Here is a 51,138-nt window from a genome sequence, read left to right as displayed (position 1 = left end):
TGAGTCCCGTGCAATACAGAACTCAGGCCTTGGCTACCCGCTAGACTTTAACCGTCCAACTTCGCGGGGTCAGTTCAAACCCGCGCCGTTTTTACTTCCAAAGACCCCTTCGATCAATCCACTTCGATTGCTTCCGGATTCGGATTGCGCGGCGGCGCCGAGTTTTCGTCGAACGTGAGCTGTACCTTGTCGTCCGCATCGACATCCACCGTCACGCGGCCACCGTTGAGCAGCTTGCCGAACAGCAGTTCGTCGGCCAATGCACGACGGATCGTGTCCTGAATCAGACGCTGCATCGGGCGAGCGCCCATCAGCGGATCGAAACCGTGCTTCGCGAGATGCTTGCGCAATGCATCGGTAAAGACCGCATCGACCTTCTTCTCGTGCAATTGATCTTCCAGTTGCATGAGGAACTTGTCGACCACGCGCAGGATGATTTCCTCGTCCAGCGAGCGGAAGCTGATGATCGCGTCCAGACGGTTACGGAACTCCGGCGTGAACATGCGCTTGATGTCGGCCATTTCGTCGCCCGATTCGCGGCGCGACGTGAAACCGATCACCGACTTGCCCATCGTCTCGGCACCCGCGTTCGTCGTCATGATGATGATGACGTTGCGGAAGTCCGCCTTGCGGCCGTTGTTATCCGTCAGCGTGCCGTGATCCATCACCTGCAGCAGCACGTTGTAGATATCCGGATGCGCCTTCTCGATTTCGTCGAGCAGCAGCACGCAGTGCGGCTTCTTCGTGACGGCTTCGGTCAGAAGACCACCCTGATCGAACCCGACATAGCCCGGCGGCGCACCGATCAGACGGCTGACCGCATGGCGCTCCATATATTCCGACATGTCGAAGCGCAGCAGCTCGATGCCGAGCGTGAACGCCAGCTGCTTCGCGACCTCGGTCTTGCCGACGCCCGTCGGCCCGGAGAAAAGGAACGCGCCGATCGGCTTGTCCGTTTTGCCGAGTCCCGCGCGCGCCATCTTGATCGATGCCGACAGCGCATCGATGGCCGGATCCTGGCCGAACACGACGGCCTTCAGATCGCGATCGAGCGTCTGGAGCTTGCTGCGATCGTCCTGCGAAACGCTCTGCGCCGGCACGCGCGCGATCTTCGAGATGATCTCTTCGATCTCGCTCTTGCCGATGGTCTTCTTCTGCTTCGACTTCGGCAGGATGCGTTGCGCCGCGCCCGCTTCGTCGATCACGTCGATGGCCTTGTCCGGCAGATGACGATCCGTGATGAAGCGCGCCGACAGCTCCGCCGCCGCGGACAAAGCACCTGACGAATACTTCACGCCGTGATGCTCTTCGAAACGCGTCTTGAGGCCGCGCAGAATTGCCACGGTCTGCTCGACGGTCGGCTCGGTGACATCCACCTTCTGGAAACGACGCGACAACGCCGCGTCCTTCTCGAAGATGCCGCGATATTCCGTAAACGTAGTTGCACCGATGCACTTCAACTGACCCGACGACAACGCCGGCTTCAGCAGGTTCGACGCATCGAGCGTGCCGCCCGAAGCCGCGCCCGCGCCGATCAGCGTATGAATTTCGTCGATGAACAGAATGGCGTGCGGACGCTCCTTCAGTTCCTTGAGCACCGTCTTCAGACGTTGTTCGAAATCGCCGCGATACTTCGTGCCCGCGAGCAGCGCACCCATGTCGAGTGAATACACCTGCGCGTCAGCGAGGATGTCCGGCACTTCGCCGCGCGTGATGCGCCAGGCGAGCCCTTCTGCGATCGCAGTTTTGCCCACGCCGGCTTCACCCACGAGCAGCGGATTGTTCTTGCGACGGCGGCACAACACCTGCACCACGCGCTCGACTTCCAGTTCGCGGCCGATCAGCGGATCGATCTTGCCATCCTTCGCGAGCTGATTGAGGTTTTGCGTGAACTGCGCAAGCGGCGTTTCCTTTTGCGCAGCGGCGTCTTCCGACTCCGGATTGGCTTCGCTGTTCGTCTTCGCGGCGTCGCCGCTGTTCGTCTTCGCGATGCCGTGCGAAATGAAATTCACGACATCGAGACGCGTGACGCCCTGCTGCTGCAGGTAGTACACCGCGTGCGAGTCCTTCTCGCCGAAGATCGCCACCAGCACGTTCGCGCCGGTCACTTCCTTCTTGCCGTTCGAGGTCGATTGCACGTGCATGATCGCGCGCTGGATCACGCGCTGGAAACCAAGCGTCGGCTGAGTATCGACGTCGTCCGTCCCCGGCACGGTCGGCGTGTTGTCATGAATGAAATTGCGCAGGTTCTGACGCAAATCTTCAATGTTGGCTGCGCAGGCGCGCAACACTTCAGCCGCGGTCGGATTGTCCAACAGGGCGAGCAGCAGATGCTCGACCGTTATGAACTCGTGCCGCGCCTGACGTGCTTCCATAAACGCCATGTGCAGACTGACTTCCAGTTCCTGGGCAATCATGCTTCCTCCATCACGCACTGCAGCGGGTGTCCCGCTTGCCGTGCATGGCTAACGACTTGCTCAACTTTGGTCGACGCGATATCCCGCGTGTAGACCCCACAAACTCCCCTGCCTTCGCGATGAACCTTCAGCATGATCTGCGTCGCAGTCTCACGATCTTTATTGAAGTATTCCTGCACGATCATCACGACGAATTCCATCGGCGTGAAGTCGTCATTCAGCAGCACCACCTTGTACATGGCCGGCTTCTTGAGCTTCTGCTCCTGCCGCTCCAGTACCGTGCCATCCTGCTTGTTGGGATTGATCGCCATACACCCATTCTAAACAACACGGACGTCCTTGCAATTGCCGCTCCAGCACCGACCGCCCGGTCGGAATGCAACGCTGAAAACTGCATTCGCACAGCTATCGTCCATTCAATCCTGCCGCTGCCCAACGCTTCGGCGCGGCCCGCTTGCCCCTCGTCGAAACGAGTATCGCACAGCTTCAAAAAAAACAAACCGAGCAGGCGCCGCGGGCCGCCGGGTAACACACACGTGAGTCGATTATGCGACTTTTCAAGATGGCGTGCTTGGACGGCAGCACACACGCAAAGCAGGAATTACCCTACGAATGTGCTCTTTGCAACGAGCTTAACGGCCATCCCAAAAATTCCTTGACACCCGATTTAAGAGATTTAACAATCAAACTGGCACTTTTTTCCGGGGGCCAACCACGGACGAAAAAAGAGGCCGAGGTGAGCTTGTGAGGAGGGGGCGGTTCACAATGTGGGGTGGCCGTCGAGCTTTTCGAGCGTGCTCTGGGTGCGACAAGAGTTAGAGGGGAAGTACGAATGTCTACTGGTACGGTCAAGTGGTTCAACGACGCGAAAGGCTACGGATTCATCACGCCCGATGAAGGCGGCGAGGATCTGTTTGCACATTTCTCGGCGATTCAAATGAACGGTTTCAAGACACTCAAAGAAGGCCAGAAGGTCAGCTTCGAGATCGTCCAGGGACCGAAGGGCAAGCAGGCTTCGAACATCCAGGACGCTGCCTGACCGTTCGATCGAACTTTGCCTCGTGAAACCCGGCCTCCGAGCCGGGTTTTTTTTCGTTCGGCGCTTCTCAAATATATGAAGCGCTGGCGCCCAGTCAAAAACCCCGCAAGGCGCAAGCCTTCCGGGGTTTTACTTAACACATCGAACTGAGGTGAGTCCTCACATATTCTCGATCATCACCTGTCCGAAGCCTGAACACGATACCTGCGTCGCACCTTCCATCAGGCGCGCGAAGTCGTACGTGACGCGCTTCGAAAGAATCGATTGCTCCATCGACGAAATGATGCGGTCCGCGGCCTCGAACCAGCCGAGGTGGCGCAGCATCATTTCAGCCGAGAGAATTTCCGAACCTGGATTCACATAGTCCTTGCCCGCGTACTTCGGCGCCGTGCCGTGCGTCGCTTCGAACATTGCGACGGAATCGGACATGTTCGCGCCCGGCGCGATGCCGATGCCGCCCACCTGTGCCGCGAGCGCGTCCGAGACGTAATCGCCGTTCAGGTTGAGCGTCGCGATCACGTCGTATTCGGCCGGACGCAGCAGGATTTGCTGCAGGAACGCATCGGCGATCACATCCTTCACGACGATGTCATTGCCCGATTTCGGATTCTTCACCTTCATCCACGGACCGCCGTCGATCAGTTCCGCGTTGAACTCCTTCTGCGCGAGCGCATAACCGTAGTCGCGGAACGCGCCTTCGGTGAACTTCATGATGTTGCCCTTGTGCACCAGCGTCACCGAGCGACGGTCGTTGTCGATCGCGTATTGAATCGCCTTGCGCACGAGCCGCTCCGTGCCCTCGCGCGACACCGGCTTGATTCCGAGCCCCGACGAATCCGGGAAACGGATCTTCGTCACGCCCATTTCCTCGCGCAGGAACTTGATGACCTTCTTCGCCTCGGCCGAATCCGCCGGCCATTCGATACCCGCGTAGATGTCCTCGGAATTCTCGCGGAAGATCACCATGTCGATCTTCTCCGGCTCGCGCACCGGCGAGGGCACGCCCTTGAAATAGCGCACCGGCCGCAGACACACATACAGATCGAGCTGTTGACGAAGCGCAACGTTCAGTGAACGGATGCCGCCGCCGACGGGCGTCGTGAGCGGCCCTTTGATCGACACGATGTAGTCCTTCACCACATCGAGGGTCTCGTCGGGCAGCCACACATCGGGGCCGTAGACGCGCGTCGCCTTTTCGCCCGCGAAGATTTCCATCCATTGAATCTTGCGCTTGCCGCCGTAGGCCTTTTCCACCGCCGCATCGACGACCTTGATCATCACCGGCGTGATGTCGACGCCCGTGCCGTCGCCCTCGATGTACGGGATGATCGGCTGATCGGGGACGTTGAGCGAGAAATCCGCGTTGACGGTGATCTTGTCACCGTCCGCCGGAACCTTGATGTGCTGATACGGCATGGTCGACTCCAAATAAGGCCGGACTTGAGTGGAAGCAAACAAACTGGAAAGAGAACGATGCGATGCAGCATGCGGGGGCGACGCACAGCCCCCAATGTTCGTCATTACATCATTCTAACCATGCTGGCCCGCCCCGGCGCGCCCGACGGGGCCTGGCGCATGCATTAAGATGCCGCATCCGATCACCCCGCGCGCCGCCTTGCATGTCACTCATCGCCCTGAACAAGCCCTTCGGCACCATCTGCCAGTTTTCCGCGCACGAAACGCGCGCATCGCTCGGCGACTGGGTCAAGACGCCGGGCGTGTATCCCGCGGGCAGACTCGACGCGGACAGCGAAGGGCTGCTCCTGCTCACCGATGACGGCGCACTGCAAGCCCGCATCGCAGAACCGCGTCACAAGCTCGTGAAGCGGTATTGGGCGCAGGTCGAAGGCGCACCCGACGCAGCCGCGCTCGCGCGTCTCGCGAAAGGCGTCGATCTCGGCGACTATGTGACGCGTCCCTGCCGCACCGCATTCGTCGGTGCACACGACATCGACGCACTCTGGCCGCGCACGCCGCCGATCCGCTTTCGCGCCGCCATCCCGACGACGTGGATCGAGCTGGCCATCACCGAAGGCAAGAACCGGCAGGTCAGACGCATGACGGCGGCGGCCGGTTATCCGACCTTGCGGCTCGTGCGCGTGGCGATCGGCGCGCTCGATGTCTTCGCGCTGGGCATCGCCCCCGGCGAGACCGCGGACGTTGCGCCAGACGCGCCGTGGCAACGCGTTCGTTGAATCGCATTCAACTATCTCGCAAATAAGCGCCTTTGCATCGTTCAGTGCGATGCGCTTAAACGCAGTGTCATGAAGATCGAGTAGCGCAAATCTCGAAACGAATATTTTTTGTTCTGCTGCGCATTTCTCCGTAAATCGCGTCAACCGACTCCGCGCGCGACGCGTTAAGGGCGTCAGATGCCGCAGAAAGCTATCCGGCATGAGCGAAAACTGATTACAACAACCTGTGTGCTCCAGGGAGTTTGAAAGGTTCAAGCGTTCACAGTCGTATCGAGATTAATTTATCGACTCGACTGTCAACCGAAAGGTAGGTGGCTCGTTTACCAACATGACTCAATGACCGGGTCGTTTGGTTAATTAACTCAAGCTGAGGATTCACAGATGAACAAACTGATCGCTGCTCTCGTCGCTGGCCTGTTCGCAACCGCTGCATTCGCACAAGAAGCTTCGGCACCGGCCGCTGCTGCTCCGGCAGCTGCTGCTTCGTCGGCTCACAAGTCGTCGCACAAGAAGTCGCACAAGTCGTCGCACAAGTCGCACAAGAAGGCAGCCGCTTCGGCGCCGGAAGCCGCTTCGGCAGCTCAGTAAGTTCGTTGTAAAACGGCGGTATAGCGAAGTCAAAAACGAGCATTACCGTCGTCTTTACGGCGTTGAAGGGCAGATGGCCGCAAGGCGTCTGCCCTTTTGTTTTGTGCCTGCGCATCGAGTAACATGCGCGGGGCCGCCGGCTTTCCGGCACAACGTTTGTCTTGAAAGGAGCATCGTCGTGAATCTGTTGTTGCGTGCCTTGGTGTCACCATTCAGTTCGACGGCTTCGGCCCGGCGCGCGCGCATCGCCGCCACGATTCGAGCATGCGTGATCGCATTGATGCTGCCATTCGCAGCCGTCCCGCTCGCGCAGGCACAGACAATGCCCCCCGGCGCCAAGCAGCCGTCCGACTTTCCGCGCGCGAAGCTCACCGCGGGCATGTACGTGATCGATGCCGCCGTCGCCGCGAACGATGCCGATCGCGAGCAAGGCCTCATGTATCGCACGAAGCTCGCACCGAACGAAGGCATGCTCTTCGTTTTCAATGAAAACGCCGTGCATTGCTTCTGGATGAAGAACACGCTGATTCCGCTGTCGATCGCGTTCATTCGCGCGGACGGCACGATCACCGACATCGACGAAATGCAGGCCGAGACCGAGAACAATCACTGCCCGCGCAATAACGGCGTGTATGCGCTCGAAATGCCCAAAGGCTGGTTCGCCGCGAAGGGCATCAAGCCCGGCATACAGCTCAAGGGCCTGCCGCGCGCGCAATAGCCCGCAATAAGTCCGCAACAAGCCCTTTTCGCCCGACCAGGAAACCGGCGTCGTCGCACGACACGCCGGTTTTTTTGCGTCCGGAAAGTCCCCTCCGTCGAGCTGGCAGGATTCCTGCAAAGAGCTTGCCGACGCGCTATCCTAAAAAGATTCAGCGCGACGCATCTCACCACTTCAGGTCGCGCCGAAGGTCGCCGCACGGCGACCAGGGTCGACACATCCACAGGAGGTTCACGTGCCCCGCAAGACTCCCATCGAGCGCTATCGGAACATTGGCATTAGCGCTCACATCGATGCCGGCAAGACGACGACTACCGAGCGCATCCTTTTCTACACCGGCGTGACGCACAAGATCGGCGAGGTTCACGACGGCGCGGCCACGATGGACTGGATGGAGCAGGAGCAGGAACGCGGCATCACGATCACCTCCGCAGCGACGACGGCCTTCTGGAAAGGCATGGCCGGCAATTACCCGGAACACCGGATCAACATTATCGACACACCGGGACACGTCGATTTCACGATCGAGGTCGAGCGTTCGATGCGCGTGCTCGACGGCGCGTGCATGGTCTACGACTCGGTCGGCGGCGTGCAGCCGCAGTCGGAAACCGTGTGGCGTCAGGCGAACAAGTACAAGGTCCCGCGCATCGCGTTCGTGAACAAGATGGACCGCGTCGGCGCGGACTTCTTCCGCGTGCAGCGGCAGATCGGCGAGCGCCTCAAGGGGGTCGCGGTGCCGATCCAGATTCCGATCGGCGCGGAAGAGCATTTTCAGGGTGTCGTCGATCTGGTGAAGATGAAGGCGATCGTCTGGGACGACGATAGCCAGGGCATCAAGTTCACCTACGAGGAGATTCCCGACAACCTCAAGGAACTCGCGCACGAATGGCGCGGAAAGATGGTCGAGGCGGCCGCCGAGTCGAGCGAGGAGCTGCTCGAAAAGTATCTCGACGACCACGAGAGCCTGACCGAGGAAGAAATCAAGGCGGCGCTACGCAAGCGCACCATCGCGAACGAAATCGTGCCGATGCTGTGCGGCAGCGCGTTCAAGAACAAGGGCGTGCAGGCGATGCTCGACGCGGTGATCGACTACCTGCCCTCGCCCGTCGATGTCCCCGCGATTCTCGGCCACACGGAAGACGACAAGGAAGCGGAACGCCATCCGAGCGATGACGAGCCGTTCTCCGCGCTTGCGTTCAAGATCATGACGGACCCGTTCGTCGGCCAGTTGATCTTCTTCCGCACCTACTCGGGCGTCGTGAATTCGGGCGACACCGTCTACAACCCGGTGAAGGAAAAGAAGGAGCGCCTCGGCCGCATCCTGCAGATGCACGCGAACGAGCGCAAGGAAATCAAGGAAGTGCGCGCGGGCGACATCGCGGCGGCGGTCGGTCTCAAGGAAGCGACGACCGGCGATACGCTGTGCGATCCGAATCACATCATCATCCTGGAACGCATGATCTTCCCCGAACCGGTGATCTCGCAGGCCGTCGAGCCGAAGACCAAGGTCGATCAGGAGAAGATGGGCATCGCGCTGAATCGTCTCGCACAGGAAGATCCGTCGTTCCGCGTGACGAGCGACGAGGAATCCGGCCAGACGATCATCTCCGGCATGGGCGAGCTGCACCTCGAAATTCTCGTCGACCGGATGAAGCGCGAATTCGGCGTCGAGGCGACCGTCGGCAAGCCGCAGGTCGCGTATCGCGAGACGGTGCGCAACAAGGTCGAGGACGTCGAGGGCAAGTTCGTCAAGCAGTCGGGCGGGCGCGGCCAGTACGGTCACGCGGTGATCGCGCTGGAGCCGGACCCGGGCAAGGGCTACGAGTTCGTCGACCAGATCAAGGGCGGCGTGATTCCGCGCGAGTTCATTCCGGCAGTGGACAAGGGCATTCAGGAGACGCTCAAGGCGGGCGTGCTCGCGGGCTATCCGGTGGTCGACGTGAAGGTGCGGCTGACCTTCGGTTCGTACCACGACGTCGATTCGAACGAAAACGCGTTCCGCATGGCCGGCTCGATGGCCTTCAAGGAAGCAATGCGCCGCGCCAAGCCCGTGCTGCTCGAACCGATGATGGCCGTCGAAGTGGAAACGCCCGAAGAGTTCATGGGCAACGTGATGGGCGATCTCTCCGGCCGGCGCGGGATGGTGCAGGGCATGGAAGACATCGCGGGCGGCGGCGGCAAGCTGGTGCGCGCGGAAGTGCCGCTTGCCGAGATGTTCGGCTACTCGACGTCGCTGCGTTCGCTGACGCAAGGCCGCGCGACCTATACGATGGAGTTCAAGCACTACGCGGAGACGCCGTCGAACGTGTCGGAGGCCATCATCAACGCGAAAGCGAAATAATCGCGATCGAACCGTGTAGTATCGGAAGTCCGTTGCTCGCTCTGTTGGTGGCGGCAACGGACTTTTCCTTATCCGCAGACGATAAACCGTACCGACATGAGCGACGCACATCAGCACATCGATTGGCGCGAACACGGCGTCAAGGTCATCAAGGGCGATCAGCTCGACACCAACACTCCGCAGACGCCGGGCATGAACCGCGCGGCTGCCATCAACGCGGCGCGCGTCGGCGCGCAGAAGATCTGGGCCGGCACGGTCACGATCCATCCGAATGCGAAGACCGGCGCGCATCACCATGGCGCGCTCGAGAGCGTCATTTATGTCGTGCGCGGCCAGGCGCGCATGCGCTGGGGCGAGCATCTCGAATTCACCGCCGAGGCCGGTCCCGGCGATTTCATTTTCGTGCCGCCCTACGTGCCGCATCAGGAAATCAACGCCAGCACCGACGATCCGCTCGAATGCGTGCTCGTGCGCAGCGACAATGAAGCGGTGGTGGTGAATCTCAACATCGATGCCGTGGAAAAGCCCGAGGAAGTCTATTGGGTCGATCCGATTCACAAGCATCCACACGATCACTGAAGCGGGCGCAGAGACGCGCGATGCAGCCTCGGCGCGCGCCTTGCTACCTCGCGAAGACGCGGCGGCGCTTTTCGGCGCGGCTAACCTGATCGCTTGCGCGGCGCAGCCCGGGCGAGCGCGACAACGACAACATCCGCACACGATGAAAAAACCTTCGACCGACGCGCATTTCCTCGACCTCGCCCGCCCGCATGCGGGCGAACTGGGCAATCACGCGATCGACGAGTTCATGGCCGGGCGCCTCACGCGCCGCGAGCTGCTGCGTCATGCGAGCATGCTCGGCATCGCGCTGTCGGCGGGCGGCCTCCTCGGCATGCCGGGCGCGCGTGCGCAAGGCGCGGGCAAGCCCGGCGGCACGATCCGCGTCGCGCATCTGATGCCCGCGGGCGCCGTCGATCCGCTCACCGTGACCGACGCCGCCGGTCTCGCGCTCATCAATCAGACGGGCGAATTCCTGATCGACGACGACAGCGAACATCTGACGCTCAAGCCCGCGCTCGCGCTGTCGTGGTCGTCGAATGCGAAAGGCGACGTATGGACCTTCAAGCTGCGCCAGAACGTGAAGTTCCACGACGGCCAGCCGATGACCGCGAAGGACGTCGTCGCCACGTTCAATCGCCTGTCCGATCCGGGCGCGGGCTCGGCGGCGCTGTCGGTGTTGAAGGGCGTGCTGTCGAAGGATTCGGCGAAGGCCATCGACGATCACACCGTCGAATTCCATCTCGATGCGCCCAACGGCAATTTCCCGTATTACGTTTCCTCGGATACGTATAACGCGGTGATCCTGCCGGCCAATTTCACCGGGCCCTACGAGAAGACCTTCATGGGCACGGGCGCGCTGAAGCTCGAGAAATACACGCCGAAGGTCGGTGCGTCTTTCGTGCGCAATCCCGACTACTGGGGCGAGAAATCGCTGCCCGATCGCGTGACCTTCTCCTTCTACGCCGACCAGCAGGCGCAACTCCTCGCGATGCAAGGCCGCCAGGCCGACGTGATGGGCGACTTCACCGTGCAGGGCGGCGTCTCGATTCTGACGAATCCGCAGTTCAAGGTGCTCGGCACGAAGTCGAGCTCGCATCGCCAGATTCACATGCGCTGCGACATGTCGCCGTTCAAGGACAAGCGCGTGCGTCAGGCGCTCGCGCTTGCGATCGACCGCGAGATCATCGTGAAGGGGCTCTTTCGCGGCCGCGCGACCGTCGGCAACGACAGCCCCTTCGCGCCGGTCTTTCCGTCGAGCGATCTCGCGGTGCCGCAGCGCAGGATCGACATCGCTCAAGCGAAGAAACTGATGAGCGAAGCCGGCGTCGCGAACGGCTTCGACGTCACGCTCACGACCGAGAAGTACATGGAGATTCCCGATCTCGCGGTCGTCGTGCAGAACGCGGCGAAGGCGATCGGCATTCGCATCCAGCTGAAGGTGGAGAGCCAGGACCTGTATTACGGCTCGGGCTCGTTCGGCAAGTCGGACTGGCTGGATTCGCCGCTCGGCATCACCGATTACGGGCATCGCGGCGTGCCGAACGTCTTCCTCAACGCTCCGTTGACGAGCGGCGGCACCTGGAACGCCGCGCACTTCAGGAATCCGCAATACGACCAGCTCGTCGCGCGGTTCGTCGCGGCGCTCGATGTCGCGTCGCAGAAGAAGTTGTCCGGCGAGATCCAGCGCCTGCTGCTCGATGAAACGCCGGTCGTGATCCCCTACTTCTACGACCAGCTGATCGTCACGCGCGCCAACGTCTCGGGCGTGCGCTTCAACGCGATCTCGCAGATGTGGTTCGACCGCGCGACGGTATCCGCGTAAATGAGCACGATCACGCCGACGGCGCACGTAGCCGACTTCGCCAAAATGAAACGCATCGTGCGCTTCATCGGCGTGCGGCTGCTGCTCGCGCTTGTCACGCTCTGGCTTTTGTCGATGATCGTCTTCGCCGGCGGTCAGCTCCTGCCGGGCGATGTCGGCCGCGCGATCCTCGGCCCGCTCGCCGATGCGCGCGCCGTCGCGGCGCTTAATCATCAACTGGGCGTCGACCGGCCGCTTTTCACGCAGTATTCGAGCTGGATCGGCCACTTCCTGCGCGGCGACATGGGCGAGTCATATGCGTTTCGCGCGCCGGTCGCGCCGTTCATCGGCAATGCGCTGTGGAACTCGGCGAAGCTCGGCGCGCTCGCGTTCGTCGTCGTGGTGCCGCTCGGCATCGCGGGCGGCGTCTACGCGGCGTTGCACGCGGGGCGCTGGATCGACAGAGTCATCAGCATCGGCGGACTGACGGCGACGGTCGTGCCGGAGTTCGTCTCGTCGATCGTGCTGATCCTGATCTTCGGCGTGTGGCTGCAATGGCTGCCGATCGAAGCGACCGCGCCCGCCGACGCCGGCGTTTTCACGCAACTGGCGCATCTGGTCCTGCCGGTGCTGCCGCTCGTCTTCGTGTTCTTCGGCTATATCGCGCGTATGGCGCGCGCGGGCACCGTCGAGGCGCTCGACGCCGATTACACGCGCACCGCGATTCTCAAAGGCCTGCCGCAGCGCGTCGTGATTCTTCGCCACGTGCTGCGCAATGCGCTCCTGCCGACCGTGACCGTCGCCGCGACGCAGCTCGGCTACATGATCGGCGGCCTCGTCGTCGTGGAGACGCTGTTCCACTATCAGGGCATCGGCTCGCTGATCTATACCGCCGCGCGAGGCAAGGACTTTCCGATGCTCGAAGCGGGCGTGCTGACCATCGGCGTGATCTATACGGCGGCGAATCTGATCGCGGACGCCCTCTACATCGTGCTCAACCCGCGTCTGCGTAACGCCGATTCGAGCGGAGACGCCCGATGAGCACGACCGTCGCGCCGCAAACGCCAGTCAGGCCGCGCCGCTTCGAAGCGCTCGGCGCGCTGATGCGCTCGGCCACCTTCGATATCGGCGTGCTGATCCTGCTCTTCTGGGTGCTGTGCGCGCTTTTCGGCCATTGGCTCGTGCCGCAGGATCCCTACGCATCCGACCCGCTCAACTCGCTCGTCGCCCCTTCCGGCGATCACTGGTTCGGCACGGATCAGCTCGGCCGCGACGTGTTCGCGCGCGTGATCGTCGGCTCGCGCGACATCCTGACCATCGCGCCGCTCGCCACCTTGCTCGGCACCGCGGCGGGCACGGCGATCGGGCTCGTCGTCGGCTATTTCGACGGCTGGGTCGATGCCGTCGTCGGCCGCGTGATCGATGCGCTGCTGGCGCTGCCGCTCGTGATCGTCGCGCTGCTCGCGCTGGCCGCCGTCGGCGCGAGCAACACGACGGTGATTCTCGTCATCGGCCTGACGTTCGCGCCGATTACCGCGCGCACCGTGCGCGCAGCGGTCCTGAGCGAACGCCATCTGGACTACGTGCTCGCGGCGCAACTGCGCGGCGAGAACGCGCTCTACATCATGTTCGCGGAGATCCTGCCGAATGTGCTGCCGCCGATCATCGTCGAGGCGACCGTGCGACTCGGCTACGCGATCTTCGCCGTCGCCACGCTCTCGTTCCTGGGTTTCGGCATCCAGCCGCCCTCGGCCGACTGGGGCCTCGCGCTGTCCGAAAGCTACACGCTGATGGCGGGCGGCGCGTGGTGGACCGTCGTTTTCGACGCCGCCGCGATCGCCTCGCTCGTGATAGCGGTGAATCTCGTCGCCGATGCCGTGCAAGGAGTGCTGGACCGATGAACGGACCGCCGCCATCGGCTTTCCCAACCTTCGGCGCCGCGAAAGGCGACCAGGCCGACGCGCTCACGATCGTCGGCCTCACCGTCGCGTATCGTTCGCGCGGCCGCGAGCGCGAGGTCCTGCAGGACGTGACATTGCGCGTGAAACGCGGCGAGGCGTATGGGCTCGTCGGCGAATCGGGCTGCGGCAAGTCGACCGCCGCGCTCGCGGTGCTGCGCTACCTGCCGCGCAACGGGCGCGTGAAGGCGGGCCGCATATCGATCGCGGGCCGCGACGTCGCATCGCTGAACGCGGACGCGCTGCGCGGCATGCGCGCCAATGCCGTGTCGATGGTCTATCAGGATCCGGGGCGCGCGCTGAATCCGTCGCTCACGATCGCGCGGCAAGTCTCCGAGGCGTTCGAAGTCACGGGCGCATCCGCCGACGAAGCGCTGTCGCGCACCGCCGAGATGTTGAGGCGCGTGCGCATCGCCTCACCCGAGCGCGTGATGGAGAGTTATCCGCATCAGTTGTCGGGCGGGATGCAGCAGCGCGTGGTCATCGCGATGGCGCTCGCGTGCAACCCCGAACTGCTGATTCTCGACGAGCCGACGACCGGGCTCGATGCCACCGTCGAAGCCGAAGTGCTCGATCTCATCGCGCAGTTGCGCGCGGAGCTCGGCACGGCCGTGCTCTTCATCAGCCACAACCTCGCGGTGATCGGGCGCATGTGCGATCGCGTCGGCGTGTTGTATGCCGGCAAGCTCGTCGAGGAAGGCACGACCGCCGACGTGTTCGCGAAGCCCCGGCATCCATACACCGTCGGCCTGCTGCGCTGCCTGCCGCGTGAGGCGCTCGCCAAGGCAAGCGGGCGGCTCGATACGATTCCCGGCTCGCTGCCGTTGCCGGGATCGATCGCGCAGGGCTGCATCTTCGCGCCGCGCTGCAAGCTCGCCGACGAGCGCTGTCTCAGGGACGCGCCGCCGCCCTATCGCATCGCGTCGGCGCACGGCGATCAGATGGCGCGCTGCCACTATCACGAACGCGCGCACATGCTGCCGCGCTCGACCGAGGAAGCGCCGGCGCATGTCGCAAACGGCGAGGATCAGCCGCTCGCGCTGTCCGCGCGCAATCTCTCGAAGACCTTCCGTGTCGGCGATGAAGAAGTGCGCGCCGTGCACGACGTCTCGCTCGATCTCGTGCAAGGGGAGACGCTCGGACTCGTCGGCGAATCGGGCAGCGGCAAGACGACGCTCGCGAAGCTCCTGCTCGGACTCGTGTCGCCGGATAAAGGCGCGTCGCTCGAACTCGAGGGCGCGTTCCTGCCCGAGCGCGTGACCAAGCGCAGCGACGCGCAGGTGAAGTCCCTGCAGATCGTTTTCCAGAATCCGGATTCCGCGCTGAACCGCGCGCATTCGGTGCGGCGGCTGATCGCGCGTTCGCTGTCGAAGCTCGCGTCGCTGCATGGCGAGGCAAAGGAACAGCGCCTGCATACGCTGACGGAAGCCGTGCGCCTGCCGGCGCGCTATCTCGGCTCACGCACGCGGCAATTGTCGGGCGGACTGAAGCAGCGCGTCGCGATCGCGCGCGCGTTCGCGGGCGATCCGCGCGTCGTGGTCTGCGACGAGCCGACGTCCGCGCTGGACGTCTCCGTGCAGGCCGCGATCCTCAATCTGCTCGCGGACCTGCAGCGCGAGCGGCGCGTGAGCTACGTATTCATCTCGCACGATCTGCATGTCGTGCGTTATCTGTCGGACCGCATCGCGGTGCTGTATCTCGGGCGCATCATGGAGATCGGGCGCGCGGCCGCGGTCTTCGACGGACCGCAGCATCCGTACACCGAAGCATTGCTGTCGTCGATGCCGTCGATCGACGGGACGCACGCGAAGCGCATCCGGCTGTCGGGCGAGTTGCCGAGCGCGGCGAATCCGCCTTCGGGCTGCGTGTTTCATACGCGCTGCCCGCGCAAGATCGGCGCGATCTGCGAGACAGAAACGCCGCCGTGCCGCGATGCGGACGACGGGCACGCGATCCATTGCCACATTCCCGTCGACGAATTGCGAATCCTGCAGCGTCAAGAGCGATAAGCGCGGCAAAGCGGTCATTCGTCGGAACCAAAGCGGCTTCGCGCGTCTCTCATCGGTTCGATGTTCAACGATAACGAGGATTCAACCGATGAAACCCGCCCTTTCCGCCGCGCTCTGTGCGCTCACCTTCGGCGTCGCGATGGCCGCACAGGCGCAGACCGCGCCGCAGGCACCGACACCCGGCGCCGCCGATCCGAGCTTCTCCGCCTACGCGCTCGTTCAGCAGTGCGCCGCGAAAGCCGACAACACGGCGCAGGGCCAATGCGTGGGCGCGGTGCGCGGCATCGTGCGCGGTTATCAATATGGCGTGCTGTTCCTGTCGCAGCGCGCTTCGCTGCCGGTCAGCGAGACGCAGCGCATCTCGCTGTGCCTGACGGATACGACGGTGTCGTCGATCGTCGATGACTTCATCTCGGACGCGAAGCAGGTCAACGAAGCGGATCTCCGGCGCACGCCCGCCGAAGTCGCCGTGCTCGGCTCGGTGCACGCGCATCATGCGTGCACCTGATCGCGCGCGGCATCAGAGCATTTCCAGCGAGCGCTTCGACTTCGGCGGCTTGAACTGCTGATCGATGTCGGCGAGTTCGTCGGCGGACAAATGAAGGTCGAGCGCGGCGCGATTCTCCCGGACGTGCGCGAGGTCCGCCGCCTTTGGAATCGCAAACACCTGCGGCTGTTGCAGCACCCACGCGAGCGCGACCTGAAACGCCGACACGCCGCGCGCCGCCGCGATCTTTTCGAGCGCGCCGCCACGCGGCAGGCGCGCGTGATCGACCGGGCTATATGCCATCGCGGGCATGCGGCGCTCGCGCAGCCACGGCAGCAGGTCGAATTCCGGCCCGCGCCGCGCGACGTTGTACAGGATCTGATCGGTTGCGCAGGCGTCGCCGCCGTCGATCGAAAAGAGCTCTTCGAGGTCGTCGGTGTCGAAGTTGCTCACGCCCCAATGCCGAATCTTGCCGTCGCGCTTCAGTTTCTCGAAGCCTGCGACCACGCCTTCCAGATCCTCGCCGCCGCGCCAGTGCAACAGATACAGATCGATGCGATCGGTCTTCAGACGCTTCAGGCTGCGTTCACATGCGGCCTGCACGCCGCGCTCGCTGCCGTTATGCGGATATACCTTGCTGACGATGAACAGCTCGTCGCGCCGGTCGCCGAGCGCCTCCGCGACGAGCTTCTCGCTTTCGCCGTCGCCGTACATTTCGGCGGTATCGATGAGCGTCATGCCGAGTTCGACGCCTTCGCGCAGCGCGGCGATCTCGCTCTTGCGCGCGTTCGCGCGCTCGCCCATTTCCCAGGTGCCCTGACCGAGCTTCGGGATCGCTTCGCCCGTTGGAAGCGTGACTGTCGACGGACTGGATTGAGCCATGAAAAAGCCTCCTTGTGTGTCTGCCGATTATGGCGCAAGGAGCACGCCCGTCATGTCACACGAGTCCGACACGAGCGGCTGGAGCGCGATGAGCGAGCGGTCACGCCGCAGGCGGCGCACGCTGGAATTGTCCTCGACGCGCTTCTCCAGTTCGCCGATGGAAACCGCGGCCGCCGTCACTCTGAACGCGCGGCCGCCGCTCGCCGAGCCTGGACCACACGCGCCGCGCTTCGTCGCGCAGCATAGTCACCTGCAGCCGCGCGGTGTCGGCGGCAGGCAGGCCGGTTGATGGCCTCCGGTGCCGCGCCGATCGCGGCGGACTCCGTTGCGCCGCCCGCGAGCAGGCCGCATCCAGCTTCAGGACGATGACAGCGCCCAGCACGAGCGCGACCACGACGACGATATCGACGATCAACGGCGCGCGTCGTAATCGACAGCCGCGCCCGATGTTCGCGAAGAACCGCAGGCCGCCCGTGAAACCGGGCGTAAAAATGAATAGCGCAAATACGATGTTCTTGAGATTCGCGAATTACACGCGCCGGTTTGACCGAGAATCGACGCAACGCTAAGCATGCCGCAGACGCCGCGAGTTGAATGGCCCAACTTCACGAAGCCGATGAGATAGCCGATCGCGAGACTTCAAAACAGAAAAATTGTGCGGCAAGCGGGTTCCATATCACGGCACCTTCAATATTTTTTGATCAGAATGGCGCACTTCTCGTTAAGTGAATCGAATAGGCTTTCGGTGTAATCTTTCAGTAAGACTCTTTATCAAAATACAAAATCAATAACCAAAATCTTTCAACGGGGCTTTCTGATATATCAATCCCCCGTTCGCAGTTGTGTCAGCAGGAAATTCGATGATTTAAGAAAACACTACATATATCATAAAAATTCTGCGAAAAGTGAATCCGATCTGCCGAAAAAGCCTTATATATAACGGCTCTGGAAAGGATCGTTCCAGATTAAAGAACGACGCCCCGGGTTCGATAACCGCTTCCCAAAACAAAGTCGGCCGCTCGTAAAAAAATCCCTTTTCCCTGCAAAACTTTCTGATTTTAATATTGCAATCTTGTCTGCCTGTCAATATTATCAGATTCATAGGCCGTCAATCACTGGACACGCGCATGTGATATGCGCGTAGATCCGGCTCCACGTAGTACAACCGCGAGGCACTCACGATGAACCAGATTCATGCAATGCGCGTCTTCGTGCGCGTGGCGGACACAGAAAGTTTTCGCCGCGCCGCGCAACAACTAGACGTCTCGAACGCGCTGGTCACTCGGGCTATTGCCATGCTCGAAGCGCATTTGAGGACCCGCCTAATTAACCGCACGACCCGCAATCTTTCCCTCACCGAAGCCGGCACGCGTTACCTGGAAGGCTGCCGCGCGTTGCTCGAAGAACTGGACCATCTGGAATCGACCGTCACCCACACGGAGGGCGAGCCGAGCGGCACGCTGCGCGTCGTCGCCTCTAGCGCGCTCTCGCTGCTCACGCTCACGCCGCTCATCGACGGCTTTCGAAAGGTCTATCCCAAGGTCAATGTGCGCCTGACTCTCGCCGAGCGGCACGTCGATCTTGTCGAGGACGGATACGACGTCGGCATTGTCACGGCTTTCATGGTGTCGAGCACGGCGCTCATCGAGCGGCCCGTCGGCACCAACTCGCTCGTGCCGGTCGCGACGCCGGCATTCGTCGCCGAGCATGGCATGCCCACCTCGCCCACCGACTTGCACGCACTGCCTTCCGTGGGACTGCCGAACGAGATGCGCAGCCAGACGTGGCACTTCCGGCATCGTCTCGGCGACGCGGATCAGATCACGCTCGCGCCCGTGTACACGGTCAACAATGGGCTGATGGTGCGTCTCGCCACGCTCAAGAGCATGGGCTTCTCGATCCTTCCCGAAGGCATCGTGCGCGCGGATCTCGAAGAAGGCACGCTCGTTCGCCTGCTGGACGGCTATTCGATCGACGACCCCGACATGAAGATATCGATCGTGTATCCGGGAAGGCAGTATCTGCCGGCGAAAACGCGCTTTTTCATCGACTACGCGCTCGACTATCTGGGTCGGGAATTCGCCGCCAGAGGCATGCGTTCCGAGGAGACCCTGCGCCCGCCGATGCAGTCGGTCATGCCCTTGCAAACGATGCGGGGCGCCTCGGCGACCGCGAACTGAAGACCTCTCGAACAAAAGGGCCGGATGGCGTCTGAGCCGTCCGCCCATTGGCGCCGCGAACCGAACATCATCGCCCGGTTCGCGCAGCGCTCAAGTCTCCCCGTACTCCGCACTTGACGCATCCGGCGCCGCGCACATCTCGCGCAGCAATGCCGCCTCGCGCTCGTGCACCTCCACCGGCATGCACAAGGCGCCGGCGTGAGCGAGATAGCGCGCGCGATGCTGCCCGTTGCGAAACGCAACGACCCCTTCCCGATGCACGCCCAGCAGTCCGAGCAAGCCCGGCGAGCGGCGCACGCTGATCGTCACGTAGGGCATTTCGGGTACGCGCGGATTGTCCGGGTCCAGGAACTCGCGGATGCCGCGCACCTTGCCCGCGTGCCAGTCATCGACGGCCTTGAGCACGTAATCGGTGTCGTCGCGATCGGCGCACTCGAGGAGTCTTCGGACGTCGACGAGCACGACCTGATGGCGCGAGCCGAAGTCGTTGAACACCCGTTTCAGGCGCACGAAGTCGTACTGCGGATGGCCCTGGAGCCTGACGATCCAGACCGCTTCTGCGGCGGTCGGCGCAACCATCGTGTCCATGTTCGGCATATGAAGGAGACCGCGGCGCGCGCGCCCCGTGCGCGCGTGTTTCGCTGGCATGCGGCCCGAGCGCAAGCCACTAAACATGCCGCGCGAGCCAAATAAACTTTTACACCCTAGACGCGATTCATGAAAGCGGCATGACGGGCACGTGGCGTGCTTTTGTTGCCAGAATCGAACACATCCACGTAGCCTGACAACACGCACGGCAAGCGGCTGTCGGCACGCATCCCTCAACGATCAGTGAACACTTCTTCCGATCTCATCGTCGCGCGGCCCGAAGGTCTCTTCTGTGTGCCGGGCAACTTCCATATCGACCCTTGGCGGCCTGTCGAACGCGCGGTCATCACGCACGCGCACGCCGATCACGCGCGCTTCGGCCATGCGCATTATCTGGCTGCGCAACCGGGCGTCGGCGTGTTGTTGTCGAGGCTGCCGGGCATCGACGTGCAAGGGCTCGCCTATGGCGAAGCGGTCGTCGTGAACGGTGTGCGCGTGTCGCTGCATCCCGCGGGGCACGTGCTCGGCTCGGCGCAGGTGCGCGTCGAATACAAGGGGCGCGTGTGGGTTGCGTCCGGCGACTACAAGGTCGAGCCCGATCCGACCTGCGCGCCTTTCGAGCCCGTGCGCTGCGATACGTTCATCACCGAATCGACGTTCGGCCTGCCCATTTACCGATGGGACAGCGCGCACGAGATCTTCGACGGCATCGATTCATGGTGGCGGCACAACGCGGCACAAGGGCGCGCATCGGTGCTCTTCTGCTATTCGTTCGGCAAGGCGCAGCGCGTGCTCGCGGGCGTCGATGCGGCCATCGGCCCGATCTTCTGCCACGGCGCGGTCGAGCCGCTCAATCGCGCATACGCGCAAGCGGGCGTCGCGCTGCCGCAGACACGCCTCGTCAGCGAAATCGCCGCGAAGGACAAGGCTGCCTTCAAGGGCGCGCTGATCGTCGCGCCGCCGTCCGCGCAAGGCAGCACGTGGATGCGCCGCTTCGGCGATTACAGCGATGCCTTCGCATCCGGCTGGATGCGCCTGCGCGGCACGCGGCGGCGCAAGGGCGTCGATCGCGGCTTCGTGCTCTCGGATCACGCCGACTGGCCCGGCCTGCAACTCGCGATCGGTGCGACGGGCGCGCAACGCGTGATCGTCACGCATGGCCAGATCGAGCCGATGGTGCGCTGGCTCTGCGAACAAGGGCTGGACGCGGGCGCCTTCAAGACCGAATACGGCGACGATGCCATCGAAGCCGATACGGCAGAGCCCGAGAGCGCCGCCTCATGAAGCGCTTCGCGACGCTCTATGCCGCGCTCGACGCGACGACATCGACCAACGAAAAGCTCGAAGCGCTGATTGCGTATTTCTCGGGCGCGGAGCCGGAAGACGCGGCGTGGGCGTCGTACTTTCTCGCGGGCGGCAAGCCGCGCCAGTCGGTGCCGACGCGCCTTCTCACCGAGTTCGCGCGCGAACGCGCGGGCTTGCCGGAGTGGCTTTTCGAGGAGTCCTATCAGGCGGTCGGTGATCTCGCGGAAACGATCGCGCACGTGCTGCCGCCCGCCTCGGGCGAATCGTCGCTCGGGCTCGCGCAGTGGATCGAAGAACGCGTGCTGACCTTGCGCGGCGCGAATCCGCCGGAGCTGCGCGAACGGCTTCTGAGCTACTGGGACGAGCTGAACTGGAGCGAGCGCTTTCTGCTGACGAAGCTGATCGGCGGCGGCTTTCGTGTGGGCGTCGCGCGGCAGCTCGTCGTGCGCGCGCTCGCGCAGGTCGCGGGTGTCGATCACAAGCGCATCGCGCAACGCATGGTCGGCTGGACCGATTCCCGGCAGGCGCCGGGCGCGGCCCGCTATCTGCGGCTGATCGCGCCGGCCGCCGAAGGCGACGACGTCGACACGCCGCACGAAAGCGATATCGGCCTGCCCTATCCGTTCTTCCTCGCGCATCCTTTGCAGGCCGACCCGGCGACGCTCGGTTCGCGCAACGACTGGATCGTCGAATGGAAATGGGACGGCATACGCGCGCAGCTCGTGAAGCGCGCGGGCCGCGTGTGGATCTGGTCGCGCGGCGAGGATCTCGTCACGGAGCGCTTTCCCGAGCTCGCGTCGCTCGGTGCGGCGCTGCCCGACGGCACCGTGATCGACGGCGAGATTCTCGCGTGGGAGCCGGGCGCGAACGCGCCGCTGCCCTTTGCGCGCCTGCAACCGCGCATCACGCGCAAGTCGCTCACCAAAAAGGTGCTCGCCGATTCACCCGCCGCGCTGCTCGCCTACGATCTCCTCGAGACCGATGGCCGGGATCTGCGCATGGAGACCCTGCACGAACGGCGCACTCGTCTGGATGCGCTCGCTCACTCGCTCTCCACATCGCTCGCGGTCGACTTGCTGCGCGTATCGCCGACGGTGGTCGCATCGGACTGGCCCGCGCTTGCCGCATTGCGCGACGAGAGCCGCGCGCGCGGCGTAGAAGGATTGATGCTGAAGGAACGCGCGTCGATGTACGGCGTCGGGCGCACGAAGGCGTCGGGCACGTGGTGGAAGTGGAAGATCGATCCGTATTCGATCGATGCCGTGCTGCTCTACGCGCAGCGCGGCCACGGACGGCGCGCGAGTCTCTACACGGATTTCACCTTCGCCGTGTGGGACGAAGCCGATGGCGTGCGCACGCTCGTGCCCTTCGCGAAGGCCTATTCCGGGCTGACCGACGAAGAAATGCGCCAGGTCGATGCGATCGTGCGCAAGACGACAATCGAGAAATTCGGGCCGGTGCGCAGCGTCACGCCGACGCTCGTCTTCGAGATCGGCTTCGAAGGAATACAGGCGAGCCCGCGCCACAAGTCGGGCATCGCCGTGCGCTTTCCGCGCATGTTGCGCTGGCGCACCGACAAGAAGATCGAAGACGCCGATACGCTCGACATGCTGAAGGGCTTCCTGAACGAGGCGACGGCATGAGCGCGCCGGAGGCATCGGACGAGGACAAGGGCGAGCTTGAAGAAAGGCGGCGCGCGCCGCGTCCCCGCCGCGTGCCGCGCACGCGTGCGGCGCAGGCGAAGCTCGACGCGGCAGCCGAGATTTTCACGCCCGCGCCTTTCGCCTACGACGAGAACGAAGCCGTCAGGCCGATCGACGAGCGCATCGCGCATTGGTTCGACGACCGCGGCTGGCAGCCGTTCGAGTTCCAGCGCGAAGCGTGGCGCGAGATCGCGCGCGGCGCGAGCGGCCTGCTGCATGCGACGACCGGCGCGGGCAAGACCTGGGCCGTGTGGCTCGGCGCGCTCGCCGCGTATGCCCACGCGCCGCCGAAGCCGAACGCATTGCCCGCGCCGCTGACCGTCCTCTGGATCACGCCGATGCGCGCGCTCGCCGCCGACAGCGCCCGCGCGCTGCAAAGCGCGGTGAGCGCGCTGTCCGTGCCGTGGACGGTCGGCCTGCGCACCGGCGACACGTCGTCGACGGAACGCGCGCGCCAGAATCGCCGCATGCCCTCCGCGCTCGTGACGACGCCCGAAAGCCTCACGCTGATGCTCACGCGCGCCAATGCGCAGGAGGAACTGAAGCACCTGCGCATGATCGTCGTCGATGAATGGCACGAGTTGCTCGGCAACAAACGCGGCACGCAGACGCAACTCGCGATCGCGCGGCTCGCGCGCTGGCGGCCGGAATTGCAGATCTGGGGCCTGTCCGCCACGCTCGGCAACCTCGCGCTCGCGCACGATGCGTTGCTGCATCCCGTGAAAACGCCGCGCGTCGTCGTGCGCGGCGCGCAGCCGAAAACGCTCGTCGTCGATACGCTGATACCGGAGACGATCGAGCGCTTTCCGTGGGGCGGGCATCTCGGCGTGCGGCAGGTCGGCCCCGTCGCCGATGAAATCGATCACGCGCAGAGCTCGCTCGTATTCACCAACACGCGCTCGCAATCGGAGATCTGGTATCGCGCGCTGCTCGACCTGCGGCCGGAGTGGGCGGGCCTGCTCGCGCTGCATCACGGCTCGCTCGACAAGGAGGTGCGCGATTGGGTGGAACTCGGCCTGAAGAACGGGCAACTGAAGGCGGTCGTGTGCACGTCGAGCCTCGATCTGGGCGTCGATTTTCTGCCGGTCGATCGCGTGTTCCAGATCGGCTCGCCGAAGGGCGTCGCGCGGCTCATGCAGCGCGCGGGGCGCTCCGGCCACGCGCCGGGCCGCGTCTCGCGCGTGACGATCGTGCCGACGCATGCGCTCGAACTCGTCGAAGCAGCGGCGGCGCGCTGGGCGATTCAGGAGCATCGCATCGAAGGCCGCGACATGCCGTTGAAGCCGCTCGACGTGCTGGTGCAGCATCTCGTGACGGTGGCGATCGGCGGCGGCTTCACGCCCGCCGACATGCTCGACGAAGTCCGCACCGCCTATGCGTATCGCGATCTGAAGGCGCACGAGTTCGACTGGGCGCTCGCGTTCGTGGAGCGCGGCGGCACGTCGCTCAAGGCGTATCCGGACTTTCATCGCGTCGTGAAGGGCGATGACGGCGTCTATCGCGTGCCGCGCGAGGATCTCGTGCGCCGGCATCGCAACAACGTCGGAACGATCGTTGCAAACGCAACCATCAACGTGGCGTATATGACGGGCGGGCGCATCGGCGCGATGGAGGAATCGTTCATCTCGCGCCTGAAGCCCGGCGACGTCTTCACCTTCGGCGGACGCGCGCTCGAACTCGTGCGCGTGCGCGACATGACCGCCTATGTGAAACGCGCGAGCTCGTCGCGCGGCGCGATGCCGCAATGGGCCGGCAGCAAAATGCCGCTCTCGTCCGAACTCGCGGACGCCGCGCTCGTGATGCTCGCGCGCGCCAGCGACGGCATCTACGACGAGCCCGAAATGCGCGCAGTCAAGCCGCTGCTCGACTTGCAGGCGAAGTGGTCCGCGCTGCCGGGGCCGGGCGTGCTCGTCGTCGAACTGGTGCGCTCGCGCGAAGGTCATCACTTCTTCTGCTATCCGTTCGCGGGCCGCATGGCGCATATCGGTCTGGGATCGCTGTTCGGCTGGCGGGCGTCACGCGACCAGCCCGGCACGTTCTCCATTTCGATGAACGACTACGGCTTCGAGTTGCTGTCGGCGCGGCCGTTCGACTGGGAAACGCTCATCGCGCAAGGCCTCTTTTCGCCGCAGAATCTGGAGCACGACATCCTGGCGAGTCTCAACGCCTCCGAACTGTCGGCGCGGCGTTTTCGCGAGATAGCGCGCGTGTCGGGGCTGATTTATCAAGGCCATCCGGGGCAGCAAAAAAGCGCGCGGCAGTTGCAGGCGTCGAGCGGACTGTTCTACGAGGTCTTCCGCAAGCACGACAGCGAGAATCTGCTGCTCGCGCAGGCGGATCAGGAAGTGATGCTGCAGGAGCTCGAGCTGGGCCGCATCCGCGCCGCGTTGCAGCGCATGAGCGCGAGCCGCCTCGTGCTCACGCGTCCGAAGAAGCCGACGCCTTTCGCGTTTCCGCTGATCGTCGCGCGGCTGCGCGAGAAGGTGAGCACGGAGAAGCTGTCGGATCGCGTCGAGCGCATGCTCGCGGATCTGGAGAAGGCGGCGCTGCGTCCCTGATGCTTTTCGTGCTGGCGGCGCGGCGAATTCGAACTTCGTCGAAAGAGGGAGTGCAATGAGCACGGCGATGCAGAACGCGCTGAAGCCCGTTCCGGCACAACTCATCGACATCACGTTGAGCAGGTCGGTCAATTCGCTGAGGCAATCGCTGTTTGATTTCCGGCCAGGCCATGTCATCCCTATTCTGCCGGCGGGGAGCTCGTCCGTGAACGGATGCCCGGTCAGCTACACTTGGCGGCTGGAAGTCGACGACGTGTCGATCACGCGATTCGCCGCCGTGAACGGCAACCCTCCGGCACGCGCATCGAGACCGGACCCGCGTATGAAGTGCGGGCCGAAGGCGACGCCTCTTTCTCATCGACGCATCACGCGCGGGAATGCGGCGCATCGGTAAGCAAGGTACTCGGCGAAGCGCTTCGCGCGGCGCCGGTCCTGCGGGCAGACGCCGGCATCTGAACATCAATCCACGCTCAATTTAATGGCAGTCGAAGCCCTGACCATCGACCTGGACGGCCACGCGCTCGTTTTATCGGCAGACCGCGCGGCCTTCGATCCGCTCCTGAACACGCTGTTCATCGCGGACGCGCATTTCGGCAAGGACGCGGTGTTCCGCGCGCGCGGCATTCCGGTGCCCGTTGGCACGACCGGCGAAAGTCTGGCGCGGCTCGATGCGCTCGTCGCGGCGCATCGGCCGGAATCGATCGTTTTTCTCGGCGATTTACTGCACGCCCGCGAATCCCACGCCGATGAGACGCTCGACGCGCTGGCCGCGTGGCGCGCGAAGCATCGCGAGCTGGAACTCGTGCTGGTCGAAGGCAATCACGACAAACATGCGGGCGCGCTGCCCGCCATGTTCGGCGTCGATGTCGCAAAGGAACCGCACGTGCTCGGGCCGTGGGCGCTTTGCCATCATCCGCAGACGGTCGATGGCGCTTACGCGCTCGCCGGACACGAGCATCCTGTATACCGGCTCGCGACGCGCGTCGACAGCGTGCGCCTGCCCTGCTTTCGCTTCGGACCGCGCGCGGGCGTGCTGCCCGCGTTCGGCGCGTTCACGGGCGGCTTCGAGGTGAACGGCGCAGTGCGCGCCGAAGCGCTGTACGTGATCGCCGGCGAGCGCGTGTTTCCGCTCAGTGATAGGTCGTCGTCGACGATTGCAGCTTCGTGAGCTTGCCGCGCTGGAAGCCGTACCAGCCGAGATTCGACTGCATCACCACTTCCTCGCCCTGCCAGAACACGCGCCTGACCGTCATGCGCTGACTCACGCGCTGCACGAGCGGCGGATTGCGGCGGAAGTCGTAGAGCACCGGGCCGGTGTCGGATTGCACGAGCATGCGCGTGACCGTGGCGCTTCCACCGGACGTTTCATCGAAATGCGCAATGCGCTTGGCATCGAAGCGATCGAACACCTGTGTGTCGATGAGCGCGGCCATGCCGGATTCGTCGCGCAGGAAATGCAGCGCGCCCGCCTTCGTGGCGATGGGGCCGGCGGCGTCGCTCTGGGCATGCGCGAGCGCGCCGAGCAGCAACGTGGATGCGAGTGCGAAGCGAATATAGATTTTTGACAGTGACATCTTCGTGTTCGGTAGTTGATGCGTTCTTGTTGCTGCGTTTTTCCAACACTCTCCGACATCTGCGACACGCAAGGATTGCACGGCCGCACGCGTGTTACCGGAAACATCTGACGCATGGCGGCGTTGCATCCGAAAGACCCGTGCGCCGCCGGCGCGTGCAGAAGAATATCCGTTCAGACGAGGCGTGGCTCGGGCCGGTCGGTATCAGGGTTTATACCAGCATCGAAAATGACCTTTCGGTACAATTCGAGCCTTCAACTCCGCCTCGGCGCCTGCATCGCTCACTCCGACGATGCGCCCAGACGTGACACCTCGTCCGCCTCCACCATGCCTCTGCCTCTTTTCGCTCTCGCCATTGCCGCGTTCGGCATCGGCACGACCGAATTCGTCATCATGGGACTGTTGCCCAACGTCGCGCGCGATCTGGCGGTGTCGATTCCGGCGGCCGGCATGCTCGTGTCGGGCTACGCGCTCGGCGTCACGGTCGGCGCGCCGATTCTGGCGGTGGTCACCGCAAAGATGCCGCGCAAGAAGGCGCTGATGAGCCTGATCGGCGTGTTCATCGTCGGCAACCTGCTGTGCGCGCTGGCGCCGAACTACTGGGTGCTGATGGGCGCGCGCATCGTCACCGCTTTCTGCCACGGCGCGTTCTTCGGCATCGGCTCGGTCGTCGCCGCCGATCTCGTCGCGCCGAACCGCCGCGCGCAGGCCATCGCGCTGATGTTCACCGGACTCACGCTCGCCAACGTGCTCGGCGTGCCGCTCGGCACCGCGCTCGGCCAGGCGGCCGGCTGGCGCTCGACCTTCTGGGTCGTCACGCTGATCGGCGTCGCCGCGGCGGGCGCCCTCGCCGTGTGCCTGCCCAAGCACATCGAGATGCGCGACACCAGCATCCTGCGCGAATTCGACGTGCTCAAGAACCCGCAAGTGCTGATGGTCCTCGGCATCAGCGTGCTCGCGTCGGCCAGTTTGTTCTCGGTGTTCACATATATCACGCCGATCCTCGAAGACATAACCGGCTTTTCGCCGCACGCGGTCACCTACGTGCTGCTGCTTTTCGGCCTCGGTCTCACGGTCGGCAGCACGCTCGGCGGGAAGCTCGCGGACTGGAAGCTGCTGCGCTCGCTGCTCACGTTCCTTTTGTCGATCGTCGTGATCCTGACGATCTTCGCCGGCACGATGCACGAGCCTATCCCGGCGATGATCACGATCTTCTTCTGGGGCGTGCTCGCGTTTGCGATCGTGCCGCCGCTGCAAATGCTGATCGTGAATCGCGCGAGCGATGCGCCGAATCTCGCATCGACGCTGAATCAGGGCGCGTTCAATCTCGGCAACGCGACGGGCGCGTGGCTCGGCGGCTGCGTGATCAGCGCGGGCGCGCCGCTCACGTCGCTGCCGTGGGTCGGCATTCTGATGGCGGTGAGCGCGTTCGGCCTCACGCTGCTGTCGGCGACGCTCGACAAGCGCGCGCGCCGTCTCTCGATCGGACAAGCCGCCTGATTTCCGGCGCGCGGTACGTTGCATGAAGGGCATTCTCTCGCGTGACTTTCTCGCGCTGATCCTGAGCGTCGCGGTCGTCGGCCTCGGGCTGGGCGCGACGCTGCCGTTGACCGCGCTCGCGCTCACGCAGGCGGGCTACGGCACCGGCATCGTCGGGCTGATGACGGCGATGCAGGCGGGCGGCGGTCTCGCCGTCGCGCCGTTCGCGAGCCGCGTCGCCGCACGGTGCGGTGCGCGCGAGACGATGGTGGGCACGGTGATCGTCGCGGCGCTCTCCACCATCGCGATGCAGTTCACCGTCGATCTCTGGCTGTGGGCCGTGCTGCGCTTGCTGTGCGGCGCCGCGCTGATGCTGCTCTTCACGATCGGCGAGGCGTGGGTCACGCAACTCGCCGACGATTCGACGCGCGGGCGCGTCGTCGCGATCTACGCGACCAACTTCACGCTCTTCCAGATGACGGGCCCGGTGCTCGTCAGCGTTATCGGCGGTCTGCCGTCGATGCGCTTCGCGATCTGCGGCGCGATCTTTCTGCTGGCGTTGCCCGCGCTCGCGTCGATACGCGGCACGCCGCACACGCTCGCATCCGGCGACGGCGAACATGGCGACTGGCGGCAAGTGCTGCCGCGCATGCCCGCGCTCGTGATCGGCACGGGCTTTTTCGCCCTTTTCGACACGCTCGCGCTCTCGCTGATGCCGCTCTTCGCCATGTCGCACGGCATCGACGAGGAAGTCGGCGTGCTATTCGCCTCGGCCATCCTGTTCGGCGACACGACGATGCAATTTCCCATCGGCTGGCTCGCCGATCGCATCGGGCGCGCGAAGGTGCATGCGGGCGCGGGCGTGGTCGTAGTGCTGCTGTTGCCGTTGCTGCCGTGGGCGATGCCGCACCCGTGGATCTGCTGGCCGCTGCTCTTCGTGATCGGCGCGGCGGCGGGCAGCATCTACACGCTCTCGATCGTCGCGTGCGGCGAGCGCTTCCGCGGCCCGATGCTCGTGTCGGCGACGGCGATCGTCGGCGCGTCGTGGAGCGTGGCGAGTTTCGGCGGACCGATGATTGCGGGGACGCTGATGCAGCGCGTCGGCGCGGATGCGTTGATCGGCGTGTTGACGGTGGCGGCGGGTGCGTTTCTGGTGGCGGCGTGGTGGGAGCGGCGTGCGTCGTCCGCGCGGGTATCGGAGTGAACGTCGTACATGTCGATCGACGGGCGGCCGCTTCGGCGCCTCCGGCTGCTTGAACTGCTCCACCTTTTTCGTACCGCAGGGTCATTTTTACGCGAGCTTATCTCTGCACGCGTGCAGTGGATCGCCAGCTAGCGAATAAGCAACTCTACGGTATCCAAATCAACTTGAACTTCGTGGGCCTCGATGATGCTCCGGTTCCATCTCAACGACGAACCGTCCGAAATCTCGAAGCCACCTCTGACCCCGGCCGCTCGTTCGTCAACCACGCGCCGCCAGAACCTGCCCGGCACAAGCGCCGAAGCCAACCCGGTACCCCTCCCCCTGACACCATCCCCGCAAGATGACTTCATCGCCGTCCTGCAGGAACACGCGCTCGCCGCCCTCTTCCAGCTGCAGTGGCCGCTGGCCATTCCACGTGCTTTCGAGCAGACTGCCGCACGACTCCGGCGTGGGTCCGCTGATCGTGCCGGAACCCATCAGATCGCCGACGCGCGTATTGCAGCCGCCGACCGTGTGATGCGCGAGCTGCTGCGCCATCGACCAGTACATCAGCCTGAAGTTGGTGCGCGAAATGGTCGTGGCCGTGCGGGCGCCTTCAGCGCGCAGCGTGACTTCCAGTTCGATGTCGAACGCGTGATCGCCTTCATGACGCAGATAGGCAAGCGGCGCCGGCTCCTGCCGCGGCGTCGCGGTGCGGAACGGCTCGAGCGCATCGAGCGTGACGATCCACGGCGAGATGGTCGTCGCGAAGCCCTTCGAATTGAACGGGCCGAGCGGCACGTATTCCCATTGCTGAATATCGCGCGCACTCCAGTCGTTCAGCAGCACCATGCCGAAGATGTGCGCCTCGGCGTCCTCACACGCGATCGGCTCGCCGAGCGTATTGCCGCGTCCGATGATGAAGCCCGTCTCCAGCTCGATATCCAGCTTGCGGCACGCGCCGTAGACCGGGCGATCTTCATTCGGCAGCTTGATCTGTCCGTTCGGGCGGCGCACCGGCGTGCCGCTCACGACCACCGACGACGCGCGCCCGTTATATCCGATCGGCATCTCCGACCAGTTCGGCAGCAGCGCGTTCTTCGGATCGCGGAACATCGAGCCGACATTGGTCGCGTGCTCCTTCGACGAATAGAAGTCCGTGTAGCCGGGAATCTCCACCGGCAGATGCAGCGTCGCGCCGGCGCGCGGCACGAGCGCCTGGCGGCGCAGCGATTCGTCGTCGCGCAGTGTCGCGTCGCCCTGCGCGAGCAAGGCGCAGAGCGCAACGCGCACGTCGCGCCATGTCTCACGTCCGAGCGCGATGAAGTCGTTCAGGCGGGGCTTGTCGAACGTGCCTTGCGCTTCGAGGAGACCCGCCCGTTCGAGCGCGGCCAGATCGACGATCCACTCGCCGATCGCGACGCCCGCGCGCGGTTGCGCGTTCACCGCGTCGCTGAAAATACCGAACGGCAGGTTCTGGATCGGGAAGTCGCTCGCGGGATCGTTCGCGGATTCGATCCAGCTCTTCAGGGCAGGCGCAAGTGTGGCCTTCAGCGCGTCGTTCATCGTTGCTCCGGATTGAAGTGTTTCGTGAGGCCTTGCCAGCACTCGTAGTAGTTCGCCTGCAGTTGCGCGGTGTCGAGCGCGAACTGCGTCGGCTTGATGAGGGTGCGCGTCTCGAACATGAAAGCCATCGTGGCGTCGACCTTCGCGGGCTTCGAGGTATCGCTGTTCGATGCCTTCTCGAACGTTCCGGCATCCGGCCCGTGTCCCGACATGCAGTTGTGCAGGCTCGCGCCGCCCGGCACGAAGCCTTCGGCCTTCGCGTCGTAGACGCCATGCACGAGGCCCATGAACTCGCTCGCGACATTGCGATGGAACCAGGGCGGCCGGAACGTATCCTCGGCCGCGAGCCAGCGCGGCGGGAAGATCACGAAGTCGATCGTATCGACGCCCGGCGTGTCGCTCGGCGATTGCAGCACGAGGAAGATCGACGGATCGGGATGGTCGTAGCTGATCGAGCCGATCGTGTTGAAATGGCGCAAGTCGTACTTGTACGGCGCGTAGTTGCCGTGCCACGCGACGACATCGAGCGGCGAATGACCGATATCCGCGCGCCACAGCACGCCGTTCATCTTCGTGACGAGCTCGAACTTGCCCTCGCGGTCTTCATAGGCCGCCTGCGGCGTGAGAAAGTCGCGCGGATTCGCGAGCCCGTTCGAGCCGATCGGACCGAGATCGGGCAACTGAAAGAGCGCGCCGAAGTTCTCGCAGATATAGCCGCGCGCCGCGCCTTCGGGCAGCGCAACCGAGAAGCGCACGCCGCGCGGAATCACCGCGATCTCGTAGGGCTCGACGTCGAGCTTGCCGAGCTCCGTCGAAATCGCGAGGCGCCCTTGCTGCGGCACGATCAGCAGCTCGCCGTCGCTGTTGTAGAAGAAACGGTCCTGCATCGACCGGTTCGCGGCGTAGAGATGAATCGCGCAGCCGGTCATCGATTCGGCGGCGCCGTTGCCCGCCATCGTCACCCATCCGTCGATGAAATCGGTCGGCGCGGCGGGCATCGGCAGCGGGTCCCAGCGAAGCTGGTTGGGCGGCGTCGGCGGCACATCGGGCGAACCCGCGCCGAAATTGCCGACGAGCTTCGCGCGCATCGTGTCGGCGGGAATACGGGTGAACGGCTTGTGCACGGCACCCGGCCGGATGCGATAGAGCCACGAGCGGCGATTGTGGGCGCGCGGCGCCGTGAACGCCGTGCCCGAAAGCTGTTCGGCATACAGGCCGTAGGCCACGCGCTGAGGCGAATTGCGGCCGACGGGCAGCGCGCCCGGCAGCGCCTCGGTGGCGAAATCGTTGGCGAAGCCGGATTGATAGTGCTGATTCGCGTCCGTGTGCGTCTCGAACGTAGGCATGGTCGAAATCCTCGGCGAAAAAATGCGACGGTCAGGCGGCGACGGCGAGCGCGGCACGCTGTCGTGACGTTTTACGCATGGTAAAACCAATTACGATTAGTGAAATCGCTCGTATACCCTTAATCGACGCCCTTACTCCGGCATATCAATATGTGAATTTGGTGCTGGACGCGGTGCTGCGCGCTGATACCATCGACCCTTCCGACGACAATCGCCCGGTACGGCACGCCTCACAATACGAATGCTCCATCCATGATCGCCCCGTCCCTGCCTGAACTCGTCGCCCGCGCCGCGGAACATCCGTTTCTCGGCGCGCATGTCGCGCTCGGCGAGAACGAGCACGCCGGGCAGGCCATCGCGCGGTACGGCGATCTGTGCATTTCGAGCGCCTACGAGCCGATCTTCGATGTCGGCACGCATAGCTTCCCGCAGACATTGAGCGCATCGCCGGAGAGCGCCGAGCGTTTCGGCGATGAACTCGGCGTGCAGGCGTTGACGTTGATTCAGGGCGATGCGCCGCACGATCCGTTCGGCCAACTGGAAAACGATCGCGAACTGGTCGCGCTCGACCGGCTATCGCGCGCGGTGCACGCGTTCAATTTCTTCGGGCCGCATCGGCCGGGGCTTCTGTTTTTGCGCGTGCACGAGCGGCTGTTGAAGAGCGTGAAGTACGACCACGGGCTGCACTTTTCTTCCGTGCTGACGGAGTTCGGCATGACGCCGTCGCGCGTGGTGATCGAATTGCCGGCTGCCGCCGTCGCGCACAAGACGTTTCTTGGTTATCTCACCAAGAGCTATCAGCGTTACGGGTTCAAGGTCGCGGGGAATCTGCCCAATGCCGGGCAGATCATGGCCGTGTCGGATATGGCACGGCTCGATTTCATCAAGATGGATGCGGCGCAGGCTTTACGCGATTCCGTAGTGAAGCATCTCGTGGCGTATGCGCATCGGCTGAAGATTCCGCTCATCTTCTCCAATGTCCGCGACGAAGCGCAGTTCAACGCATTGCAGCAGTTCGACGTGCACTTCGTGCAGGGACCGGTGTTCGATTCGCATCCGGTGCACGGCCGGTGAATCGCGGCGGGCCCCGGACGCTCATTCGCCTCATTCGACCCGCAAACGGTGCATCAGCGGCTTCAACGCGGGATAGAGATCGAGATAGACGCCGAAGCGATCCGCATAGACCCGCTGCCGCTCCTTGTCCGGCTGCGCACGTTCGACGAGCGTGACCCATCCGCCTTCCGCCGTTTCCCGCGACACCAGCCCCGCGCCCAGCGCCGCCAGCAGCGCGGCGCCCATCGCGGCTTCGACGTCCTGCTCGATCGACAATACCGGATAGCCGGTCACATCGGCGATGATCTGCATCCACAGATCCGAATGCGCCGCGCCGCCGACGACGATCAACCGGTCATCGAGCGACTGCGCCCCGCGCCGCCCCGCTTCCATGTTGTGCTTCAACGCGAACGCGACGCCTTCGAGCACCGCGCGATAAAGCGTCGCGCGCGTATGAAACAGGTTGAGCCCGACGAACGTCCCGCTCGCGCGCGCGTCCCAGACGGGGCTGCGCTCGCCCATCAGATACGGTAGAAACACGACGCCATCCGAACCCGCCGCAACCTTCGACGCCGCCTCTTCCAGCAGCCGATGCGGGTCGCCATGCGGCATCGTCTTCGCCGCGGCGATTTCGGCCTGGCAGAACTGATCGCGATACCACGCGACGCACTGCCCCGCGGTGCTCGCGCCGCCGAACACATAGAGATCGTGCTTGCCGTTGTAGACATGCGGCATCGACACGAGTCCGTGACTCGCATCGACGGTCTGGTTGATGTAGCCCCAGCACATGCTCGTGCCGATCATCGCGACGTGATGACCCGCCTTCGTGACGCCCGCCGCGAAGGTCGCGACCGCCGCATCGACGCCGCCCGCGACGATCGGCGTGCCTGCGGCAAGCCCCAGTTTGTCGGCCCACTGCGGCAACAATCCGCCCACCGCTTCCGACGATTCGACGAGCCGCTGCGGCATCATCGAAGCGGGAATGCCCAGCATGTCGAGCGCCTCGCGCGACCACGCGCGCTTCGCCACGTCGTACACGCCGCCGATATTCCCCGCCGAACTGTGGTCGACGGCGAGCTCGCCAGTCAGTCGCTGGATCACGAATGCATTGGGCGGCAGAAAATAGCGCGTCTTGTTCCATACGTCGGGCTGATGGCGGCGCAGCCAGAGCATCTTCGTGAAACCGTAATAGCTGTCGACGCCGTTGCCCGTGATCGTTTCCAGCCGCTTCATGTCGACGTTCGCGCGCACCCAGTCGACTTCCGCCGTCGCGCGCCGATCCATCCAGATGAGGCACGGGTAGAGCGGTTCCATGTGCTCGTCGACGGGAATGCCCGAGCCGCCGTAAAGACTGCTCACGCAGAGCGACTTCACATTGCTCGAAGCGACGCCCTTCTCGCACGCCTTCGCGACGACCGCCGCGATGCACTCCGTCACGGCCTCGAACCATACCGAAGGCCATTGCTCCGCCCACAACGGTTTGGGCGTATCCGGATGGTAAGCGCTCGAATGCTGCGCGACGATCGCGCCGCTGGTTTCGACGAGCAGCGCCTTCGTGCTCTGCGTGCCGATGTCGATGCCGATCACATAATTCATGTCCGTCTCCCGCGTTCTGTTTTTGCGCCTATCGTTAAAGGCAATTGGCTCACGCACCTTCGTTCATTGGCCGTCAGCTTGCCTATACGGGTTATTCCCGATGCGTATCCGTCGATGGAATTTGTGCGCCGCAGCGCCGTCCGGAGCGCGCGTCGGCGATGGATGTGCCGTTCGCGCGGCGCGCGGTTTGCGCGGCGTCGCACGAACTATCGCGCCTTGACTTTAGTCCGGGCGAATACGATCATTCGATCAACGACAGAGCAAATGCTCACTTCAACGCTTTGAGCGCTTTGAGCGCCTTGAGCGCCTTGAGCGCTTTGAGCGCCTCGCGCGCCATCGCGACCCGCCGTCCGCAAAGAACGGGCGCGCATCCCAATCAGAGGAAGAGACGACATGACTAGCGAAGCCAACGTGATCCTGCACATCGGCGCCGGGTCTTTTCATCGCGCGCATCAGGCGTGGTATCTGCACCGACTGAACGAAACGGGCGATACGAGCTGGTCGCTCGCCGTCGGCAATATTCGCGGCGACATGAATGCCGTGCTCGAAGCGCTCGCCGCGCAGCATGGGGCGTACACGCTCGAGACCGTCACGCCTAAGGGCGAGCGCGAATACGAGACCATCCGCTCGATCAGGAAGGTCGTGCCGTGGTCGGCCGATCTGAACGAACTGATCGCGACGGGCGCGGATCCGGCTTGCAAGATCGTGTCGTTCACCGTCACGGAAGGCGGCTACTACCTCGACGAGCACGACAAGCTCGACACCGCCAACACCGATCTCGCCGCCGATCTGAAAGGCGCGAAGACGACCATCTACGGCGCGCTCGCCGCCATCCTCGATGCGCGCATGAAAAACGGCGCGGGCAAGGTGTCGCTGCAGAATTGCGACAACCTGCGCAGCAACGGCGACCGCTTCAAGGCGGGCATGCTGGAATTCCTGGAGCGGCGCGGCGAGACCGCGCTGCGCGACTGGATGATCGCGAACACGTCGTGCCCGAACGCGATGGTCGATCGCATCACGCCGCGTCCGACGCCCGATGTCGCCGAGCGCGTGAAGGCCGCGACCGGCTTCGACGACAAAGCGCCCGTAATGGGCGAGAAGTTCATCCAGTGGGTGATCGAGGACAACTTCATCGCCGGGCGGCCCGCGTGGGAGAAGGTCGGCGCGGAGATGGTCGAATCGGTGCATCCCTACGAGGAAGCGAAGATCCGCATCCTGAATGCGAGCCATAGCTGCATTGCGTGGGCGGGCACGCTCGTCGGGCTGCAATACATCCACGAAGGCACGCAGGACCTGGAAATTCGCGCGCTCGCGGACGCCTACGTCACCGACGACGTCATCCCCTGCCTCACGCCCAGTCCGATCGATCTCGCGAAGTATCGCGATGTCGTGCTCGATCGTTTCAGCAATCCCTATATCAGGGACACGAACCAGCGCGTCGCGGCGGACGGCTTCTCGAAGCTGCCGGGCTTCATCGCGCCGACTCTCTCCGAATGTTTCGCACGCAACGTCGATCCCGATTCGACCGCCATCCTGCCCGCGCTCTTCTTCCGCTTTCTCGAACGCTGGCACGAAGGCAAGCTGCCTTACACGTATCAGGACGGGGTGATGGACCCATCGGCCGCGCACGCCTTCTTCACGGCCACCGATCCGGTCAAGGCGTTCACGGCAGACAAGCTCCTGTGGGGCAGCATGGCGCAGACCGAAGGTCTCGAGCGCGTGATGCGCAACGCGATTTCGAAGGTCGATGCGTGGCTCGCGAATCGCCCATAAGCCCGATGTTATCGCCGCCCTAAACGCGAGTTGAAACCAGCGCCGCGCCGCTCGGGTAATGTGCCCATGGCGCGGCGCGCTGCGTGGCGTTAAATTAGCGCCTCCCGCTGCATCGGCGTCACGCCTGTTTTTGGCCGGGTTCGATCCCGGCGACGACAAAGGGTCCGTTCATGTACTTAGGCATCGACCTCGGCACCTCCGAAGTGAAAGTTCTGCTGCTCGCGAGCGACGGCAGCGTCATCGGCACGGCGGGCACGCCGTTTACCGTGTCGCGTCCGAAGCCGCGCTGGTCTGAGCAGAATCCGCTCGACTGGTGGGAAGGCACGCGCGCCGCGCTCTTCAAGCTGCGCGACAAATTCCCGGATGAATTCGCGCAGGTGCGCGGCATCGGCCTCTCGGGTCAGATGCACGGTGCGGTGCTGCTCGATTCATACGACAACGTGCTGCGCCCCGCCATCCTGTGGAACGACATGCGCAGCGACAAGGAGTGCGCCGAACTCTACGAGCGCGCGCCGAACCTGCACGAAATCGCCGGCAATCTGGCGATGCCCGGCTTCACTGCGCCGAAGCTCCTCTGGGTCGCGCACAACGAACCCGAAATCTTCAAGCAGACCGCGTGCGTGCTCTTGCCGAAGGATTATCTGCGCATGCATCTGACGGGCACGAAGGTCTCCGATCCATCGGATGCTGCGGGCACGCTCTGGCTCGATGTCGCACGGCGCGACTGGTCCGACGAGTTGCTCGCGGCATGCAGCATGTCGCGCCAGCAGATGCCGTCGCTTGCCGAGGGCAGCGAGCCGTCAGGGATGTTGCGGCGCGAGCTCGCGCGCGAATTCGGGCTGGGCGACCACGTGGTCGTCGCGGCGGGCGGCGGCGACAATGCCGCGAGCGCGGTAGGCATCGGCGCGACCGATCCGGGCGATGGCTTTCTCTCGCTCGGCACATCGGGCGTGCTGTGCGTGATCGGCGATCGCTTCCGGCCGAATCCGGCGTCGGCGGTGCATGCGTTCTGCCACGCGATTCCGGATCGCTGGCATCAGATGAGCGTGGTGTTGTCGGCGGCGAGCTGTTTGCGCTGGGTGTGCAAACTGACATCGACGGACGAGCCGACCTTGCTCGCGGAAATCGAAGCCTTGCCCGCCGACGTGTTGCCTTCCGCGCCGTTGTTCCTGCCGTATCTGAGCGGCGAGCGCACGCCGCACAACGATCCGTACGCGCAGGGTGTGTTTTTCGGCATGACGCACGCGACCGATCGCGCGCTGCTCGGTTACTCGGTGCTCGAAGGCGTGACGCTCTCGCTGACCGACGGTCTCGACGCGCTGGAATCCGCGGGCACGCAGGCGCGCGCGTTATCGATGTTAGGCGGCGGTGCGCGCAGCGCGTACTGGGCGCAGATGTTCGCCGATGCCTTCGATACCCCGACGCGCACGCACGGCGGCGGCGAGACCGGCGCGGCGCTGGGCGCGGCACGGCTTGGCTGGCTTGCGGCGGGCGGCGACCCGGCGACGGTGCTCGCCAAGCCCGAGATCAAGCAGGAATTCACGCCGGACGCGGGGCGGCATGAGATGCTTCGGCAGCGCCTGAAGGGGTTTCGGGAGTTGTATCAGCATGTGAGACCGTTGTTTGATCCGGCGCGGCCGAGGTTGGCTTGATTTTGTGGTGCTCGTGGGCTTCTATGGAATTTGTTGTCGTGGTCGTTGTTGGCGCTTTTTTTTTCGGCGGATCCCGTTTTCTTTTTGGTTTATTAGCGTTGCCCCTATGCGGGGCGGCAGTCACTTTCTTTGCTGCTGCAAAGAAAGTAACCAAAGAAAGCAGCTTGTTAGGCCCGCGGTCACACGCAGTTTGGCCACGCGTGCCAGCCGATCGTGGGCTGCCTAAGTGTCGCCCTCATAGGCCACGCCGGGCTTGGATCGCGCACGGTCTGACAAGCTAGTACTCAAAAGACGCTGGTTCAGCACCAAATAGCTCCGGCACAGCGCTACGCGCTGCCGCTGGGTTTGCAAGGGACAACATCGGTCTGCACTTGCAGTGAGATCGAGGCGTTAGTAAAGAAAGTTCGGGCAGACCCGATTGACCGGTCGGCCGCGAAGCGGGCTGGAGCCATTTGGTGCTGAACCGCTCCGCCATGCGACGCGAGGTGGCGGACCGTGCGCGATCCAAGCCGGATTAGTCCTATGAGGGCGACGCTTAGGCAGCCCACGATCACATGGCAAGCATGGCCAAACTGCGTGTGACCGCGGGCGTGTGGAGCTGCTTTCTTTGGTTACTTTCTTTGCAGCAGCAAAGAAAGTGACTGCCGCCCCGCATAGGGGCAGTGCTAATAAACCAACACCAACACGGGATCCGGCAACACCCCAAAAAAACCCCAAAAACACCCCTAAAAAAAGCAACAAAGCAAAAAACGAAACCACCAGTGCCCAAGTCCACTGAAAAACTCGACCTCGCGACGCGCGCAGCGTGGCTCTATTACGTCGCCGGCAACACCCAGAACGAGATCGCCGAAAAGCTCCAGATCTCGCGACCGGTGGCGCAGCGACTCGTCGCCTTCGCCGTCGAAAAGAACCTGATCCGCGTGCGCGTCGATCATCGCATCGCCGATTGCCTGTCGCTCGCGAAGGCGCTCAGCGACCGCTACGGTCTCGCGATGTGCGAAGTCGTGCCCATCGACGGCGACGCGCCCGAGCAAGTCGACCGCAAGCTCGCCGTCGCGGGCGCGCAGGTGATGGAGCGCTATCTGCTCGAAGAGAAACCGCTCGTCGTGTCGATCGGCAGCGGGCGCACGCTGAAGGCCTGCGTCGCTCAGATCGGGCAGATCGACCGGCCGCAGCATCGCTTCGTTTCGATGGTCGGCGCAATAGCACAGGACGGTTCATCGAATCGTTATGACGTCGCGCAGCAGCTATCGGAGAAGACCGGCGGCAAGCACTTCATGTTGCCCGCGCCGCTCATGGCCGACAGCGAAGCCGAGCGCGCGCAGTGGGTGAGTCACCGGCTGTATCGCATCGTCAGCGAACTCGCGAAGCAGGCGGACGTGGCGTTCGTCGGCATCGGCAACGTGGGCGTGAATTGTCCGCTGCACCAGGACGGTTTCATCACGCGCGCGGAAGTCGACGAGATGATGTCGGCGGGCGCCGTGGCCGAATGGCTCGGCCTGCCGATCGATGCAAACGGCAAGCGCGTGACCTCGAAAACCGGGGCGCGCGTGACGAGCCTCAAGCTCGATGCACCGCCCAAACGCCCGACGATCGGTTTCGCGGGCGGCGAGCGCAAACGCGAGGCGCTCATCGCCGCGTTGAAAGGGAAATGGCTGTCGGGGCTTGTCACGGACGAGTTGTGCGCGAAAGCCGCGCTCGATGCGTGAGCGTCAGAAGTCGATTTCCGCTTCCACGTCCTGCCCGACTTCCAGCGCGACGCCCTCGCCTTCCAGGATGATCGCGTTCTTGCCGAAGGTGAGCGCGCCGTCGAACTGATCGCTGCCGCGATACGCGCTCATCGTGTCGAGCGGCTCGTGCGGCCACGATGGATCGTGCGCGCCCGTGCCCTGATCGATCGATGGAATCGGACAGCGCGTGCAGAGCTTCACGAGCCGTAGCCGCACAGCGCGTCCCGGCACGCGAACGTGCATGTCGCCGATGAAATCCTCTTCGTACGCATCGAGCCCGCCGATCACGAGATTCGGGCGGAAGCGATTCGCCGCGATGCCCGGCGCGCCCTTGATGGACAGGCGCGCGTTGAGATCGTCGAGCGATGCCTGGCCGACGACGAGCAGCGGAAACTGATCCGCGAAGCGCGTGTGCGTGCTGTGCGGCGCGGTCCATTCGTCGCTGACGTCGCGACGCGAGGACGGCGCGAAACGCACGAGACGCGCGGACGTGTCCATGAATTCGCTGAACCATCGCGCAGCGTCCTCGCCGGTGTCGAGCGCATCGACGGTATCGCGCCAGACGGTCGCGCGTATCGCCCGCGCATCGGCGAGCGCTTCGGCGCAGAGCGGCGTGCGAAGCGTCGGCATGCCGGGCGCGTCGATGACGAGATCGCCGCCATCGAATGCGGTCCTGATCAGCGCCATGCGCGGATGTGTGCGTTGCGTGAACATCGCGCCCGCCGGATCGGTCACCATCCAGTGACGGTCGTATTCGAGACCCGTGTCGAGGAGCGTCGCGCGGGGCAGCGAAATGCCGGCGCAGGACTTGACGGGATAGACGAAGAGTTCGTTCAGGACGGGCATGGCGATATCGTGTGGGACGGGCGCGGGCCAACGCGGGTGGCTGGTCGAAAACGAGATTATCGCGCGTATGCGGGTCGTGCAAAAAACAACGGCGCCGCTCTGCCGAACGGCGCCGCTCATACGATCAGCGGAATTTCAGGCCGCTGTCGCGTGCTCCCGCAGCCACGAATCCACGACCCTGCGCGTGTACGCCTGCCCTTCCGCGTTGAACAGATGGCAATGATCCGGCGCCGTACCGAGCTTCAGCTTCTCGCCGCGCGCGTGCTTCTCGAGCGGCGGAATGCGCGAGATCAGCCCATCCGGCGCGACGTCCGTTTCGGCATAGAGATACGCGGCGTCGCCGAGCGTTTCGACCGTCATCGCCGAAGCGGAAACGCCGTAATCGCCGGAGTCGGGCGCGTTCGGCTGCAAGTGCTCGGGACGAATGCCGACGGTCACCGCATCGCCCGGCTTCGCATTGCCGGGCAGCACGCCGACGAGCTGCGTCTCGCCCGTCGCGTATTTCACGAGCACGCCGTCGTTCTGGATCTGCGCGACCGTGCCCGACAGGAAGTTCATCTTCGGCGAGCCGATGAAGCCCGCGACGAAGCGGTTCGCCGGCGCGTGATACAGCGTGTTCGGCGTGCCGACCTGCTCGATGTTCCCCGCCGACAGCACGACGATCTTGTCCGCGAGCGTCATCGCCTCGACCTGATCGTGCGTCACGTAGATCATCGTCGTCTTGAGGTCGTCGTGCAGGCGCGCGAATTCAAGGCGCATCTTCACGCGCAACGCGGCATCGAGGTTCGAGAGCGGCTCGTCGAACAGGAACACCTTCGGCTTGCGCGTGATCGCGCGCCCGATCGCCACGCGCTGACGCTGGCCGCCCGACAACTGCTTCGGCTTGCGATCGAGCAGATGGTCGATATGGAGAATCTTCGCGGCGTTCTTCACGGCGGCATCGATCGCGGGCTTCTTCTCGCCCGCGAGCTTGAGGCCGAACGCCATGTTGTCGTAAAGCGTCATGTGCGGATACAGCGCGTACGACTGGAACACCATGGCGATGCCGCGCTTCGCGGGCGCCAGTTCATTCACGCGCGCGTTGTCGATCATGAGGTCGCCGCCGCTGATGTCCTCCAGACCCGCGATCATGCGCATCAACGTCGACTTGCCGCAGCCCGACGGGCCGACGAACACGACGAACTCGCCGTCGTTGATATCGAGGTTGATGTTGCGCATCACCTCGGTTTCTTCATAACGCTTGCTGATATTGCGCAGTGTCAGGCTAGCCATGATGTGTGTCTCCTGTCTTCATTAGCGATGCGTCACGCGCTTTCCGCTATCTGATTTCGAACGTCGCGTTCTGCAGCCATTGCTCGACGAGCGCAGGCAAGCGCGTCATGTCGTCGAATACCTTCTGCGCCCCCGCCCTTTCGAGCGCGCCGATCTGCCCTTCGGTCGCATGTCCGCCGCCGATGAAGCCGAGCACCGGCATGCCCGCCGCCTTCGCCGCCGTCACGCCGGTCACGCTGTCCTCGACGACGAGGCAGCGCAGCGGATCGATGCGCATCGCGCGCGCCGCCGCCAGATAGACGTCGGGCGCGGGCTTCGGATTCGCGACCATGTCCGCGCAAAAACGCCGCTCGCCGAAAAAGCGCAGCAGGCCCGTGCGTTTGAGCACGGCATCGACATAGGTCGAAAAGCTGTTGCTCGCGCACGCCTTCATGAATGGCACGGCCGCGAGCGCCTCGGCGATGCCGGGCACCGCCGGCGCCTCGATCGCCGCGACTTCGACGGCATGCCGGATCGCGACGACCTGATCGTGCGTCAGCGTGCGGTTCACCGTATCGGCGGCGCTCGCGAGCACCGCCTCGATGCGCAGGCCGAGCAGCGGCATCACGACCGGCTCGACATCGACGCCCGGCCACAGCGCCTGCAACTCGGTGACGAGCATGCGCGCGGCCACCGCTTCGCTGTCGATCAGCACGCCGTCGCAATCGCAGATCAGCAGGCGGTCTTCGAGATTGGCCTCGTGGGATGGAGTGAGGTTCACGCTCGCATCCTCACTTCACCGCGCCAAACGTGAGGCCGCGCACCAGTTGCTTCTGCGAGACCCAGCCGACGATCAGGATCGGCGCGACCGCGAGCAGCGAAGCCGCCGAGAGCTTCGCCCAGAAGAGGCCCTCCGGACTCGAGTACGACGCGATGAACACCGTCAGCGGCGCCGCGTTCGAGCTCGACAGGTTGATGCTCCAGAATGCCTCGTTCCACGACAGGATGATGAGCAGCAGACCCGTCGATGCGAGACCGGGCAGCGCCATCGGCATCAGCAGGTAGACGATTTCCTGCCACGTCGTCGCGCCGTCGATGCGGCCTGCTTCGAGAATGTCCTTCGGCACTTCGTTGAAGTACGTGTAGGCCATCCACACGGCGATCGGCAGGTTGATCAACGTGTACACGATGATGAGCCCGGACACGCTATCGAGCAGGCCCGTGTTCTTCCACAAGAGGTAGATCGGCACGAGCACGCCGACCGACGGCATCATCTTCGTGGACAACATCCACAGGAGGACCGACTGCGTTTTCCGGGTCGGGAAGAACGCCATCGCGTACGCGCACGGCACGGCGAGGATCAGGCAGAGCAACGTGACGCCCACCGAGATCAGCACCGAATTCCACGCGAAGCCGAAGTAGTTGCTGCGCGCAAACACTTCACGGAAGCTCTCCAGCGTCGGCGTGAAGAACAGCGACGACGAGTACGCCTGCTGCTCCGTCTTGAACGCGGTGATCGTCATCCAGAAGATCGGAAAGAACAGCAGGATGGACACGATCCACGCGACGATGCCGGGCACCACATTCTTGGCGTGACCGAGCGCGGTGGTCCGCGGCGCGCCCGTAACCGTTTGAGTGCTCATGACTCGTACTCCCCTTTGAGGTTCTTCGCGAGCATTCTCACGAGGAAGAACGCGACGATGTTGGCGAGAATGACCGCGAGAATGCCGCCCGCCGATGCGAGACCGACATCGAACTGCTGCAGGCCGAGTGCGTAGATCAGGTACGACAGGTTGGTCGTCGCGGTGCCGGGGCCGCCGCCCGTCGTCGTGTAGATTTCCGCGAAGATCGACAGCAGGAAGATGGTTTCCATCATCACGACCACGGCGACCGCGCGCTTCAGGTGCGGCAGCGTGATGAAGAAGAACATCGCGAACGGACCCGCGCCGTCGATGCGCGCCGCTTCCTTCTGTTCCTGATCGAGCGACTGGATCGCCGTGAAGAGAATCAGGAACGCGAAAGGCAGCCATTGCCACGCGACGATCACGATGACCGCGAACAGCGGATAGTCGGCGAACCAGTCGATCGGCTGCATGCCCATCGAGCGCATCAGGCTCGCGATGAGGCCGTACACCGGATGCAGAATCATGTTCTTCCAGATGAGCGCGGAGACCGTCGGCATCACGAAGAACGGCGCGATCACGAGCAGACGCGCGATGCCCTGCCCGAAGAACTTGCGATCGAACAGCACGGCGAGCAGCACGCCGCCCACGACCGTGATGACGAGCACCGAAATGATCAGCGTCAGCGTATGGCCGATGGATGGGCCGAACGCCGGATCGGTGACGAGGAACTCGAAATTGTCGAAGCCCGCGAAGCCTTTGACATCGGGGTTCAGCAGGTTGTAGCGCGAGAACGAAAACCAGATCGTCATCGCGAGCGGAATGGCCATCCACAGAAAGAGCAATCCGGTCGATGGCGCGATCAGCCATCGCACCGACTTTGCGCGCCGCTTGTCGCGCTCGGCGGCGGACTCCTCCAGATGATGATCGGTGATGGGGGGATTCAGTTGACTCATCGTGTCACCTCTCGATGATGATGCCGGCGGGCCGCATCAGGCGATGCGGCCCGTGCACCGCGGAAGATTTACTTCTGATAGCCCGCCTGCTTCACGGCGCGATCCGCGGCGGCGTTCGCCGCCTTCAGCGCGTTGTCGACGCTCGTCTGACCCGCGACGACGCCTGCGATCGACTGGCCGACCACCGTGCCGAAGGACTGGAACTCCGGAATGCCGACGAACTGGATGCCGCTATACGGCACCTTGTGCAGCGTCGCGTCGTTCGGGTCCGCGGTTTCGATCGCCTTCAGCACGAAGTCGCCGAACGGCGCGGCCTGCTTGTACTCGGGGCGCGCGTAGGTCGACTTGCGCGTGCCCGGCGGTACCGACGCCCAGCCTTCGTCCTTGCCGACCATCTCGATGTATTCCTTCGACGTCGCCCACGCGGCGAATTTCTTCGCGGCGTCCTGCTGCTTCGACGTCTTCGGGATCGCGAGCGACCACGACCACAGCCAGTGCGAGCCCTTCGGCGTGACGGCGATCGGCGCCGCCGCGAAGCCGATCTTGTCCGACACCTGCGACTGCGACTTGTTGTAGAGCATGCCGGCGGCGACCGTCGCGTCGATCCACATCGCGCACTTGCCGGACGACATCAGCGTGAGGTTCTCGTTGAAGCCGTTCGAGCTCGCTCCCGGCGGGCCGTCGCTCTTCAGCAGATCAGCGTAGAAGCCGACTGCCTTCTTCCACTCGGGCGTGTCGAGCTGCGCCTGCCACTTCTCGTTGAACCATTCGCCGCCGAAGGTGTTCACGACCGTCGACACGAACGCCATGTTCTCGCCCCAGCCCGCCTTGCCGCGCAGGCAGATGCCGTACTGGCCCTTGGACTTGTCGGTGAGCTTGTCGGCGAACTGCTTGATCTGGTCATAGGTCGGCTGGTCGGGCATCTTGAGGCCGGCCGCCTGGAACAGATCCTTGCGGTAATACGTCATCGAGCTTTCGACGTAGAACGGCAGCGCATAGAGCACGCCGCCGGACGAGAGGCCGTCGCGCGCGGTTTTCACGACGTCGTCGAGATCGTAGTTGGCGGGCAGGCCGGTCATCGGCGAGAGCCAGCCGCGCTTGCCCCATTGCGGCGCCTCATACGTGCCGATGGTGATCACGTCGAACTGGCCGCTGTTGGTCGTGATGTCGGTCGTCGCGCGCTGACGCAGCACGTTCTCTTCGAGGATCACCCATTTCAGCTGGATGTCCGGATTGGCCTTCTCGAAGGCCGGGGCGAGCTTCTTCAACTCGATCATGTCCGGGTTGTTCAACGTCGCGATCGTGATGGTCGACGCGGCATGCGCCGACAGCGGCACGAGCGCGGCGGCGGCCAGCGCGGCCGACAGCGCCCCGGTCACGAACGGGGCGCGACGTGCGCGCAGTTGTGCTCGAACGATACGTTGGGTGCGTTTCATTGGGTTCGTCTCCTTTTTGTTTGCACGGACACGGCGGACAGTCTCATGCATGACCGCAAGCGCCGTGTATGCCGCTGCCTGCTTTTGAGGGTGCGCGATCGGGGATCGCGTGGTTGCCGGGTTGATCCTTTGCCGCGCCTGCCTCCGTCGTCGTAGAGCTTCGGTTTTCACGCGCACGCATTCGCCGCGACGCCGTTTCACTATAGACGGTGCCTGCCGCGCTGCAAGCCGCATGGCGTGCGGGCGTGGAGCGCGTCAACTCATCCAGTTGCCGCCGTCGACGTTGATTGTCTGAGCGGTGATGTAATCCGAATCCGATGACGCCAGAAAGAGCGCCGCCCCTGTGATGTCCGCGGGCACGCCCATGCGCCCGAGCGGCACTTCCTCGCCGACGAGCCGCTTCTTCTCGCCAAGCGGCCGGTTCTCGTAGCGCGCGAAGAGCGCGTCGACTTCGTTCCACATCGGGGTATCGACGACGCCCGGCGCGATGCCGTTCACGTTGATGCGTTCCCTGGCGAGCGCGAGCGCCGCCGACTGCGTATAGCTGATCACCGCCGCCTTGGTCGCGCAGTAATGCGACACGAGCGCCTCGCCGCGCCGTCCGGCTTGCGATGACATATTGATGATCTTGCCGCCACGCCCCTGCTCGACCATGCGCTTCGCGACCGCCTGCATCAGAAAGAACATGCCTTTGACGTTGACCGCGAACAGGCGGTCGTACACGTCCCAGGATTCATCGAGGATCGGGCGCATGTCGAAGAGCGCCGCGTTATTGAAGAGAATGTCGATGCCTCCGAAACGCTCGACCGTGCGCGCCACGATGCGCGCGATCTCTTCACGCTGCGTGACGTCGGCCTTGAGCGCGAGCATGCGCGCGCCGACGTCCGCGAAGCGCTGCGCCATGTCGTGTTCGTCTTTCACGTCGACGGCGACGACCTGCGCACCTTCCTCCAGATAGCGCCGCGCGACCGCTTCGCCGATGCCGCTCGCGGCACCCGTAATGACCGCGACCTTGTCTGTCAGTCTCACCGATGTCTCCGATTCCTTCGATCGCCGTTCGTGTGAGCGAACGCTCTGCGAATGAACAATTGCTCTTTGTTTGATCGAATGATCGGCGTTGCACGCGGTCGTGTCAAGGCGTCGGCACAGGTTTCGATGTTGCGTCGCGCAAACTTGGAAAAGGTCGGGAAAACCCGTGTAGCAACGGGTCGGAGAGCCAAGCGCGGTATCACGCGGGCGGGACTACAGACGGTTCAGCACATTTCTAGTTCTCGCATGTCAACGCGATACGTTATATCATTTCCAAATCGTCCGACGAGCGGCACGCCCGCTCACGGTTCAACCCCTTGCACGGGTCGCGTCCCGACGCGGCCGAGATGACATGACCGCATCCGTCGAAACCATGCTGGCCCGCGCCGAAGCGCTCAGCGTCGAGCGCGGCGTCGCGCTCACGCCGCTGCGCCGCCAGGTCTACGAACTCGTGCTGAAGGCGCACAAGCCGATCGGCGCCTACGACCTCATCGACGCGATGGAGCCGCAGCGCGGCGCGCGCGTGCCGCCGACCACCGTCTATCGCGCGCTGGAATTTCTCGTCGAGAACGGCTTCGTGCATCGCATCGAGTCGAAGAACGCGTTCATCGCGTGCTGCGACGCGGGCAAGCCGCACGAAAGCCAGTTCCTCATCTGCGACGAATGCGGCGCGACGCTCGAAATCCAGGGCCGCGAGCTCGCTTCGTCCCTGTCCGCGAGCCCGCCGGCGCACGGCTTTCAGGTGCATCACCAGGTCGTGGAATTGAGCGGACTGTGCGCCGATTGCCAGCGCAAACACCGCGACGCCTGATTCGCTTCGGTCGAGAACGACTCATCCAGAAAGGAAATCGATGAAATTCGCGCACATCCTGACCTGCTTCGCCATCGCACTCGGCTTGTGCAATACGGCATCCGCGCAGACCGCGCGCGTGCCGGTCGTCGCGGCGGAGAACTTCTACGGCGACGTCATCCGGCAGCTCGGCGGCGATCACGTGCAGGTGACGAGCATCCTCAGCAATCCGGACGAAGACCCGCATCTCTTCGAAGCGAGCCCGAAAACCGCGCGCGCATTGCAGCACGCGGCCCTCGTCGTCTATAACGGCGCGGACTACGATCCGTGGATGGACAAGTTGCTCGCCGTATCGAAGAGCAACGACAAGCGCACGGTGATCGTCGTGGCGAAGCTCGTCGGCAGGAAGGCCGGTGACAATCCGCACCTCTGGTACGACCCGGCGACGATGCCCGCCGTCGCGAAGGCAGTGAGCGCATATCTCGTGAGCGCCGACCCGTCGCACAAAAGCGATTACGACGCGCGCCTCGCGGCCTTCCTCGGTTCGATGAAGCCGATCGACTCGACCGTCGCGCAGTTGAAGACGCACTACAAGGGCGTGCCCGTCACCGCGACCGAGCCGGTGTTCGGCTACATGGCCGATGCCATCGGCTTCGAGATGCGCAACCTGCGCTTTCAAATGGCATCGATGAACGAGACCGAGCCGAGCGCCGCCGATATCGCCGCGTTCGAAAAGGATCTGCGCGAGCGCCGGGTGCACGTGCTCATCTACAACAGCCAGGCCACGGGCGCGCTGACGAAGCGCATGCTCAACATCGCAAAGGATGCACATGTGCCGAGCATCAGCGTGACCGAAACCCTGCCCGCAAAAGAGACCTATCAGCAATGGATGCAGTCGCAACTCGACACGCTGTCGGGCGCGCTGCAAGGATGGCAGCGATGACCGCCGCCGCAACCACGCAAGCCGCGCTCGAAGTCGATCGCGTGACGCTCGCCCTCGGCGGGCGCGAGATTCTCAACGACGCGAGCTTCACGGTCCGCAACGGCGAGTTCATCGGCGTGCTCGGGCCGAACGGCGCAGGCAAGACCACGCTGATGCGCGCGCTGCTTGGCCTCGTGCCGCTCAAAAGCGGGTCGATCCGTGTGAACGGCGAAACGGTCGTGCGCGGCAATGCATCCATTGGTTACATGCCGCAGGTTCGCACCGGACTCGCCAACCGGCGCGTGCTGGGCCGCGATTTCGTCGCGATGGCCGCCGACGGGCATCACTGGGGCCTGCCGCATCGCAACGCGCGCATTTGCGCCGATGTCGAGCGCGTGCTCGAACTCGTCGGCGCGCATCAACTGGCTTCGCGTCCGTTGTCGGAACTGTCGGGCGGCGAGCGCCAGCGTCTGCTGCTCGCGCAGTGTCTGCTCGGCAATCCGCGGCTCCTGCTGCTCGACGAGCCGCTCATCAGTCTCGATCCGCGCCATCAGACGGGCGTCGTCGAACTCGTGCGGCGCGTTCAGCGCGAACTGAACATCACCGTGCTGTTCTCGGCGCACGAGCTCAATCCGCTGCTGAATTCACTCGACCGCGTGCTCTATCTAGGCAGCGGGCGCGCCGCGCTCGGCACCGTCGACGAAGTCATCTCGAGGCCCGTGTTGTCGCGCCTGTACGGTTCGCCCATCGACGTGATGCGCGTGAACGGCCGCATCTTCGTGATGTCGGGCGATGTCGAGATCGACAAGCTCGATCACGCTCATGAAGAAGGCGGGGAGCATGAGCACGAACACGAGCATGACCATGCGCACGGTCACGGTCACGGCCACAGCCACGCCAAATAGAAAAAGCACAATGTTCGAATACGACTTCATGGTGAATGCGTTCGCGGCGTCGGGGATGGTCGCGGTGCTGTCGGGAATCGTCGGGTACTTTCTCGTGTTGCGCGGGCAGACCTTCGCGGGTCACGCGCTGTCGCACGTCGGCTTCACCGGCGCGACGGGCGCGGTGCTGCTCGGCATGCCGCCGCTCTGGGGGATGGTCGGCTTCACGCTCGCGGCCGGCGTCGGCATGGGCGCGCTCGGCGAACGCCTCTCGGGCCGCGATGTGGCGATCGGCGTGATTCTTTCGCTATCGCTCGGCTTCGGCCTGTTGTTTCTGCACTTCTTCACCGCGTATGCGACGCAGGCCACGGCGCTGCTTTTCGGCAACGTGCTCGGCGTGAGCCATGAGACGCTCGTCGTGCTGGCGGGTCTCGCCATCGTGAGTCTGGGCGCGCTCGGCTTCATCATGCGGCCTTTGCTGTTTGCGTCCTTGCAGCCGGAGCTTGCGGAAGCCAAGGGTGTGTCGTTGCGGCTCGTTTCCGTGCTGTTTCTGGCGATCACCGCCCTTGCGGTTGCGGCGTGCACGCAGATCGTGGGCGTGCTGCTCGTGTTCGCGTTGATGGTCGGGCCGGCGGCCGCGGCGCAGAACGTGACGACGCGGTTATCGTCGGGGCTGGTGCTCGCGGCATTGTTTGCGCTCGGGCAGGCGTGGGTCGGGCTTACTCTCGCCTACTACACCGACTGGCCGACGAGCTTCTGGATCACGATGCTCGCCGCAATCGTGTATGGCGGCAGTCTGCTTGCGCGGCGCGGGAATTGAGGGTTTGGGTTTGGTTTTGGGTTTGCTTTTGGTTTTGTTTTCGCTGGATCCCGTTAGGGTATCGGTCTATTAGACTGCCCCTGTGCGGGGCGGCAGTCACTTTCTTTGCTGCTGCAAAGAAAGTAACCAAAGAAAGCAGCTCGATACGCCCGCGGTCACACGCAATTTGGCCATGCTTGCCAGCCGGTCGTGGGCTGCCTAAGTGTCGCCCTCAAAGGTTTAACCGGGCTTGGATCGCGCACGGTCTGTCGCCTCGCGCCACACAACAAACCGGTTCAGCACGAAATGGCTCCAGCCCGC

The 51,138-nt window shown here is 64.0% G+C and carries 44 protein-coding genes; 28 read left to right on the top strand and 16 right to left on the bottom strand.

Translation table 11 applies throughout. The annotated features are described in order from the left end of the window. Positions 1-113: 113 nt before the first annotated feature. Positions 114-2,417 (bottom strand): ATP-dependent Clp protease ATP-binding subunit ClpA, encoded by a 2,304-nt coding sequence (clpA, locus tag NCR38_RS02870; RefSeq protein ID WP_061117638.1) that lies wholly within the window; start codon positions 2,415-2,417, stop codon positions 114-116. Continuing rightward, positions 2,414-2,728, bottom strand: a complete 315-nt coding sequence (gene clpS / locus NCR38_RS02865; protein WP_008351199.1) for an ATP-dependent Clp protease adapter ClpS — start codon at positions 2,726-2,728, stop codon at positions 2,414-2,416. Before clpS ends, clpA begins: the two co-directional genes overlap by 4 nt. Before the next feature lie 521 nt (positions 2,729-3,249). Between clpS and cspD the strand changes: the two genes are divergently transcribed. Beyond that, positions 3,250-3,456, top strand: coding sequence for a cold shock domain-containing protein CspD (gene cspD, locus NCR38_RS02860; RefSeq protein WP_008351201.1), 207 nt, complete (start codon positions 3,250-3,252; stop codon positions 3,454-3,456). A gap of 159 nt (positions 3,457-3,615) precedes the next feature. On the opposite strand, the gene icd is transcribed toward cspD, so the two are convergent. After that, positions 3,616-4,872: an NADP-dependent isocitrate dehydrogenase gene (icd, locus tag NCR38_RS02855; RefSeq protein WP_250476376.1), complete on the bottom strand. Its 1,257-nt coding sequence runs from the start codon at positions 4,870-4,872 to the stop codon at positions 3,616-3,618. A gap of 203 nt (positions 4,873-5,075) precedes the next feature. On the opposite strand from icd, the gene NCR38_RS02850 reads away from it, so the two are divergent. The 10 genes from NCR38_RS02850 (at position 5,076) to NCR38_RS02805 (ending at position 16,135) form a co-directional block, all read left to right on the top strand. Further along, complete coding sequence (locus tag NCR38_RS02850) at positions 5,076-5,651, top strand: pseudouridine synthase (RefSeq protein WP_061117640.1); 576 nt, start codon at positions 5,076-5,078, stop codon at positions 5,649-5,651. Between the two features lie 381 nt (positions 5,652-6,032). Further along, positions 6,033-6,239 (top strand): hypothetical protein, encoded by a 207-nt coding sequence (locus NCR38_RS02845; protein WP_061117641.1) that lies wholly within the window; start codon positions 6,033-6,035, stop codon positions 6,237-6,239. A gap of 280 nt (positions 6,240-6,519) precedes the next feature. After that, positions 6,520-6,957, top strand: coding sequence for a DUF192 domain-containing protein (locus tag NCR38_RS02840; protein ID WP_250476377.1), 438 nt, complete (start codon positions 6,520-6,522; stop codon positions 6,955-6,957). Positions 6,958-7,192: 235 nt separating this feature from the next. Then, positions 7,193-9,298 (top strand): elongation factor G, encoded by a 2,106-nt coding sequence (gene fusA / locus NCR38_RS02835; RefSeq protein WP_061117642.1) that lies wholly within the window; start codon positions 7,193-7,195, stop codon positions 9,296-9,298. Between the two features lie 96 nt (positions 9,299-9,394). Continuing rightward, complete coding sequence (locus tag NCR38_RS02830; protein WP_035497879.1) at positions 9,395-9,877, top strand: cupin domain-containing protein; 483 nt, start codon at positions 9,395-9,397, stop codon at positions 9,875-9,877. 142 nt (positions 9,878-10,019) lie between these two features. Further along, complete coding sequence (locus NCR38_RS02825) at positions 10,020-11,681, top strand: ABC transporter substrate-binding protein (protein ID WP_250476375.1); 1,662 nt, start codon at positions 10,020-10,022, stop codon at positions 11,679-11,681. After that, positions 11,682-12,701, top strand: a complete 1,020-nt coding sequence (locus tag NCR38_RS02820; RefSeq protein WP_061117644.1) for an ABC transporter permease — start codon at positions 11,682-11,684, stop codon at positions 12,699-12,701. Next, positions 12,698-13,561, top strand: a complete 864-nt coding sequence (locus NCR38_RS02815) for an ABC transporter permease (protein ID WP_250476374.1) — start codon at positions 12,698-12,700, stop codon at positions 13,559-13,561. The genes NCR38_RS02820 and NCR38_RS02815 overlap by 4 nt, the downstream gene beginning before the upstream one ends. After that, entirely contained in the window at positions 13,558-15,627 is a 2,070-nt protein-coding gene (locus tag NCR38_RS02810) for an ABC transporter ATP-binding protein (RefSeq protein ID WP_061117646.1), read from the top strand. Before NCR38_RS02815 ends, NCR38_RS02810 begins: the two co-directional genes overlap by 4 nt. A gap of 88 nt (positions 15,628-15,715) precedes the next feature. Beyond that, positions 15,716-16,135: a hypothetical protein gene (locus NCR38_RS02805; RefSeq protein WP_061117647.1), complete on the top strand. Its 420-nt coding sequence runs from the start codon at positions 15,716-15,718 to the stop codon at positions 16,133-16,135. A gap of 12 nt (positions 16,136-16,147) precedes the next feature. Here NCR38_RS02805 and NCR38_RS02800 read toward each other — a convergent pair whose 3' ends face one another. Continuing rightward, positions 16,148-16,996: an aldo/keto reductase gene (locus tag NCR38_RS02800; protein ID WP_250476373.1), complete on the bottom strand. Its 849-nt coding sequence runs from the start codon at positions 16,994-16,996 to the stop codon at positions 16,148-16,150. 52 nt (positions 16,997-17,048) lie between these two features. Between NCR38_RS02800 and NCR38_RS02795 the strand changes: the two genes are divergently transcribed. Beyond that, on the top strand, positions 17,049-17,285 hold the full coding sequence (locus NCR38_RS02795; protein ID WP_250476372.1) for a hypothetical protein: 237 nt from the start codon (positions 17,049-17,051) through the stop codon (positions 17,283-17,285). Positions 17,286-18,177: 892 nt separating this feature from the next. Continuing rightward, positions 18,178-19,176, top strand: coding sequence for a LysR family transcriptional regulator (locus tag NCR38_RS02790; RefSeq protein ID WP_061117650.1), 999 nt, complete (start codon positions 18,178-18,180; stop codon positions 19,174-19,176). A gap of 90 nt (positions 19,177-19,266) precedes the next feature. Here NCR38_RS02790 and NCR38_RS02785 read toward each other — a convergent pair whose 3' ends face one another. Next, positions 19,267-19,773, bottom strand: a complete 507-nt coding sequence (locus NCR38_RS02785) for a plasmid fertility inhibition factor family protein (protein ID WP_086960950.1) — start codon at positions 19,771-19,773, stop codon at positions 19,267-19,269. Positions 19,774-20,007: 234 nt separating this feature from the next. Here NCR38_RS02785 and NCR38_RS02780 point away from each other — a divergent pair, with 234 nt between their 5' ends. The 5 genes from NCR38_RS02780 (at position 20,008) to pdeM (ending at position 26,498) form a co-directional block, all read left to right on the top strand. Continuing rightward, positions 20,008-21,048: a ligase-associated DNA damage response exonuclease gene (locus NCR38_RS02780; RefSeq protein WP_061117651.1), complete on the top strand. Its 1,041-nt coding sequence runs from the start codon at positions 20,008-20,010 to the stop codon at positions 21,046-21,048. After that, a complete protein-coding gene (locus tag NCR38_RS02775; RefSeq protein ID WP_250476371.1) occupies positions 21,045-22,712 on the top strand; it encodes an ATP-dependent DNA ligase in 1,668 nt (555 codons plus the stop codon). Before NCR38_RS02780 ends, NCR38_RS02775 begins: the two co-directional genes overlap by 4 nt. After that, positions 22,709-25,330, top strand: a complete 2,622-nt coding sequence (locus tag NCR38_RS02770) for a ligase-associated DNA damage response DEXH box helicase (protein ID WP_061117653.1) — start codon at positions 22,709-22,711, stop codon at positions 25,328-25,330. The genes NCR38_RS02775 and NCR38_RS02770 overlap by 4 nt, the downstream gene beginning before the upstream one ends. Positions 25,331-25,385: 55 nt before the next feature. Further along, positions 25,386-25,724, top strand: coding sequence for a hypothetical protein (locus tag NCR38_RS02765; RefSeq protein WP_250476370.1), 339 nt, complete (start codon positions 25,386-25,388; stop codon positions 25,722-25,724). 84 nt (positions 25,725-25,808) lie between these two features. After that, on the top strand, positions 25,809-26,498 hold the full coding sequence (gene pdeM / locus NCR38_RS02760) for a ligase-associated DNA damage response endonuclease PdeM (protein WP_250476369.1): 690 nt from the start codon (positions 25,809-25,811) through the stop codon (positions 26,496-26,498). On the opposite strand, the gene NCR38_RS02755 is transcribed toward pdeM, so the two are convergent. Continuing rightward, positions 26,461-26,904: a hypothetical protein gene (locus NCR38_RS02755; protein WP_061117656.1), complete on the bottom strand. Its 444-nt coding sequence runs from the start codon at positions 26,902-26,904 to the stop codon at positions 26,461-26,463. The genes pdeM and NCR38_RS02755 overlap by 38 nt on opposite strands. 327 nt (positions 26,905-27,231) lie before the next feature. On the opposite strand from NCR38_RS02755, the gene NCR38_RS02750 reads away from it, so the two are divergent. Next, positions 27,232-28,404: an MFS transporter gene (locus tag NCR38_RS02750; RefSeq protein ID WP_061117868.1), complete on the top strand. Its 1,173-nt coding sequence runs from the start codon at positions 27,232-27,234 to the stop codon at positions 28,402-28,404. Positions 28,405-28,426: 22 nt separating this feature from the next. Further along, the gene (locus NCR38_RS02745; protein WP_250476368.1) at positions 28,427-29,587 is read left to right on the top strand and encodes an MFS transporter; all 1,161 of its coding nucleotides are present in this window, start codon (positions 28,427-28,429) and stop codon (positions 29,585-29,587) included. 258 nt (positions 29,588-29,845) lie between these two features. Here NCR38_RS02745 and fahA read toward each other — a convergent pair whose 3' ends face one another. Beyond that, positions 29,846-31,132 (bottom strand): fumarylacetoacetase, encoded by a 1,287-nt coding sequence (gene fahA / locus NCR38_RS02740; protein WP_250476367.1) that lies wholly within the window; start codon positions 31,130-31,132, stop codon positions 29,846-29,848. Continuing rightward, entirely contained in the window at positions 31,129-32,478 is a 1,350-nt protein-coding gene (gene hmgA, locus NCR38_RS02735; RefSeq protein WP_061117663.1) for a homogentisate 1,2-dioxygenase, read from the bottom strand. Before hmgA ends, fahA begins: the two co-directional genes overlap by 4 nt. Before the next feature lie 252 nt (positions 32,479-32,730). Between hmgA and NCR38_RS02730 the strand changes: the two genes are divergently transcribed. Next, positions 32,731-33,552, top strand: a complete 822-nt coding sequence (locus tag NCR38_RS02730) for an EAL domain-containing protein (protein WP_061117664.1) — start codon at positions 32,731-32,733, stop codon at positions 33,550-33,552. Between the two features lie 30 nt (positions 33,553-33,582). Here the strand turns inward: NCR38_RS02730 and NCR38_RS02725 are convergent, their stop codons facing one another. Beyond that, on the bottom strand, positions 33,583-35,127 hold the full coding sequence (locus NCR38_RS02725) for an FGGY-family carbohydrate kinase (RefSeq protein WP_250476366.1): 1,545 nt from the start codon (positions 35,125-35,127) through the stop codon (positions 33,583-33,585). Between the two features lie 393 nt (positions 35,128-35,520). Between NCR38_RS02725 and dalD the strand changes: the two genes are divergently transcribed. From dalD to NCR38_RS02710, 3 genes are all read left to right on the top strand, one after another. Continuing rightward, positions 35,521-36,900 carry a D-arabinitol 4-dehydrogenase gene (dalD, locus tag NCR38_RS02720; protein WP_250476365.1) on the top strand — a complete coding sequence of 460 codons (1,380 nt, stop codon included), beginning with the start codon at positions 35,521-35,523 and terminating at the stop codon, positions 36,898-36,900. A gap of 170 nt (positions 36,901-37,070) precedes the next feature. Continuing rightward, positions 37,071-38,552, top strand: coding sequence for a xylulokinase (gene xylB / locus NCR38_RS02715; protein ID WP_061117667.1), 1,482 nt, complete (start codon positions 37,071-37,073; stop codon positions 38,550-38,552). A 761-nt stretch (positions 38,553-39,313) separates the two neighbouring features. Further along, positions 39,314-40,261 carry a sugar-binding transcriptional regulator gene (locus NCR38_RS02710; RefSeq protein WP_061117668.1) on the top strand — a complete coding sequence of 316 codons (948 nt, stop codon included), beginning with the start codon at positions 39,314-39,316 and terminating at the stop codon, positions 40,259-40,261. 3 nt (positions 40,262-40,264) lie between these two features. Here the strand turns inward: NCR38_RS02710 and NCR38_RS02705 are convergent, their stop codons facing one another. The 7 genes from NCR38_RS02705 to NCR38_RS02675 all read right to left on the bottom strand — a co-directional run bounded on the left by NCR38_RS02705 (position 40,265) and on the right by NCR38_RS02675 (position 47,422). Then, the gene (locus tag NCR38_RS02705; RefSeq protein WP_250476364.1) at positions 40,265-41,128 is read right to left on the bottom strand and encodes an MOSC domain-containing protein; all 864 of its coding nucleotides are present in this window, start codon (positions 41,126-41,128) and stop codon (positions 40,265-40,267) included. A gap of 135 nt (positions 41,129-41,263) precedes the next feature. Next, positions 41,264-42,400: an ABC transporter ATP-binding protein gene (locus tag NCR38_RS02700; RefSeq protein ID WP_061117670.1), complete on the bottom strand. Its 1,137-nt coding sequence runs from the start codon at positions 42,398-42,400 to the stop codon at positions 41,264-41,266. Between the two features lie 46 nt (positions 42,401-42,446). After that, on the bottom strand, positions 42,447-43,160 hold the full coding sequence (locus tag NCR38_RS02695; protein ID WP_061117671.1) for an HAD family phosphatase: 714 nt from the start codon (positions 43,158-43,160) through the stop codon (positions 42,447-42,449). 10 nt (positions 43,161-43,170) lie between these two features. Next, complete coding sequence (locus NCR38_RS02690) at positions 43,171-44,022, bottom strand: carbohydrate ABC transporter permease (RefSeq protein WP_061117672.1); 852 nt, start codon at positions 44,020-44,022, stop codon at positions 43,171-43,173. Then, a complete protein-coding gene (locus tag NCR38_RS02685; protein ID WP_061117673.1) occupies positions 44,019-44,957 on the bottom strand; it encodes a carbohydrate ABC transporter permease in 939 nt (312 codons plus the stop codon). The genes NCR38_RS02690 and NCR38_RS02685 overlap by 4 nt, the downstream gene beginning before the upstream one ends. Before the next feature lie 68 nt (positions 44,958-45,025). Further along, a complete protein-coding gene (locus NCR38_RS02680; protein ID WP_250476363.1) occupies positions 45,026-46,393 on the bottom strand; it encodes a sugar ABC transporter substrate-binding protein in 1,368 nt (455 codons plus the stop codon). Between the two features lie 255 nt (positions 46,394-46,648). Beyond that, positions 46,649-47,422 carry an L-iditol 2-dehydrogenase gene (locus tag NCR38_RS02675; protein WP_250476362.1) on the bottom strand — a complete coding sequence of 258 codons (774 nt, stop codon included), beginning with the start codon at positions 47,420-47,422 and terminating at the stop codon, positions 46,649-46,651. 352 nt (positions 47,423-47,774) lie between these two features. On the opposite strand from NCR38_RS02675, the gene NCR38_RS02670 reads away from it, so the two are divergent. The 4 genes from NCR38_RS02670 to NCR38_RS02655 are packed head-to-tail and all read left to right on the top strand — an operon-like array spanning position 47,775 to position 50,838. After that, positions 47,775-48,233 carry a Fur family transcriptional regulator gene (locus NCR38_RS02670; RefSeq protein WP_250476361.1) on the top strand — a complete coding sequence of 153 codons (459 nt, stop codon included), beginning with the start codon at positions 47,775-47,777 and terminating at the stop codon, positions 48,231-48,233. 40 nt (positions 48,234-48,273) lie between these two features. Then, on the top strand, positions 48,274-49,155 hold the full coding sequence (locus tag NCR38_RS02665; RefSeq protein WP_061117677.1) for a metal ABC transporter solute-binding protein: 882 nt from the start codon (positions 48,274-48,276) through the stop codon (positions 49,153-49,155). Next, positions 49,152-50,039, top strand: a complete 888-nt coding sequence (locus NCR38_RS02660; protein ID WP_250476360.1) for an ATP-binding cassette domain-containing protein — start codon at positions 49,152-49,154, stop codon at positions 50,037-50,039. The genes NCR38_RS02665 and NCR38_RS02660 overlap by 4 nt, the downstream gene beginning before the upstream one ends. Positions 50,040-50,049: 10 nt before the next feature. Beyond that, entirely contained in the window at positions 50,050-50,838 is a 789-nt protein-coding gene (locus NCR38_RS02655; RefSeq protein WP_250476359.1) for a metal ABC transporter permease, read from the top strand. The last annotated feature ends 300 nt before the right edge of the window (positions 50,839-51,138 follow it).

The organism is Caballeronia sp. INML1, assembly GCF_023631085.1.
GTDB classification, from domain to species: domain Bacteria; phylum Pseudomonadota; class Gammaproteobacteria; order Burkholderiales; family Burkholderiaceae; genus Caballeronia; species Caballeronia turbans.
Note: the sequence above shows the minus strand (reverse complement) of the source record. Positions and strands in the feature narration are given on the sequence as shown.

Coding starts and splice junctions, on each gene's coding strand:
- clpA (WP_061117638.1), bottom strand. CDS start 2,417: ATGATTGCCCAGGAACTGGAAGTCAGTCTGCACATGGCGTTTATGGAA.
- clpS (WP_008351199.1), bottom strand. CDS start 2,728: ATGGCGATCAATCCCAACAAGCAGGATGGCACGGTACTGGAGCGGCAG.
- cspD (WP_008351201.1), top strand. CDS start 3,250: ATGTCTACTGGTACGGTCAAGTGGTTCAACGACGCGAAAGGCTACGGA.
- icd (WP_250476376.1), bottom strand. CDS start 4,872: ATGCCGTATCAGCACATCAAGGTTCCGGCGGACGGTGACAAGATCACC.
- NCR38_RS02850 (WP_061117640.1), top strand. CDS start 5,076: ATGTCACTCATCGCCCTGAACAAGCCCTTCGGCACCATCTGCCAGTTT.
- NCR38_RS02845 (WP_061117641.1), top strand. CDS start 6,033: ATGAACAAACTGATCGCTGCTCTCGTCGCTGGCCTGTTCGCAACCGCT.
- NCR38_RS02840 (WP_250476377.1), top strand. CDS start 6,520: ATGCTGCCATTCGCAGCCGTCCCGCTCGCGCAGGCACAGACAATGCCC.
- NCR38_RS02830 (WP_035497879.1), top strand. CDS start 9,395: ATGAGCGACGCACATCAGCACATCGATTGGCGCGAACACGGCGTCAAG.
- NCR38_RS02825 (WP_250476375.1), top strand. CDS start 10,020: ATGAAAAAACCTTCGACCGACGCGCATTTCCTCGACCTCGCCCGCCCG.
- NCR38_RS02820 (WP_061117644.1), top strand. CDS start 11,682: ATGAGCACGATCACGCCGACGGCGCACGTAGCCGACTTCGCCAAAATG.
- NCR38_RS02815 (WP_250476374.1), top strand. CDS start 12,698: ATGAGCACGACCGTCGCGCCGCAAACGCCAGTCAGGCCGCGCCGCTTC.
- NCR38_RS02810 (WP_061117646.1), top strand. CDS start 13,558: ATGAACGGACCGCCGCCATCGGCTTTCCCAACCTTCGGCGCCGCGAAA.
- NCR38_RS02805 (WP_061117647.1), top strand. CDS start 15,716: ATGAAACCCGCCCTTTCCGCCGCGCTCTGTGCGCTCACCTTCGGCGTC.
- NCR38_RS02800 (WP_250476373.1), bottom strand. CDS start 16,996: ATGGCTCAATCCAGTCCGTCGACAGTCACGCTTCCAACGGGCGAAGCG.
- NCR38_RS02795 (WP_250476372.1), top strand. CDS start 17,049: ATGTCACACGAGTCCGACACGAGCGGCTGGAGCGCGATGAGCGAGCGG.
- NCR38_RS02790 (WP_061117650.1), top strand. CDS start 18,178: ATGAACCAGATTCATGCAATGCGCGTCTTCGTGCGCGTGGCGGACACA.
- NCR38_RS02785 (WP_086960950.1), bottom strand. CDS start 19,773: ATGCCGAACATGGACACGATGGTTGCGCCGACCGCCGCAGAAGCGGTC.
- NCR38_RS02775 (WP_250476371.1), top strand. CDS start 21,045: ATGAAGCGCTTCGCGACGCTCTATGCCGCGCTCGACGCGACGACATCG.
- NCR38_RS02770 (WP_061117653.1), top strand. CDS start 22,709: ATGAGCGCGCCGGAGGCATCGGACGAGGACAAGGGCGAGCTTGAAGAA.
- NCR38_RS02765 (WP_250476370.1), top strand. CDS start 25,386: ATGAGCACGGCGATGCAGAACGCGCTGAAGCCCGTTCCGGCACAACTC.
- pdeM (WP_250476369.1), top strand. CDS start 25,809: ATGGCAGTCGAAGCCCTGACCATCGACCTGGACGGCCACGCGCTCGTT.
- NCR38_RS02755 (WP_061117656.1), bottom strand. CDS start 26,904: ATGTCACTGTCAAAAATCTATATTCGCTTCGCACTCGCATCCACGTTG.
- NCR38_RS02750 (WP_061117868.1), top strand. CDS start 27,232: ATGCCTCTGCCTCTTTTCGCTCTCGCCATTGCCGCGTTCGGCATCGGC.
- NCR38_RS02745 (WP_250476368.1), top strand. CDS start 28,427: ATGAAGGGCATTCTCTCGCGTGACTTTCTCGCGCTGATCCTGAGCGTC.
- fahA (WP_250476367.1), bottom strand. CDS start 31,132: ATGAACGACGCGCTGAAGGCCACACTTGCGCCTGCCCTGAAGAGCTGG.
- hmgA (WP_061117663.1), bottom strand. CDS start 32,478: ATGCCTACGTTCGAGACGCACACGGACGCGAATCAGCACTATCAATCC.
- NCR38_RS02730 (WP_061117664.1), top strand. CDS start 32,731: ATGATCGCCCCGTCCCTGCCTGAACTCGTCGCCCGCGCCGCGGAACAT.
- NCR38_RS02725 (WP_250476366.1), bottom strand. CDS start 35,127: ATGAATTATGTGATCGGCATCGACATCGGCACGCAGAGCACGAAGGCG.
- dalD (WP_250476365.1), top strand. CDS start 35,521: ATGACTAGCGAAGCCAACGTGATCCTGCACATCGGCGCCGGGTCTTTT.
- xylB (WP_061117667.1), top strand. CDS start 37,071: ATGTACTTAGGCATCGACCTCGGCACCTCCGAAGTGAAAGTTCTGCTG.
- NCR38_RS02705 (WP_250476364.1), bottom strand. CDS start 41,128: ATGCCCGTCCTGAACGAACTCTTCGTCTATCCCGTCAAGTCCTGCGCC.
- NCR38_RS02700 (WP_061117670.1), bottom strand. CDS start 42,400: ATGGCTAGCCTGACACTGCGCAATATCAGCAAGCGTTATGAAGAAACC.
- NCR38_RS02690 (WP_061117672.1), bottom strand. CDS start 44,022: ATGAGCACTCAAACGGTTACGGGCGCGCCGCGGACCACCGCGCTCGGT.
- NCR38_RS02685 (WP_061117673.1), bottom strand. CDS start 44,957: ATGAGTCAACTGAATCCCCCCATCACCGATCATCATCTGGAGGAGTCC.
- NCR38_RS02680 (WP_250476363.1), bottom strand. CDS start 46,393: ATGAAACGCACCCAACGTATCGTTCGAGCACAACTGCGCGCACGTCGC.
- NCR38_RS02670 (WP_250476361.1), top strand. CDS start 47,775: ATGACCGCATCCGTCGAAACCATGCTGGCCCGCGCCGAAGCGCTCAGC.
- NCR38_RS02665 (WP_061117677.1), top strand. CDS start 48,274: ATGAAATTCGCGCACATCCTGACCTGCTTCGCCATCGCACTCGGCTTG.
- NCR38_RS02660 (WP_250476360.1), top strand. CDS start 49,152: ATGACCGCCGCCGCAACCACGCAAGCCGCGCTCGAAGTCGATCGCGTG.
- NCR38_RS02655 (WP_250476359.1), top strand. CDS start 50,050: ATGTTCGAATACGACTTCATGGTGAATGCGTTCGCGGCGTCGGGGATG.